Source organism: Streptomyces sp. STR69 (genome assembly GCF_024519455.1).
Taxonomy (GTDB): domain Bacteria; phylum Actinomycetota; class Actinomycetes; order Streptomycetales; family Streptomycetaceae; genus Streptomyces.
In genome coordinates this window covers 295253-352343 of record NZ_JALJRY010000001.1, presented here as the reverse complement: position 1 = coordinate 352343, position 57091 = coordinate 295253, and the positions used below count along the sequence as shown (strand labels likewise).

Sequence of the window (57091 nt, the reverse complement as noted above, 5' to 3'; positions counted from 1 at the left end):
GTCCCCGACCTCGGTGTCGCCGGCGACGCGGGCGCCGTCGCGAAGGCCGTCCAGCGCCTCGTCGAGGCCGGCGCCGACACGGTCGTCCTCCAGCCCACCGGCGACGAACCCGACCCGGAGGCCTTCGTACGCTTCGCCGCGGAGGAGGTCAGGGCACTCGTCCCCTGACCCACCCCGCACCGCTTCGGAAATCGGCAGCGCCCACCGACAACGCCCTGCGACCATCGGCTCATGGGCAACAGCAGGAGTTTTGAGGATCTCGTCGCGGAAGGGGCCGCCGTCCCCACCGAGGGCTGGGACTTCTCCTGGTTCGAGGGACGGGCCACCGAGGCACGCCCTTCGTGGGGGTACGCGCGCTCCGCCGGGGACCGCCTCATTTGGGTGAACACCGTCCTGGACGTCCAGACCGGGGGAGGGGAGGTCCTCGACTTCGCGCTGAGCCGGGCCGCCGCGCAGCCCCCGATGATGGTCGCCGCCACCGAGGGCTGGCCGCCGAACGTTGCCAAGGCCACCGAGCTGCTCCGCTCGCGCGGAGTCGTGGTGGTCGCGGTGGCCGGGGACGCCCCGCTGCCCTTCGCGGACGCCGCCTTCGATCTCGTCCTGAGCCGCCACCCGGTCCGCGCCGACTGGCCGGAGATCGCCCGCGTGCTGCGCCCCGGCGGCACCTACTTCGCCCAACACGTGGGCCCCCGCAGCGCGTTCGAACTCGTCGAGCACTTCCTCGGCCCCCAGCCGGAGGGCGCGAGCGGTGCCCGTGACCCCGAGCGCGAGCGGGCCGAGGCCGAGGCCGCGGGGCTGGAGACCGTCGGCCTGCGGGCCGAGCGGCTGCGCATGGAGTTCAACGACGTCGGGGCCGTCGTGCACTTCCTGCGCAAGGTGATCTGGATGGTCCCGGACTTCACGGTCGAGGCCTACGAGCCCCAACTCCGTTCCCTGCACGAGCAGATCGAGGCCACGGGTCCGTTCGTGGCCCACAGCACCCGGCACCTCTTCGACGTGCGCAAGCCGCTCAGGTGACCCGTGCCTGACCCGTGCCCGACTCAGGCATGCGGTCCGGAGGCCACCTCCCCGATCACCAACTCCGCCCGGGCCTCCAGCACTTCACCCACCCGTTCCGCCCGCTCGCCCAACTCCCGCTCCTGCCGCGCCGTCAGCCGTCCCAGCGGCTCCACGGTGACGGTCGTACGCCGTCCTCGTCTGCGCTGGTGCCAGATCCCGGCCACCACCCCGTCGACCAGCAGCACGGGGTAGTTGCCGGCCTGCCCGCCCGCCAGTGCCCGGCGGTACGCGGCACCCGGGAACAGCGTCTCGCGGGGCTGGGCGGCGATGACGTAGGCGTCGAAGTAGGGGAGGAGGCGCACGCCCCGGACCGGTTCCCCGGGGAATGCCGTGTCGCCCGCCGTCACCCATGCGCGCGTGCCCTCGAAGTCGACCTCCTCGATTCCGCCCTCGGCGGCACAGGTCTCGAAGAACGTTGTCGCCCAACCTCCGGGCGCCGCGAGCCATTTGGCGAAATCCGGTGGGGTCGCCGGGCCGTAGGAGCGGAGATATCGGTGTACGAGTGTGCGCAGGGCCTCGGTCGTGGGGAGCGGGGTGAAGCGGGGCGGGCGGGTGTAGGTGACTTTGCGGCCGCGGTTCGGGCCGAAGCACAGGGGCGCCGGACTGACCGGCCCGGTGCAGGACCTGGCGCCAGCGCGGCCACAGGTCCTGGAAGGCCGGCATCACCCGGTCCCCGGCCCACGGGCCGGTGCGGGCGACGACCGCCGCGTCGAGTTCGTCGATGGTCAGAGTCTGTCCGTCCAGGGCGTCGGCGACGGCCTCGACCACCTCGGTGGCCTGTGCGTCGGTGAGCCGGATGTCGGGGGCGAACCGGCCCGTGCCCGGGATCGCGGTCAACGCGGCGCTCCACAGCGGGAGTTCGCGGGTGGGCAGCAGATGGACGGTCCCGCGCGGGCCGTGGGTCTTCAGGAGGGAGGCGGGTGAGCCGTCGGCCTGCCACAACGCCGCTCGCACGTCCGTCCGGGTCCGCCCGGCCGCCCGTACCCCCACCGACACCTCCGCCGCGGACAGCACCTGCGCGTGCGCGGCGAGCATCGACGCCACCACGTCGGCGACCGGTGTGCCGGTCCCGGCCGGGGTGTCCAGGAACTGCCGTTCGAGACGGCGGGCGCTTGCCCGCTCCCAAGTGATCTTCACGGTCATGCCCCGACGCTAGGGCCGAACTAGGTCACCGGACGTCCTCCGCACCTCCACGCGGTTTCCACATCGTTATCGAGATCGACTCGCTTCCCGGCCATCTCCTCACGTAAGTTCGGACCAAGGTAATTCGCGTGAGCAAAGCTGCGCGGTCGGCACCGCGCGGTGGAGGGGGCTGCGCGGTGCCATGCCCCGTCAAGCGGACGTTCACTGGCGGTGTCACCCCTGAGAGCGACGCGCCGGGGGTGGCGGAAAACCTGCACGTTCTCCTCGTAATCCACTGTGAACCAGCCATGATCAGGGCTGGAATCAGGACTTCCGGGCCCCTCGTCGTGTTGTCGGCCGACTTCGGAGAGTAGTTGTGGCACGCCGATGCACGCAGCATCACTTACGAAGGGTTATGGTGGAAACCCCCCCTCGGGCCGGTCCGTATCCCCCCCACGGACCGGCCCGATTTTTTGTGCCCCGCGGTGACGACCCCCGCGCCCCGCACCGGCCGACGCCGAGACCGACCTTCGTGCCGAACCGGGATGAGCCCAGACACCCCTTGGGGGAACCGGGCTCCAGCGGGGGTAGGCTTCGACGCCGGGGACTGCCATCCACGGAGGGGCTGACAACACGTGAACGTGCGCGACACCCTGCGCCGCCTGCTGGTCAGGTTCTACGCACGCAGGGTGGGAGGCCATCTCGACCACGCGTCGGTGCCCAAGCACATCGGCGTCATCATGGACGGCAACCGGCGCTGGGCGAAGGCCGCGGGCTCCACCACCGTCCAGGGCCACCAGGCCGGCGGCGACAAGATCGAGGAGTTCCTCGGCTGGTGCAGTGAGACGGACGTCGAGGTCGTCACCCTCTGGCTCCTGTCGACGGACAACTTCGACCGCCCCGCCGAGGAACTCGGCCCGCTGCTCGGCATCATCGAGAACGTCGTCAGTTCCCTTGCCGCGGACGGCCGTTGGCGCGTCCACCACGTCGGCACCCTCGACCTGCTGCCGTCCGGGATGCAGTCCGTCCTCAAGGAGGCGGAGGAGTCCACCGCGCACATCGACGGGATACTCGTCAATGTCGCCATCGGCTACGGCGGCCGGCAGGAGATCGCCGACGCGGTCCGCTCGATGATCCTGGACGCCGCCGACAAGGGCACCTCCATGGAGGAGCTCGCGGACCACGTGGACGTCGACCTCATCGGCAAGCACCTCTACACGGGCGCACAGCCCGACCCCGATCTGGTGATCCGTACCAGCGGAGAGCAGCGGCTGTCCGGATTCATGCTCTGGCAGACGGCCCACTCCGAGTACTACTTCTGTGAAGTCTTCTGGCCTGCCTTCCGCAAGGTCGACTTCCTGCGCGCGATGCGCGACTACGCCGCGCGACACCGACGTTACGGCGGATGACGGTCAAGTCGCTCTGACTACCCCGTTTGGTGCACAAGTAACAAGGAGTTCACCAGGGCGTCGTCATATGCCGTGGCATGGCGGCGCATGTTCGAGGGCATAAGCCAAGCAGGTCGACGCCCGAACCACGGGTGTCGTATCTCAGCGGACGGCACGGGGCCGTCCGCCCGGGAGGCCCTTTGCACCAGTTCGACCGTGCGGTCAGTACGGGCGAGACGGAGGGCCGGTCTCCGGCCCGCGCATCGCGGCCTGGACCGGTCCAGCTCCTCTCCGTCGCTCCCCGACCTCTTCCGAGGGGGTACGTCCTTCCGTGGTGACCAGCACAAAGCGCCGTATGCCTGACCGGCGCACCTATGTTCTCGACACCAGCGTTCTGCTGGCCGACCCGAACGCACTGAACCGCTTCGACGAGCACGAAGTCGTGCTGCCGATCGTCGTGGTCACAGAGCTGGAGGCCAAGCGGCACCATCCCGAACTCGGCTACTTCGCCCGGCAGGCCCTGCGCCTGCTCGACGAGTTCCGGGTCCGGCACGGTCGCCTCGACGCCCCCATCCCGATCGGGGAACTCGGCGGCACCGTCAGGGTCGAGCTCAACCACTCGGACCCCAGCGTGCTGCCCAGTGGGTACCGCCTGGGGGACAACGACTCCCGCATCCTCGCGGTCGCCCGCAACCTGCAGGCCGAGGGGTACGACGTCACCGTCGTGTCGAAGGACCTTCCGCTCAGGATCAAGGCCTCGTCCGTCGGGCTCCTCGCCGAGGAGTACCGCGCGGAACTGGCCATCACGGGCTCCTCCGGCTGGACCGGAATGTCCGAACTGACCCTGCCGGGCGAACAGGTGGACATCCTCTTCGAGGAGGGCCATGTCTACGTCCCGGAAGCGGCAGACCTTCCCGTGCACACCGGGCTGACCATCCAGTCCGAGCGCGGCAAGGCGCTGGGCCGGGTCACCGCCGACGGCAACGTCCGGCTGGTGCGCGGCGACCGGGAGGCCTTCGGTATCAAGGGCCGCAGCGCGGAGCAGCGCATCGCGCTGGATCTGCTGCTCGACCCGGACATCGGGATCCTGTCCATGGGAGGCCGGGCCGGCACCGGCAAGTCCGCGCTCGCGCTCTGCGCGGGCCTGGAGGCGGTCCTGGAGCGCCGCCAGCACAAGAAGGTCATGGTCTTCCGGCCGCTGTACGCGGTGGGCGGACAGGAACTGGGCTATCTGCCCGGCTCCGAGGCCGACAAGATGGGCCCCTGGGCCCAGGCGGTCTTCGACACGCTGTCCGCGGTCACCAGCCGCGAGGTCATCGAGGAGGTCACCGCCCGCGGAATGCTGGAGGTCCTGCCGCTCACCCACATCCGCGGCCGTTCACTGCACGACGCGTTCGTGATCGTGGATGAGGCGCAGTCCCTGGAGCGGAACGTCCTGCTGACCGTCCTGTCCCGGATCGGCGCCAATTCACGGGTGGTTCTCACCCATGACGTGGCCCAGCGGGACAACCTGAGGGTCGGCCGCTACGACGGGGTCGTCGCCGTGGTGGAGAAGCTGAAGGGCCACCCGCTCTTCGCGCATGTGACGCTCACCAGGTCCGAGAGGTCCCAGATCGCGGCGCTTGTGACCGAAATGCTGGAGGACGGCCAAATCTGAGGTAGTTACAGGCCAGTTGGCGCCGTCCCGCGAAGCCGAAGAGCTTAGCGGGGCGGCGCTTTGGCGTCCCGCTGTTTCTCCAAATCCCCTGGGGCAAACGGGATGTGAGCTTTCACACGCAACTCAGAATTGCCACTCGGCGTCCGGTTACGGCAGAGTCTCATTCCTGTCAGGCCCCGCATACGACACACGTGTACCCCCAGCGGTACGCACCAACTTGAGCATCACCACCAACTCCACAGCGAAGTCGTATGCCGCCCGCTTCTTCACGCGGCGCTCCCCGAGCGGGAGTTGCCCACCGGGCCCGTGCCTCCCGTGACCCCGTAGTTGGGAGGCCAGCGTTCAGGGGCACGATTGCGTCCGCCAGGGTCACCGAAGCGGACGATGCTGGAAGGAAACCGTGTGAGCCGGATTTCGGTCCGGGGATTCGCAGTGGCTTCGGCCACCGCGGTCACCGCCGTCGGAAGCGTCGTGGGCGTTGCCTCTGGCAGCGTCGCTCAGGCGCAGAACAATGACGCCGAGACGACGGCAGCCGACACCACGCTCCTGGCGGACATCCCCACGGGCCAGCAGGCCCAGGTGCAGACCGCCTCCTTGACGCAGCAGGCCGACGCCCAGGCGATCCAGGCCGACGCGAGCGCCAAGAAGGACGCCGAGGAGTCGGCCCGCCTGGCCGCCGCGAAGACCGCGGTCGCCAAGAAGGCCGCCGCCGAAAAGGCGGAGAAGGCTGCGAAGGAGCGTGCCGAGGCGAAGTCCGCGGCGAGCCGTTCCTCCTCCAGCTTCCCCGTGCAGAGCTCGTACACGGTCGCGCAGATCCAGGCCATGGCAGCCCAGATGGTGCCGAGCGGCCAGTTCCAGTGCTTCAGCAACATCGTGTCGCACGAGTCCGGCTGGAACTACCACGCCGTCAACGCCTCCTCCGGCGCCTACGGTCTCTTCCAGGCACTGCCCGCAGGCAAGTACGCCTCCGCCGGTTCCGACTGGCAGACCAACCCCGCCACCCAGATCAAGTGGGGCCTCAACTACATGGACAGCCGCTACGGCAGCCCGTGCGAGGCCTGGTCGTTCTGGCAGGCGAACAGCTGGTACTAGGTCGTACGCCCGTTCCGGGCCGCTCAACCTCAGAAGGCCCCTCCCCGTCCTAGGGGGAGGGGCCTTCGCCCTGTACGGTCGGACACGCAGTGGCTCCTGGGGGGAGTGGTGGGGACGGACGGGGGAAGAGGGCGGATCATGTCGCGAGTGCCAGGGTGGCTCGGTCGGCTCGGCAACGGGCTGAGCGAGATGGGGGAGCGCTTGGACGAGCGCCGTGCCGAGGTGGAGAAGGAACACACCGAGGCCGAGCCGGAGCCGCCCGCCGACGACACCCGACCCCCGGAACCCGTACCCGTCGTCATCGCCCGGGACCGGCCCGACCCCGCGCTCGCCGTGCCCTGGGGGGTGCGAGTGGCCGCCGAGGCGGGCTGGCGGCTGCTGATCCTGGCCGGCACGGTCTGGGTGCTGATGCGAGTCATCAGCGCCGTCCAACTGGTGGTCCTGGCCTTCGTCGCCGCACTGTTGATCACGGCCCTGCTGCAGCCCACCGTCGCCCGCCTGATCCGCTACGGCTTCCCGCGCGGGGTGGCCACGGCGCTCACCGCGATCCTCGGCTTCGTCGTGATGGGGCTGATCGGCTGGTTCGTGACCTGGCAGGTCATGGCCAACATCGACAACCTCTCCGACCAGGTCCAGAACGGCGTCGACGATCTGCGCAACTGGCTGCTCAAGGGCCCGTTCCACGTCACCGAGAAGCAGATCAACCAGATCGCGAAGAACCTCCGCGAGGCCATCGGCGCCAACACCGACCAGATCACCTCGGCCGGCCTGGAGGGCGTCCAGGTCATCGTCGAGGCCCTGACCGGCATCCTCCTGACGGTCTTCTCGACCCTCTTCCTCCTCTACGACGGCCCGCGCATCTGGCAGTGGACACTGAAACTGGTGCCCGCGGCGGCCCGGCCGGCGATGGCGGGCGCGGGCCCGCGCGCCTGGCGCACACTGACGGCCTACGTCCGCGGCACGGTGATAGTCGCCCTCATCGACGCCACCTGCATCGGCATCGGCATCTACTTCCTCGGCGTACCGATGGCCGTGCCGCTCGCCGTCTTCATCTTCCTGTTCTCGTTCATCCCGCTGGTGGGCGCGGTGGCCTCCGGCGCGCTGGCGGTCGTCGTCGCGCTGGTCACCCAGGGCGTCGTCACGGCCCTGTTCACCCTCGGCGTCGTCCTCGCCGTCCAGCAGATCGAGGGCCACATCCTCCAGCCCTTCATCCTGGGCCGCGCGGTGCGGGTCCACCCCCTCGCGGTGGTCCTGTCGGTCGCGGCGGGCGGCATGATCGCCGGGATCGGCGGAGCGGTGGTGGCAGTCCCCCTGGTGGCAGTCACCAACACGGTGGTGAGCTACCTGAAGGCGTACGCCCAGGGCACGGAACCGCCCCCACGGCTCTCCCCGAAGCCGAGGGGGGCTACGGCGGTCTCATCGACGCCGGCGGACACCTCACCCCCGGACCAGGCCCCGTAAACGCAATTTCCCACCCACCACCCGTTCGCCGTCAGTCGAGAGGTGCCAGTACCGCCTCCGCCTCCAACGTCACCCCCACCGCCTCGACCACCGCCGCGATCTTGAACGCCTCCTGGATCACGTCCCGTTCGACCCCCGCCTTGCGCAGCACCTGCTCGTGCGAGTCGAGACACATCCCGCACCCGTTGATCGCGGACACGGCGAACGACCACAACTCGAAGTCGACCTTGTCGACCCCGGGGTTGCCGATGACGTTCATCCGCAGCCCCGCCCGCAGGGTGCCGTACTCATGGTCGGACAACAGGTGCCGCGTCCGGTAGAAGACGTTGTTCATCGCCATGACAGCGGCGGCGGCCTTGGCGGCGGTGTACGCCTCCGGCGACAGGTGAGCCTTCGCCTCCGGCGCCAACTCCCGCAGCACGAGCGGCGATCGGGACGCGATCGCCGTCGCAAGGACCGTCCCCCACAGCTGCTGTGCCGGCAGGTCGGAGTTGCCGACGACCGAACCGAGGTTGAGCTTCAGGTCCTTGGCGTAGTCCGGTATGGCGGACTTCAGGGCGTCCAGCGACATGTCGGCTCACTTCCCGGCGAGCAGCGCGCCCGCGTCCAGCGTGGCCTCGCCCTTGGTCCAGTTGCACGGGCAGAGCTCGTCCGTCTGGAGCGCGTCGAGGACCCGCAGGACCTCCTTGGGGTTACGGCCGACCGAGCCCGCGGTCACCATGGCGAACTGGATCTCGTTGTTCTGGTCCACGATGAACACCGCGCGCTTGGCGAAGCCGTCCTCGCCCTCGATGCCGAGGTCCCGCATCAGCTCGTGCCGGGAGTCGGCCAGCATCGGGAACGGCAGGTCGCGCAGGTCGTCGTGGTCCTTGCGCCAGGCGTGGTGGACGTACTCGGAGTCGCCGGAGAAGCCGAGCACCTGGGCGTCACGGTCGGCGAACTCGTCGTTCAGCCTGCCGAAGGCGGCGATCTCGGTGGGGCACACGAAGGTGAAGTCCTTGGGCCACGCGAAGACGATCTTCCACTTGCCCTCGTAGGTCTTGTGGTCGATCCGCTGGAACTCCTTGCCGTTCTCCAGCGAGACACAGGCGGTCAGATCGAACGACGGGAACTTGTCACCGACAGTGAGCACTGGCTCTCCTTGCAGCGGAAAACACCCAAGCGGAATGGGTGCTTCTCATGGGTTGGTCGGCCCAGATCCTGGCACAACGTGCATTGATTGTGGAAATAGCTACACTGGGGCGTGTTGATCGGAGGCGGTTATCAGTGACCGTTAGTAATACAAGTAAGAGACGCCAGCCCAGCCTGGCCCAGCTGCGCGCCTTCTCCGCGGTCGCCGAGCACCTCCACTTCCGGGACGCCGCCGCCGCGATCGGCATGAGCCAGCCCGCCCTGTCCGGTGCCGTCGCCGCCCTGGAGGACACCCTCGGCGTCACCCTCCTGGAGCGCACCACCCGCAAGGTGCTGCTCTCGCCCGCCGGCGAGCGGCTCGCCGTACGGGCGCGGGCCGTGCTGGACGAGGTCGGGGCGCTGCTGGCGGAGGCGGAGGCCGTGCGGGCCCCCTTCACCGGGGCGCTGCGCCTCGGGGTCATCCCGACCGTCGCGCCGTATCTGCTGCCGACCGTGCTGCGGCTGGTGCACGACCGGTACCCGGACCTCGACCTCCAGGTGCACGAGGAACAGACCGCGAACCTGCTCGACGGACTGACCACCGGACGGCTCGACCTGCTGCTGCTCGCCGTGCCCCTCGGTGTGCCCGGGGTGGTCGAACTCCCGCTGTTCGACGAGGACTTCGTGCTCGTCACGCCTCTTGATCATCCGCTCGGCGGGCGCAGCGGCATCCCGCGCGAGGCGTTGCGCGAGCTGAACCTGCTGCTCCTGGACGAGGGGCATTGCCTGCGCGACCAGGCTCTCGACATCTGCCGGGAGGCGGGCCGCGCGGACGCCCCGGTCACCACGACGGCCGCCGGGCTCTCCACGCTGGTGCAGCTCGTCGCCGGCGGGCTCGGGGTCACGCTGCTGCCGCGCACCGCCGTACGGGTCGAGACCACCCGCAGCGACCAGCTCCTCACCGGCTACTTCACCGAGCCCGCCCCGACCCGCCGGATCGCCCTCGCGATGCGCACCGGCGCCGCCCGCCGCGCCGAGTACCAGGAGCTGGCCGCCGCCCTCCGTGAGGCCCTGCGGCCGTTGCCCGTAAGGGTGTTGGGCACCGGCGACCGGCCCGTCCCGACCGGTGACTGACCCGGCCCCTTTCGGTCAAATGAGCGCCGTACAAAGGAAATCGAACGGCGGGAATTCTCAACTTCCGTCACCCGCAGGCAGGTAGGAAGAACCCGTCCGGAATATGCGCTCGGACTGATACACCTTCACCCCTCAGCGCTACACGTCAGGTGCGTGTACGAAAAGCCTAGGGGAGTGATGTCGGGCATTCGGGATTCCCTCGGCCGGGTCGGTCACGACCTGCTCGCGGCGGCTCTTTCGGCCTGTGGGCGCGAGGAGTTCACCGGGGGACTGCGGGTGTCCGGCAGACCCGGCGGGATCTTCCATCTGCGCGGCGGGCTCGTCATCGCGGTGGAGAGTCCCGGCGCGCCGGGCCCCGAGGCGCTGCTGCTGCGCTCCGGCCGGATCAGCGGCGAGCAATGGGCCGAACTGGTACGGGAGTCGGGCGGCTCGCGCTGGCCGGTGGCCGGGCTGATCGCCCACGGGTACGCGGGCGCCGCCCAGTTGCGGATCGTGTGTGTGCTGGCCCTGCACGACGCGGCCTTCGCGGTCGTCGCCGGAGACGTCGACAACTGCGAACGCGCCCCGGACGCAAGGCCGTTCGCCCCCGTCGGCATCGGCGAACCCCCGATCCGGCTGCTCCAGGACGGGGCCCGCAAACTCGCCGCGATCTCCGCGCTCCCGTATCCCGTACGGCCCGACCGGGAACGCCCCCGGGCCCCGGCCGAGGTCCCCGCCGAGGCCGGACTCGGCATCCTGCAACGGGAGTTGCTCGCCCATGTCGACGGCCGCCGTACCGCCCGCGATCTCGCCTTCCGTACCGGGCGCGGGGTCTACCCGGTCACCGCCGAGGTCGCGCGGATGCTCGCCGAGGGACTGTTGGAGTGCGCGGACAGCCCCGTGCCGATCCCGGTCCGGGCGCTGCCCGAGGGGCCCGTCGTACGCCGTCGTGAACCGGCGCCCGCGCCGCCGCAGTTCACCGCGCCCACCGCGCTGCCCCGCCGGAATCCGGGGGCCAGCGGCATCACCGAATCTCTCGTCCCCGAAAAGAGCGGGGCGGGCTGGAAAGGGTTCTTCCGCCTGCGGAACGGAACCTCGAAATGACCCTGACGACCACATGCGATCAGTTTTAGGGGAGTTGAGTAAGTGGATCACAAAGCCCTCACATTGGAAATGCGCACACTGCGGGAACAGGTGACCGGAATCACCGACACCGCACTCACGGCGGCCGACGGACTGCTCATCGCGGCCGACACCGCCGACTCGATCGACCCGGAGGCCCTCGCCGCGCTCGCCGCGGCCGGCCTGGGCCTGGCCCGGCGCACCGCCGAGGCCACCGACCGCGGCACGCTGCGCCAGACGGTGACGTACGGAAGTCACGGCTGCGCCGCGACGTACGCCGTCGGCGACACCGCGCTGATGGTGGTGCTCGGCGACGAGGGGATGGACGTGGACCGGCTGCATCTGGCGGCCCGCCCGACGCTCGACCGGATCGAGTCGATCCTCACCGAGAAGGCATCAGAAGGAGTGTGAAGGGATGGCGACGAAGCGTATGACCCCAGGATTCTCCGACCAGGTGATGGGCCTGGTCAAAACCCTCCGGACCGACGCCCCCGACTGTGTGGCCTCGGGCGTGGTCGACATGTCCACCGGCATGCTGCTGTCGTACGAGACCATCGACAACCACCCGCCAGAGGTCCTCGACCTGCTGGCGGGTGCGACCCTCGACCTGTTCCAGGGCCGGACGGTCGTGATGATCGAGGACGTCTTCAAGGAACGTCGGGGGATCACCAGTGACCACCACTTCTTCCAGGAGATCCTCGTCAACAGCGAGAACCTCACCCATCTGTTCGTGCGGATGACCGAGCAACAGGACGTCGTCGCCGTGGTGGTCTGCCGCAAGTCGGTGAACGTCGGCATGCTGTTCGCGCAGGTCCGCCGGGTGGTCCGGGAGTACGGACTCTGAAGAGGGCGGACGGGCGGCTGCGGGCGGACAGACCCTTACTCCGTGCGCAGCCCGTCCGGCCGCATCATCCGCAGCAGTGGCGGCAGGCTGAGCAGTGTCACCGCCAGGACGACCGCTCCGCCGATGCCGGTCATCATCAGCACGCTCGTCCAGTCGACGACCACCGGCGTGGCCGTCATCTTCAGCAGCACCGAGCCCAGCGTCAGCCCCACCGCCGAGGCCAGGCCCAGGCCCAGGCCGATCGGGATCGCCGTCTGCCACAGCACCGACAGACTCAGGGTGCGCCGCCGGGTGCCGAAGGCGACCAGCGCCGACAGCAGCTTCCTGCGCTCGCGCAACTGCTCCAGCTGTGACACCAGCAGGCTTGCCCCGATGAGGACGAGCACACAGGTGGCGCCGACCAGCAGCCCGGTGCGGATGGACGTGAACTGCGCCGACTGCCGGGTGGCCGCCAGGGTGAACACGTCCGCCAGCGGGTCGAGTTCCGCGGCGGTGTTGCGCACGTAGTCGGTCGCGTCCGGCACCGAGGTGTCGAGCGTGACGTACACCTTCTGGTTCAGGCTCTGCGCCGCGTTCGCGGGCAGCGCGCCCGAGGTGATCAGCAGTCCGTCGCGGGCATAGCCGGTCGGGTCCTCGCGGTGTGTGGCCGTCTTCAGGCCCGCGGGCACCTTCCAGGCCACCGTGTGGGCCGGTGACGAGTCGTACGACGGGTCGAAGTACACCGTCCTGCCCGCCTTGGCCGTCTGTGCCGTCTGGAGGTCGGCGTCGGTGCCGCCGCCGGTGATCCGGTAGATGTCACCGTCGCGGCAGCCCGTCAGACGGGCCACCTCCTGCAGTTCGGCGCAGCTGCCGACGGCGACTTCCAGTTCGCCGTCCGGGTTCTTGGCCCGGTCGCCGACCGAAGTGAGGGAGACGGCCGCCGTCCGCCGCACGCCCTTGGTCCGGGAGAGCTGCCCGTTGGCCTGGGCCAGCGAGGTGCCGCCGTCGACGGAGACCTCGATCTGGGCCCGGTTCACGTCGTTGCCGGTCTGCTTGGTGTAGTCGCCCTCGACGCCGGCGAAGAGCATCTGCAGCGCGATCGCCCCGGCCACCGCGACCGCGATGCCGTTGACCATGCGGGCCGCCGTACCGCTGCTCAACTGGAGCCTGCGGACCGCGAGTTGCCAGGACACCGAGCCGGAGTTCAGCCGGGCCACGGTGGCCTCGACGATCCACGGCAGCAGGGCGGTGATGCCGACGAGCAGCAGGACCGTGCCGCCGATCACCAGCCACTGGTTGAAGTTCCCGTTGGTGGCGCCCTGGCCGATCATCGGGTAGAGCATCGCGAGGCCGGCCAGCGGCATCAGCAGCCGCCACCACAGCCTGCGCCGCGGCGGCTTCGCCTTGCGGACCACCCCGAGCGGTTCGATGACGACCCCGCGCAGCGCGAACAGCGTCACCAGGACGGCCGCGGCCGGCACCGCGAGGGCGACGGCGAGGGCGAGCAGCGGCGAGGGGTTGAGGTCGCTCGGGAACATGCTGATGTCCCGCACCTCGAACAGCGACGCCAACTGCCGCCCCACCAGGAAGAATCCAGTGCCGAGGACGAGTCCGAGGAGCGCCCCCGCGAGCGCCTCGCCGCCCGCGATCCGGCGTGCCATCCGCCCGTCCGCGCCGACCAGGCGCAGCGCCGCGAGCCGTTGGTCCCGGCGGTCGCCGCCGAAGCGTACGGCCGCCGCGATGAACACACCGACCGGCAGCAGCAGCACGACGAAGACGATCAGGAGCAGCAGCAGCAGGATCGGGTCGAGCTGGTCCGGTGTGCTGTTGGGGGAGGGCCCGAAGTAGTTGATGCGTTCGACGTTGCTGCCGGACTGGTGCTGCAAGAGGTCCTTGCCGCCCGCGTAGTAGGCGAGTTCGGCGGGTCCGATGAGCCCGGTCTGCGCGATGGTGCCGGTGATCCGGTAGGGCAGCCGCTCGCGCAGCAGCTTCCCGGAGCCGGACTTGAGGAGCTCGTCGAGCGCGGGGGAGACGACCATCTCGCCCGTCGCGGGGAACTTCGCGAGCCCCGGCGGCAGCGGCGCCCTGGTGCCGTCCGGCTCCAGCAGCCGGCCGCGCACGTCCTTGCTGCGGAACGTGGTGTCGGAGTTGGCGATGACCAGGGTGTTGTCGGCCTTCGGCAGGTGCTTCCCGCTGTAGGTGAAGTCCTGCCGCGCGTTGCCGCGGTCGTCGCGCTGCGACAGCGCGTTCGGCAGCGCCGTGGTGAGCAGCAGCAGCGCCACCCCGAGCCCGACACCGACGGCTGTCAGTACGGCCCGCACCCAGCCCTCACGCCCGCCGCCGAAGGCGAACCGCACCCCCATGGCCAGATCGGCCGCCCACTGACGCGAGTTCATACGATGCGCTCCATGTCCCTGGACTTGCCGTCCCGTACGACGATCTCGCGGTCCGAGTAGGCGGCCACCCGCGCCTCGTGCGTGACCAGCACGACGGCCGCGTTGGTGGATCTGGCGGCCTCGGTCAGCAGCTCCATCACGCGCTCGCCGTTGAGCGAGTCGAGCGCGCCGGTCGGCTCGTCGGCGAACAGCACCCGCGGGCTGGTGACCAGCGAGCGGGCCACGGCGACGCGCTGCCCCTGACCGCCGGAGACCTCACCGGGCCGCTTCTTGGCGAGGTCGTCGACCTCAAGCCGCTCCATCCAGCCGAGCGCGGTCCGTTCGGCCTCCTTGCGGTGCGTGCCGTTCAGCCGCAGCGGCAGCGCGACGTTCTCGACACAGGTCAGCTCGGGCACCAACTGGCCGAACTGGAACACGAACCCGAACTCCGAGCGGCGCAGCGCGCTGCGCTGGGCGTCGCTCATCGTCGCCATCTCCTGCCCGTTGTACATGATCGAGCCCGAGTCGGGCGGCACGATCCCGGCGAGACAGTGCAGCAGCGTCGACTTCCCGGACCCGGAGGGCCCCATCACGGCGACCACCTCACCGGGGTGGATGGAGAACTCGGCGCCGTCGAGCGCGGTCGTCGGCCCGTAGGCCTTGCGCAGCTCCTGGGCCGCGAGCAGGGAACCGGCGGGATGTGTCGTCACTTGGCCACCACCTCGGCGAGCTTTTCGAGACGCGCCGCGGTGAGCTCCAGCCACCGCAGGTCGGCCTCCAGATGGAAGAGGGCGTGGTCGCAGATCAGCTGGTCCGCGAGATCGCCCTTGCGCTTGCGGTCGGTCAGGATCCGCATGCCGCGCAGATGTTCGGAGCGCTGCACATCGAGGATCTCCGCCGCGTCGCGGTGTGTGAGCAGCGCGAGAACGACCTTGGTGTAGAGCGTCGACTGCAGATACGGCTCGGGCTTCTCCGGCGTCGCGAGCCACTGCTGTACGTCGGTGATCCCGGCGTCGGTGATCGCGTACCGCTTGCGCTCGGGACCGCCGCCGGCCTCGATGCCGTCGACCTCGACGAGGCCGTTCTTCAGCAGTCGGGACATCGTCGAGTAGACCTGGCCGTAGTGCAACGGCCGGTCGTGACCGAACTTCTCGTCGAAGGCCCGCTTCAGGTCGTAACCGTGGCACGGGCCGGACTCAAGGAGCCCTAGAAGGGTGTGACCGATGGACATGCGGAGCACTCTACACACGGCGTATACCCGGTGTGTATACGCACAGTGTGTAGATCATGGCCCCGGGTACGGCCCCGCAGGTGGGGGCCGATTGTCACGGTTCTGTCACTGGGGTGGAGCGGGCGGCCGGCCACGGCGAGGCAGTGGCCCGGCCTCGCCGGGAAGCCGTCCGGCCTCCGCCAGCGCCCTGCGCAGCAGGAACTCGATCTGCGCGTTGGCGGACCGCAGTTCGTCCCCGGCCCACCGCGCGACCGCGTCGTACACCGAGGGGTCCAGCCGGAGCAGAACCTGCTTGCGCTGTTGAGGGGCCGAACCCCCGGAGGGAACCGTCACTGGTACAGGGTCCCCGTGTTCAGCACGGGCTGCGGCGCCCGGTCCCCGCAGAGCACCACCAGCAGGTTGGACACCATCGCCGCCTTCCGTTCGTTGTCCAGCTCCACGATGTCCTGCTCGGTGATCCGGGCCAGCGCCGCCTCGACCATCCCGACCGCCCCGTCCACGATCTGCCGCCGGGCCGCGACGACCGCCCCGGCCTGCTGCCGCTGGAGCATCGCCGAGGCGATCTCGGGCGCGTACGCGAGGTGCGTGAAGCGGGACTCGATGATCTGGACGCCGGCCGCTTCGACGCGCGCGCTCAGTTCGAGGACGAGCTTCTCGGTGATCTCCTCGGCGTTGCCGCGCAGCGAGAGCCCGCCCTCGTCGTGGGAGTCGTAGGGGTACTCGATGGCGATGTGCCGTACGGCCGCCTCGGTCTGGATGGCGACGAAGTCGCTGTAGTCGTCCACCTCGAAGGTGGCCTGCGCGGTGTCGCGGACCTTCCACACCATGACCGCGGCCAGCTCGATCGGGTTGCCGTAGGCGTCGTTGACCTTGAGGACCGCGGTCTCGTGGTTGCGGACGCGGGTGGAGATCTTGGTGCGCGCGGTGAAGGGGTTCACCCAGCGCAGCCCGTCCTGCCGGATGGTTCCCCGGTAGCGCCCGAAGAGCTGCACGACCCGCGCCTCGCCCGGCGCCACCGTGTTCAGCCCGCGCATCGCGATGACCGCGGCCAGGAAGACGAGGATGCCGCCGACGATCAGCGCGGCCTTGCCGCCGGGCGCGGTGACCGCGGTGGCGGTGGCGAGCAGTCCGGCGGCGAGCAGCAGCCCGGCCAGTCCGAGGACGAGCGCCAGCGCGCCGCCGATGCTGTGCGCGGCGAACTCGCGCACACGCGGGGCGGGCATCTCGGGTACGTCCGCCGTGGGTGAGTCCGTGGTCATCGTTTCCCCCATGTCTCGCATATCTTGGTTGAAGCAAAGTGATATCACTTTACCACTGCACGGCAACCCTCGACCCCGTTCGTACGTCGGTTCCGTTGGGACAGGTGCTGATTCTCACGTCCGTAAAAGACAGGATCGGCAGACCTTTGTCACAACTGGCGGTGTTAGCTTTCTGAGCTGACTTGCAGGCACGGACGAGACGGAAGCGGAGCAGACGGACTCATGGGACGAGCGGAAGAGCGACGAGCGCGACAACGCGGTGGCCGCCGCGCTGCGCCCAAGACCCGCCGTTCGTCGGGGGCCACAGCCACAGCCACCGCCCCAGCGCCGACCGGCAGCGCCTCGGCCGGTCCGGACGCCAAGGGCGGTAAGAGCGGTAAGGGCGGCAAGAGCTTCATACGCAGGCTCTTCACCTGGAAGAAGATCCTCGGCACGTTCCTCGGCTTCTGCCTGCTCGGCATCGGCGCGTTCATCGTGCTCTACATGATGATCAGCATCCCCGCGGGCAACGCGAACGCGAAGCTCCAGAGCAACGTCTACAAGTACAGCGACGGCTCGATCCTGACCCGCAGGGGCCAGGTCAACCGGGAGAACGTGGACCTCTCGCAGGTCCCGAAGGCCGTCCAGGAGACGTTCGTCGCCGCCGAGAACAAGACCTTCTACAACGACGCCGGCGTCGACCTCAAGGGCACCGCGCGCGGCCTGCTCAACACGCTGTCCGGCAAGGGCGCGCAGGGCGGTTCGACGATCACCCAGCAGTACGTCAAGAACTACTACCTGACGCAGGACCAGACCGTCACGCGCAAGCTGAAGGAACTGGTCATCTCGCTGAAGCTGGACCGTGAGAAGTCCAAGGACTACATCCTCGCCGGGTACATCAACACCAGTTACTACGGCCGCGGCGCCTACGGCATCCAGGCCGCCGCGCAGGCCTACTACCAGGTCGACGCGAGGAAGCTCTCGGTCGAGCAGGGCGCCTATCTCGCCGCGCTGCTCCAGGCGCCGAACCAGTACGACTGGGCGATAGCCACCGACACCGGCAAGCGGCTGGTGAAGGCGCGCTGGAACTACGTACTGGACAACATGGTCGAGCAGAAGTGGCTGAGCTCCGCCGAGCGCCAGAAGATGACGTTCCCGACCCCCAAGGAGCCCAAGGTCGAGGCCGGCATGGAGGGGCAGAACGGCTACCTGGTGACCGAGGCCAACGCGGCGCTGGAGAAGCAGCTGATCTCCAGCGGCCAGGCCGCCAACACCAAGGAGGCCGAGGCGCTGGTCGACGCGGGCGGCTGGACGATCACGCTCAACATCGACAAGAAGAAGCAGGCCCAGCTGGAGAAGTCGGTCAAGTCCCAGCTGACCAGCAAGCTCAACGCCAAGAAGCGCAAGGTCGACGGGAACGTCCAGCCGGGCGCGGTGTCCGTCGACCCGAAGACGGGCGCGGTCGTGGCGATGTACGGCGGTGCGGACTACACGAAGCACTTCACGAACAACGCCACCCGCACCGACTACCAGCCCGCCTCCACCTTCAAGCCGGTGATCCTCGCCGCGGCCCTGGCCGACCAGGCCAAGACGCAGTCCGGCAAGACGATCACCACCGACACGCTGTACGACGGCACCAGCAAGCGCCCGGTCGTGGGCAGCGACATCGCCTTCGCGCCGGAGAACGAGGACGACCAGAACTACGGCAAGGTCACCGTCCAGACGGCGATGAACAAGTCGATCAACTCGGTCTTCGCGCAGCTCGGTGTCGACGTCGGCATGGACAAGGTGATGAAGACCGCCGAGCAGCTGGGCATGGACCCCGGCGACCTGAAGGCCGTACCGGCGCAGACTCTGGGCACCATGGGCGCGAGCCCGATGGAGATGGCCGGCGTCTACGCCACCTTCGACAACCACGGCCGTAAGGTCACCCCGGCGATCATCAAGTCGGTGTCGCACAACACGCGCACGGTCACCATGGCGAACCCGATCGGCGCCCAGGTCATCCCGCGTGAGGCGGCCGACACGGTGTCCTCGGTGCTGACCGGTGTGGTCGACGACGGTACGGCGAAGGTGTCGGTGGCCGAGAACAGCAAGCGCGACGGGCAGCAGGTCGCGGGCAAGACGGGTACGTCCGACTACAACCTGTCGGCCTGGTTCACGGGGTACACGCCCGACCTGGTCACCTCGGTGGGCCTGTTCGGAGAGAAGAAGGGCAGCGGCGCCCACGTCCCGCTGACCGGTGCGACCGGTCTGATCACCGCGGGCGGCGGCCGTATCAACGGTGGTGGCTACCCGGCGCAGATCTGGGCGGCGTACATGTTCGGAGTGACCAAGGCGAACAGCAAGTTCGACCTGGACACCGACCAGGGCGCGGCCGTCGAGCCGGACTTCACGCCGACCCCGAGCGCGTCGGTGTCGGCGACTCCTACGCCGACACCGACGACGAAGAGTCCGTCGCCGACGCCGACGACGGAGTCCCCCACGCCGACGCCGACTCCTACGCCGACCCCGACACCCACACCGACGCCGACGACCAGTCCGCCTACGACACCGACCGACGGCAACACGGACAACCCGTTCGGCCAGCTCGACCAGTAGCCGGGTCGGACGGACGAAAAGGGCGCCCGGCACATCGCCGGGCGCCCTTTCGCGTACCGCTACTCGAAGTTCGCGGCGATCCGGTCGCCGAGTTCCTTGTCCACGTGTCGCCAGTACAGCAGGGCGCGGTCGAGGACCGAGCGGGACACGTCGGTCTTCAGGTGGCCGGTGATGTTCGAGACGAGGCGGTCGCGGGCCGCGTCGTCCAGGACCTCGCGGACCATCGTGCCGGCCTGGCCGAAGTCGTCGTCCTCGCGGTGCAACTTCGTTGCCTCGCGCACGAGTTCACCGGCCGTCTGCCAGCTCGCCGGGTCGCCGAACTGTCCGTAGTCGGCCGCGGGGCCGCCGTAGGAGTTCGGGGCGTACGGCCGCGCCGCGGTGGACGCCTCGTACCGCATCGGGCCGTCCTTGGCGTACGAGTTGACCTGCGAGTGCGGCCGATTCGGCGGCAGCTGGGCGTAGTTGGGGCCGATCCGGTACCGGTGGGTGTCCGGGTAGGAGAAGAGCCGGCCCAGTAGCATCTTGTCCGGCGAGGGGCCGATGCCCGGGACCAGGTTCGAGGGCTCGAAGGCGGCCTGCTCGATATGGACGAAGTAGTCGTCCGGGTTCCGGTTCAGGGTCATGCGGCCGACGTCGATCAGCGGGTAGTCCCCGTGCGGCCAGACCTTCGTCAGGTCGAAGGGGTTGAAGCGGTAGTCCGCCGCGTCCTCGAACGGCATGATCTGGACCTTCAGGGACCAGCTCGGCGCGTTCCCGGACTCGATCGACTCGTGCAGGTCACGGCGGTGCTTGTCGCCGTCCTGCCCGGCCAGTTCGTCGGCCTCGGCCTGGGTGAGGTACTCGATGCCCTGGTCGGTCTTGAAGTGGTACTTCACCCAGAACCGCTCACCGGCGCCGTTGATCCACATGTACGTGTGCGAGCTGTAGCCGTTCATGTGGCGGTACGTCTTCGGGATGCCCCGGTCGCCCATCAGCCAGGTCACCTGGTGCGCCGACTCGGGGGAGAGGGTCCAGAAGTCCCACTGCATGTCGTTGCTGCGCAGTCCGGTCGCCGGGTGGCGCTTCTGCGAGCGGATGAAGTCCTGGAACTTGATGGTGTCACGGACGAAGAAGACCGGGGTGTTGTTGCCCACCATGTCGTAATTGCCGTGCTCGGTATAGAACTTGAGCGCGAAGCCGCGGGGGTCGCGCCAGGTGTCGGGCGAGCCCTGCTCACCGGCGACGGTGGAGAACCGGGCCAGCATCTCGGTGCGTTTGCCGGGCTGGAAGAGGTCGGCCCGGGTGAACTGGCTGACGTCGTTGGTGACTTCGAAGAAGCCGTACGCTCCGGAGCCCTTGGCGTGCACCACCCGCTCGGGGACCCGTTCCCGGTTGAACTGGGCCATCTTCTCGATGAGGTAGTGGTCCTGGAGCAGGATCGGGCCGTCGGGGCCGACGGTGAGCGAGTGTTCGTCGCTCTCCACCGGAATGCCGACGTTGTTCGTGGTGTACGGAGTGTGCTGGGGTGCCTGCGTCACGAGCGTCCTCCTGTTCGGAAGAAAGTAGGTCGCTTTCGCTTCGCGTACCCCAGCAGTCAACTCCCACGCCGGGACCTCGGCAACTTTTGGACTGGGTCTAATTCCGGTTCAGTTCGAACCAGACCACCTTCCCGGTGCTGAGCCGGGTCGCTCCCCACCGACGGGCCAGTTTGTTGACCAGGTAGAGCCCGCGCCCGCCCTCGTCCGTGGCCCGTGCCTGCCGCAGCCTGGGCAGCTGGGGCACGTCGTCGCCGACCTCGCAGCGCAGCACGTCGGTCCGCAGCAGACGTAGCGTGACCGGCCGCGAGGCGTACCGTACGGCGTTCGTCACCACCTCGCTGACCAGCAGCTCCACCGAGTCGGTCATGTCCTCCATGCCCCAGCGGGCCAGCGCCCGCCGGGCCAGCCGACGGGCCTGGCCGGGTGCGGAGTCCTCCGGGTCGAGGAACCAGTACGCCACGTCACTCGGCGCGATCCCGTCGAAGCGGGCGGCGAGCAGCGCGATGTCGTCGTCCCGGTCGCCCGGGCCGAGCATGTCGAGCACCTCGTCGCACAGGGCTTCCAGGGGCGGCGGATGGTCCGGTCCGGTGAGCTGCGCGACCGCGGCCAGCTTCTCGCGCAGCTGCTCTATCCCGGTCCACACGTCCCGCAGCCGCGACTCGACCAGCCCGTCCGTGTACAGGAGCAGCGTGGCCCCGGCGGGCGCGTCCAGTTCCACGGCCTCGAAGTCGACGCCGCCGACACCGATCGGGGCGCCGGGCGGCACCCGCAGGACCTCGGCCCGGCCGCCCAGGTGCAGCAGCACCGGTGGCGGATGGCCCGCGTTGGCGATGGTGATGCGGTGCGAGACCGGGTCGTAGACCGCGTAGAGGCAGGTCGCCATGCGGTCGGTGCCGAGCCGCTGGGCCTGTTCGTCGAGGTGGTGCAGGACCTCCTGCGGGGGCAGGTCGAGACCCGCCAACGTCTGTGCGGTGGTGCGGAGTTGGCCCATGATCGCGGCCGAGGTCATGGAGTGGCCCATGACATCGCCGACCACGAGGGCGACCCGGCTGCCGGGCAGCGGGATCGCGTCGTACCAGTCGCCGCCGACCCGGGCCGTCTCGGCGGCCGGGAGGTAGCGGGAGGCCAGCCGCACGCCGGTGGGGCGCGGCAGGGTCTCGGGGAGCATGGTGCGCTGCAACTCGTCGGCGATGTACGCCTCACGGCCGTAGAGGACCGCCTTGTCGATGCCCAGGGCGCTGTGCGTGGCGAGTTGGGCGGCGACCAGGAGGTCGTCGGCCTCGAACGCCATGCGTTCGGGGCGGCGCAGGAAGAGTGCGGCGCCGATCACCCGGCGCCGGCCGCGCAGCGGCGCGAGGATCGCCCGCTGGCCCGCGGGGACGATCAACTCGCCGCCCTCGCCGAGCAGTTCGGGCAGCGCGGCGCGGGCTGCGGGAGAGTCGGCGAAGACGGGACGTACGCCCCGCAGCACCTCGTTCAGCGCGCCGCCGGGCCTGACCTCGCACAACTCGGCGGTGACCGCCGACAGTTCGGAGGGCTGCTCGGGCTGGAGCGCGGGCATGAAGCCGTTCTCCGTGTCCCGCTCCTCCGGGATCCGGTCGGTACGGCGCAGCCGCAGCACGACGGGACCCGTGGGCCGCTCGTCGCCCACCGGCAGCGGGTCCCGCAGATAGACCAGGATCGCGTCCGAGAAGGTCGGCACGGTCGCCCGGCACAGCCCCATCACGATCTCGTCCAGGTCGATACCGCGGGCGATCCGCCGGGTCGCGGCGCCCACGAAACGCAGCCGGTCCCCGTCCCGCCGCATCGGCATGGGACCGCCCGGAGGCAGCCCCTGTCCCGTACGGCGCTCCTTGGCGACGGCGTCGGAGACCTCGCCGACCCCCGGCTGGACCGGGATGGACTCGGGCGCGGGACGCGGACGGTGGGCGTCGGGTTCGGCGGCCGAGGGCTGGGAGTGCTCGGAGCCACCTGCGGTGTCGGGCTTCACAGGGGTACCTGCCGGGTCCTTCCCCTTGGCGCGGGACGTGCTCGTACCCGGCGCCGAGGACGGCTCACCGGTGCGTGCCTGAGCCGGTAAGGCCGGGGCACCGGACGGCCTGGGCGGCGGCGTCGAGGTACGCAGAAGCGCCCCACGGGGGTCCGTGGGGTCGGCGCCCTGTGGGCGCTCGAAGGAGGTGGGGTGCTCCGTCACGCGTGTCGAATCCGTCCGTCCGGGACCGCGCGCCGTACGCGCGGATCGTCCCGCCGAAATGCCGATACCCGGAATACGTGCCCCAGGAACGGAATTCCCGCGTGGTCAGAGGCTGTTCCTGTGCCACCGATGGACCGGCGGCCCTCAGGACCGGTGTCGCCGGTGTTGCCCTCGTACCCCTCGCTCACGTCCTGCCGCCCCTCGGTGACATCTGGTCAGTCCCGGTACATGCTCCGGGAGTTGTCGCGGTGCCCTTGCGGAGGACGATCCTACGGTTGCGCACCGGGGGCGCATCAAGGGTCTCATGTGGACATGTGCGCGGGGGTGCGGTCCCAGTCCTCCGGAAGTGAAGGTACAGCCCAGGACGGATCCGGGCGCCAGTGCTGCCAGCCGTCCGCGAACGGAGCCCCCCAGTCGCGGATGGCTTCCACCGCCGACCAGCCCGCTTTCCGTACCCGCTCGGCGAGTTGGGGATCCATCAGCCCGTCCCGCTGGGCCTGCGCGAACTCGTCCTCGTCACGCCACTCCCAACTCCGGTCCGGCTCCACGGTGATGTCCAGGAAGTGATCCTCGGAGTCGACCCCGCCCGCCCAACGGGCCAGCGGTTCCTCAAGGTTCACGTACCAGTTCTTGAACCGCCATCCCGGCTCCCAGAACAGCCACACCGACCACGGCTCACCGGGCCGCGCCAGCTTCAGCACACCCGTCCCGAACCAGTGGTCGCGCTGGACCGTGCGCGGCTTGGTGTACCGCGTCTCCAGCGGCTCCACGTGCACCGACGTGCCGTCCGCGAGCATCGGCTTCACACACTCGGTGCCGGGCGCCATCCAGACCGCGAGCAGCTCCTCGTCGTCGCGGACGACCGTGACGGGGCGGGCGATGTGGAAGCGCGGTCCGGCATTCTCCCGATAACGCCACAGGATCTGACTCCCGGGCGCCCAGAAGGCCGTAGACGTACCCGCTTCCACCGCTCTCACTGCTCCACCGTCTGCCATGAACAGATATTAGGTGCCCCGGGCATACGACGCTGCGGCGCGCGTCACGGTTCTCGCCATGGCGACAATTGGTTACGGACGCGTCATCCGCAGGACATCGAGGGCCTCGTCGAGCTGCGTCTCGGTCAGGTCACCGCGCTCCACATAGCCGTTCTCCAGCACGACTTGGCGGATCGTCTTGCGTTCCGCCAGTGCTTTCTTGGCCACCTTGGCGGCCTCCTCGTACCCGATGTACTTGTTCAGCGGTGTGACGACGGACGGCGACGACTCGGCGTACTCGCGCGCACGCTCCCGGTGAGCGACGATCCCGTCCACGGTCCGGTCGGCGAGCAGCCGCGAGACGTTCGCGAGCAACCGGACGGACTCCAGGACGTTCCTGGCGATCACCGGCAGCATCACATTGAGCTCGAAGTTGCCCGCGGCGCCGGCGGTGGCGACGGTCGCGTCATTGCCGACGACCTGCGCGGCGACCATGAGCACGGCCTCCGGGATCACCGGGTTGACCTTGCCGGGCATGATCGAGGACCCCGGCTGGAGATCCGGCAGCGAGATCTCGGACAGCCCGGTGCGCGGCCCGGACGCCATCCACCGCAGATCGTTCGCGATCTTCGTCAGTCCTACGGCGATGGTCCGCAACTGCCCGCTGGTCTCGACGATCCCGTCCCGGGCACCCTGCGCCTCGAAGTGATCGCGCGCCTCGGTGAGCGGCAGCCCGGTGACGAGGGCGACCTCCGCGATCACGGCGGCGGAGAAACCGGGCGGGGTGTTGATGCCGGTGCCGACGGCGGTCCCGCCGAGCGGCAGTTCGGCCAGCCGGGGCAGCGAGGCCTGCAACCGCTCGACGCCGTACCGCACTTGGGCCGCGTACCCGCCGAACTCCTGCCCAAGCGTCACCGGCGTGGCATCCATCAGATGGGTCCGCCCCGACTTCACCACGTCGGCGAACTCGACGGACTTGCGCGACAGCGCGCCCGCGAGGTGCTCCAGGGCCGGGATCAGATCACGGATCACGGCACCGGTGGCCGCGATGTGGATGCTGGAGGGGAAGACGTCGTTGGACGACTGCGAGGCGTTGACGTGGTCGTTCGGGTGGACGTCCCGCCCGAGCCGCTCGGTCGCGAGGGTCGCGATCACCTCGTTGGTGTTCATGTTGGACGAGGTGCCGGACCCCGTCTGGAACACGTCGATCGGGAAGTGCTCGTCCCACGCCCCGTCGGCCACCTCACGGGCCGCCTCCTGGATCGCCTCCGCGATGTCCTTGTCCAGCACGCCCAGTTCGGCGTTCACCTTGGCGGCGGCACCCTTGATCCGGGCCAGCGCCTCGATGTGGGCGCGCTCGATGCGTTGGCCCGAGATCGGGAAGTTCTCCACGGCGCGCTGGGTCTGCGCCCGCCACTTGGCGTCCGCCGGGACCTGTACCTCGCCCATGGAGTCGTGCTCGATGCGGTAGTCGCTCATACCTGTATATCGACCGGGAGGGCGGGGATGTTCCGGGTCAGTGGTCCGGAGCCGTGCAGACGGGCCTGCCGCCCACCTCGGCGCACGCCTGTGCCCCGCGCGGGTCCGCGGCGGCCAGCATCGGGCTGCTGTAGCCGTCCGAGCGGTCGCCCGGGTACTCGGCGGACAGCTCGTCCCGGCCCGACCTGATCGAGATCTCCCGCGCGCCGCCGACCCGGGTGCGCACCTCGGACCAGACGGTCGCGCAGGACGGCGAGTAGCGGAGCCGTACGACCTGGGCGGCCCGCGCCACGACCCTCTCCGTACGGGCGTCCCGGGCGCAGGTCCCGACGGACGGCGACTCCCCCTGGCAGCCACCGTCACGGCAGGAGGCCGCCGCGTACGGCTCCGCCCCGGTGTCGCGGTCGAGGACGTCGGCGGCCCCGGCGGTGACCGCGACCGTGGTGGCCATCGCGGCGAGGGCGACGAGGGCGCGGGCAGGCGCGCGCAGCCGACGGGGGCGTACGGGCGGGGCGGGAGGCTGTGGTGGGGGAGCGGTGGGCCTGGACTGCTCCAGGACCGCCGCGTCCCACAGGGAGAGCAGCGGGCCGGGGTCGGTGTGCGCGAGCCGGGCGAGCGCCTCGACCACCGCCCGGGGCGGGAACTGGTCGCCGTTCAGATAGCGGTGCCAGGTCGACTTGCTGTACGGGGTGAGGGCGGCCAGCGCGGCCAGGCTCAGCCCGGTCCGCTGCTTGAGGAGGCGGAGCCGTTCCGTCAGGAGCCGCTGCCGCTCGACCGTCACGTGGCTTTCCATCGTGCTCCCTCGCCGTACCGGGGTGACCGTCGTGATCCGTTCCCGGGGGCGGTGCGGGGCCACACCCGGATCGCCCCGAATATGCCGGATTATGAAGGGGTGTTGACCTGGTGTCCCCCGACGGGACGTACGGGACCGTCCCGTCGGGGGATGTCGTCGGCCGGACGGGGTCAGGCGGGGGTCAGCACCAGCGGACGGCGCTGTGGTTGCGGAGGTAGTGCGCGGAGACGTAGCCCTCGTGGTGCGGGAGCTTGTACCAGCAGTGGTTGCCGACGACGCCGGAGCCGCGCGTCTTGCAGACGATGGGCAGGGCCTGCCCGACCGGGCGCGTGCCGACGACGCGGTAGCCGGTGCCGGGGCCGGAGCGGACGTTCAGACGGGTGTAGCGGTGGGTGGTGACACTGCCCCAGGTGTGGGTGGTGACGTGGTGGCGGGTGGGGTGCGCCGAGTGGCCGGCCGGGGCGGCGACGGCTGCTGCGGGGAAGACGGCGACGGCTGCGAGCGCGGCCACAAGACCGTTGCGCAGAGTACGTCGGATCATGGGGGGTTCCTCCGAGTCGACCGGGGACCACGGGCTGTGATCCAGTCAGCACGGAGCTTTTCCGGCGAAGGGGGCGAGGATGCCGTCCCGTTCATCCCTGGGACAAAGCGGGACGACATCCTGTGTACCGGTACATAATCGGCCCGTCCGGCGTTTGAGGACGGGGCCGGTCGGCGCTACGCCAACCCGGGCCCCCGTACCGGAATGTGCGTGAACGTCGGCTCCGGGGCCGGGTTCTGGAAGAAGTCGTTGCCCTTGTCGTCGACGACGACGAACGCCGGGAAGTCCTCGACCTCGATCTTCCAGACGGCCTCCATGCCGAGCTCCTCGTACTCGACGACCTCGACCTTCTTGATGCAGTCCTGCGCGAGCCGGGCCGCCGGCCCACCGATCGAACCGAGGTAGAAACCGCCGTGCGCGTCACACGCGTCGGTGACCTGTTTGCTGCGGTTCCCCTTGGCGAGCATCACCTTGGAGCCGCCCGCCGCCTGGAACTGCTCCACGTAGGAGTCCATGCGCCCGGCCGTCGTGGGACCGAAGGACCCGGACGCGTAGCCCTCGGGGGTCTTGGCCGGGCCCGCGTAGTACACCGGGTGGTCCTTCAGGTACTGCGGCATCTCCTCGCCCGCGTCCAGCCGCTCCTTGATCTTGGCGTGCGCGATGTCACGGGCCACGACCAGCGGGCCGGAGAGCGAGAGCCGGGTCTTGACCGGGTACTTGGTCAGCTCGGCGAGGATGTCGTCCATGGGCTGGTTGAGGTCGATGCGCACCACGTCCTCCTCGGCGGAGTCGAGATGCTCGTCGGTCGTCTCCGGCAGGAAGCGCGCCGGGTCCGTCTCCAGCTGCTCCAGGAAGACGCCCTCGGCGGTGATCTTCGCGACGGCCTGCCGGTCGGCCGAGCAGGACACGGCGATGGCGACCGGGCAGGACGCGCCGTGCCGGGGCAGGCGCACCACACGCACGTCGTGGCAGAAGTACTTACCGCCGAACTGCGCCCCGATCCCGATCCGCTGCGTCAGCTCGAAGACCTTCTGCTCCAACTCCTTGTCCCGGAAGCCGTGTCCGAGCTCCGAACCCTCGGCCGGGATCTCGTCCAGGTAGTGCGCGGAGGCGTACTTCGCGGTCTTCAGCGCGTACTCGGCGCTCGTACCGCCGACCACGATCGCCAGGTGGTACGGCGGGCAGGCCGCCGTACCCAGCGAACGGATCTTCTCCTCGAGGAACTTCATCATGGAGCCCTCGTTGAGGACCGCCTTCGTCTCCTGGTAGAGGAACGACTTGTTGGCCGAGCCGCCGCCCTTCGCCATGAAGAGGAACTTGTAGGCGCCGCCGTCGGTCGCGTACAGCTCGATCTGGGCGGGCAGGTTCGACCCGGTGTTCTTCTCGTCCCACATGGTCAGCGGGGCCATCTGCGAGTACCGCAGGTTCAGGTTCAAGTAGGCGTCGTAGATGCCCTTGCTGAGCGCCGCCTCGTCCCCGCCCTCGGTGAGGACGTTCTGCCCGCGCTTGCCCATCACGATGGCCGTACCGGTGTCCTGGCACATGGGCAGCACGCCGGCTGCCGCGATGTTCGCGTTCTTCAGCAGGTCCAGCGCCACGAACTTGTCGTTGTTCGACGCCTCGGGGTCGTCGATGATCCGGCGCAGCTGCGCGAGGTGGGCCGGCCGCAGATAGTGCTGGATGTCGTGGATCGCCTCGGCCGCCAGCTTCCGCAGCGCCTCCGGCTCGACCTTGAGGAACGTCCGCCCGTCGGCCTCGAAGGTGGAGACACCCTCGGAGGTCACCAGCCGGTACGGGGTGGTGTCCTCTCCCATGGGGAGCAGATCGGTGTACGCGAACTCAGGCATCGCAGCCCATTCCTCACTCGACAGACGGCCGCCCGCCGACACTGGCGGGCGCTCACCAGCGTAGAACCTGCCGCTGACAGCCTGCTTGTGAGGTAAGGCTCAGTTCGCCGGGGCCTCGCCACGCCAACGTTGTCCACACCCCTAGTCGCGATCTATCGCGTTTCGGTACTCTGCTGTCGTGGACCTTCAGAAGCAGCCCGCATCCGCGCCCACGGCCCCGCAGCCCGCGCCCGCCGCCGCTCAGCTGCGCGCCTCGGACGCCGACCGTGACCGCATCGCCGACATCCTGCGCGACGCCCTGGCCGAGGGGCGGCTGACCGCCGACGAGCACGCCGAGCGGGTCGAGGGTGTGCTGAGCGCCAAGACGGTCGGCGAGCTGGAGGTCTTCATCCAGGACCTGCCGGCCGCCCATGGACACCGGGCGACGGCCTCGTCGTACAGCCCAGCGCCGAACCGCCCGACGGAGGGCGCGATCCCGGCCGAGGCCGACGGGCACGTGGTGGCCGTGTTCAGCTCCGCCATGCGCAAGGGCCGCTGGCGCGCCGGCCGCCGGATGCACGCGTACGCCGTGTTCGGCAGCGTCGAGATCGACCTCAGCGAGGCGATCTTCGAGTACCAGCAGGTCGTCATCAAGGCGATCTCGGTCTTCGGCAACGTCGAGATCCGCGTCCCGGAGAACGTGTCGCTGCGCGGCACCGGCGGTGGCGTCCTCGGCAACTTCGAGGTGGACACGCTGGATTCAATGGAGCCGGACGCGCCCGTCGTCTACGTCGACGGGTGGGCCGTACTCGGAAACATCGAGGCAAAACCCAAGCGCGGCAAGCTCGTTGCGGACATTCTCGATCGGGTTCAGCGCAAGGTCGACAAGGGTTTGCGCAAACACCTGGACCGTTGACGGTTGTGAATCGGGACACATGTGGAGCTGATCGGTCCACGCCGGTCCGCCCCTGACATCGCGCACAAGCGCACGGAAACCAGCGGTTCGGAACTCAGTGCATAGGCGCGCGCACAGCGGGTAGGCCTTGCTGCATCGTCTCTCGCTCGCGAAGCCGTCGTCAGGAGTAGACCGTGCTGCAACCGCCGCATTCGTCCCTGCAGGTAGCTGCTGTTCCGGCCCAGCGGATGCCTGCGCGAGACAGGGACCAAGACGCTCCATGGCACACCGAAGCGGTGTGCCGGCGCGACGAGGCCGGCCTGTTCTTCGCACCCTCCAAGGAACCCACCGCCGCCCGGCTCTCCCGCGAGGACGCCGCCAAACGCGTCTGCGCGCGCTGTCCGGTCATGGTCGAGTGCCGCGAACACGCCCTCCTCCAACCCGAGCCCTACGGCGTCTGGGGCGGTCTCACCGCCGCCGAACGCCGTGTGGTCCTGGCCAGGCGCCGCCGCCGCGACCTGGAACTCCAGAAGGCCCGCGCGGCGGGCCGCATAGCGGCGGCCGGATGACAAAAGGCGCCCCCTCCGCACCAGGGGGCGCCTTTTCATCATCGGACGGGGGCCGCCTTGTAGGTGCCGGCCAGGGCAACTCCCCAAGGGGCGCGGGGAACTGCGCGACCAGCCACAACGGACCCGCAGCCGCCAACGGCCCAAAGCACCCCGTCCCCAGTCGCGTTACTTGGCCCGATCAAAGTCAATCGCGCTGTACGCCCGCAGCTTGCTCAGCCGGTGCTCCGAGTCGATCCGCCGCACCGTGCCGGACTTGGACCGCATCACGATGGAGTCGGTGGTCGCGGTCTCCGACCGGTACCGCACGCCCCGCAGCAGCTCCCCGTCCGTGATCCCGGTCGCGACGAAGAACACGTTCTCGCCGGACACCAGGTCGTCGGTGGTGAGCACACGGTCCAGGTCGTGCCCCGCGTCCAGCGCCCGCTGCCGCTCCGCGTCGTCCTTGGGCCACAACTTGCCCTGGATCACGCCCCCCAGGCACTTCACGGCACAGGCCGAGATGATGCCCTCGGGGGTGCCGCCGACGCCGAGCAGCAGATCCACACCGGTGCCCTCGCGCAGCGCCAGGATCGAGCCCGCGACATCGCCGTCGGAGATCAGCTTGATCCGCGCACCGGTCTCCCGGATCTCCTTGATGATCCCGTCGTGCCGCGGTCGGTCCAGCACGACGACGGTGACGTCCTCGGGCGTGACCCGCTTGGCCTTGGCGACCCGGCGGACGTTCACCGAGATCGGGGCCTCGATGTCGACGAACTCGGCGGCCTCGGGCCCGGTGACCAGCTTGTCCATGTAGAAGACGGCGGACGGGTCGAACATCGAACCCCGGTCCGCGGCGGCGAGCACGGCGATCGCGTTCGGCATGCCCTTGGCGTTGAGGGTGGTCCCGTCGATCGGGTCGACGGCGATGTCGCACTCGGGCCCGGTCCCGTCACCGACGCGCTCGCCGTTGAAGAGCATCGGCGCCTCGTCCTTCTCGCCCTCTCCGATGACGACGACGCCGTTCATCGAGACGGTGGAGACGAGGGTCCGCATGGCACGCACGGCGGCACCGTCGGCGCCGTTCTTGTCACCGCGCCCGACCCAGCGGCCCGCGGCCATCGCGGCGGCTTCGGTCACCCGGACGAGTTCCAGGGCGAGGTTGCGGTCGGGGGCCTCGGAGGGGACTTCGAGTTCGGACGGCAGATGATGATGCTCGGTCATCGGAGCGCACCTTTCTGATACGACGACGGCCGGATGAGGGTATGGCCACGACTCTATCGCCAGGCAGACAAAATGAGCAGGGGGCCCCACGGATGAGCGGCCGGGGCACCTGCGACGATAGGGACGTGGCAGGTTCGAACGGCAAGCAGAAGACGGTCCGGGACATGATTCTCTCCCTGGGCCTGATCGGGATCGCGGCGGCGATCGTCTACCTCTTCATCCCGCACAGCGACCACGCTCCGGACGTCAAGCGGGTCGACTACCGCGTGGAGCTGCTCACGGCACGCCGCGCGGCGCCGTACCCGGTGGCGGCGCCGGAGGGCCTGCCCAAGAGCTGGAAGGCGACTTCGGTCCGCTACGACGGCGCCGCGTTCGACGCCTGGCACCTCGGGTTCAGTGCCCCCGGTGGTCAGTACGTGCAGATAGAGCAGTCGACTCAGAAGCCCTCCGACTTCGTCGACACCGCCAGCCAGGGCGCCACCGCGACGAAGACCACCCAGAACATCGGCGGCCACACCTGGACCCGCTACACCGGCGGTCGCTACGACGCCCTCGTGCTCGCGGACAAGGGCTCGACGACGGTCGTCGCGGGCACGGGCTCCTTCGCCCAACTGACCGAGATGGCGCAGGCGTTGAAGACGAAGTAGCCCGACGGACGGCCCCGCGCTACGGCCGGACGTACGGCCGGGTCATGATCTCCATGTTGTGGCCGTTCGGGTCCTCGAAGTAGGCGCCGCGACCGCCGAAGAGGTGGTTCGTCCGGCCGGGCTCCTGGTGGTAGGGGTCGGCGTAGTAGGTGACCCCGACCGCCTCCAGGCGACCGATCATGGTGTCGAACTGCCCGTCGGGCACGAGGAACGCGTAGTGCTGCGGCTGGATCGGCTCGTCGCGCTTCTCGTAGAAGTCGAGCGTCACGCCGTTGCCCAGGTCGACCGGGACGAACGGTCCGAAGGGCGCGCCGACCTCCAGACCCAGGATCGCGGCGAGGAACTCGGCCGACAGTTGCCGGTCCATGGCGTAGACGGCGGTGTGGTTCAACTGGACGGTGGTTGGCAGTGACATGTGTGTGCGGGTCTCCGAGTCCTGGGTCCGATGAGAGCGCCACGTGCGGGCGCTTGGAGGGAAGACAAGGAGAAACGGCGGGGCTCTTGCCCGCCTCGTGCTCACGCCGAGGCCGGGTGCCCCACTCGTGAATGGCCCATGGCCGACCCGGCAGTCACGTCACGGACCCTAATGCCGCACAGAGCGTCACGGCAACGCCGAATGCAGAAGGCCCCGGCCTGGACAGTGTCCTGTCCGCGCCGGGGCCCTGTGCGTGTCACACGTCTCAGACGGTGGTGACGACCTCGTCGTACGCCAGGCGCGGGGAGCGCGGGAACCAGGCGTCCTCGCCCGGCTTGCCGATGTTGATGACGACGAACGGGGTGTGGTCGTCGTCCAGGAACTCCTTCTGGACGCCGGCGAAGTCGAGACCGGTCATCGGGCCCGCGGCGAGGCCGGCGGCGCGGATGCCGATGATGAAGTACGCGGCCTGGAGGGCGGCGTTCAGCGCGGCGTTGCCCTCACGGACCGAACGCTCGCCGAAGACGGCGTCCTTGGCCTGCGGGAAGTGCGGGAACAGGTTGGGCAGTTCCTCGTGGAACTCGTTGTCCGCGGAGAGGATCGCGACCAGCGGGGCGGCGGCGGTCTTCTTCTGGTTGCCCTCGGAGAGGTGCTGCACGAGGCGCTCGCGGGCCTCGGGGGAGCGGACCAGGGTGATGCGCAGCGGCGACTGGTTCATCGAGGTCGGGCCGTACTTGACCAGGTCGTAGATCGCCTGGACCTGCTCGTCGGTCACGGGCTCGTCGGTGAAGGTGTTCGCGGTGCGGGCCTCGCGGAACAGCAGGTCCTGGGCGGCGGGGTCAAGAACGAGAGACATGGCGAGAACTTCCTCGGGGGGCCGGAAGCGGATACCGGACCGCGGTCCGGATAGGCTGACGAGGCCGACCGTACGCGACGGGAGGTTCAACATTCAACCAAAACCGGAGCATGGTGATCCGCCTCACAGCAGATCGCCGCTGTCGCTGCTCGCTGCCCGTGCTCGCCGCCGCTACTCGGCGTCGCCCTCCGCGGCCTCTTCCTCCGCCAGCGCCGCGTCCAGTCGCGCCCGGGCCCCGTCCAGCCAGCGGCGGCACACCTTGGCCAGCTCCTCGCCCCGCTCCCAGAGCGCGAGCGACTCCTCCAGCGTCGTACCGCCCGCCTCCAGCCGCCGTACGACCTCGATCAGCTCGTCGCGCGCCTGCTCGTACCCGAGCGCCTCTGCCGTCCCGGCACCTTCGTCAACCTTGCTGGTCATCCGCCCACCCTATGCATGTGCCGTGTCGACTCGAACCGTGAACTCACCCTCGGCGACCCGCGCCCGCAGCACCTCGTCCGCCGCCACCTCTTCCGGGTCCCGGACGGCGTGTCCGTCGGCCTTCTGCAGTACCGCGTACCCCCGCTTCAGGGTCGCCGCGGGGGAGAGGGCCACCACGCGCGCGTGCGTGTGGGTCAGCTCAGAGTCGGCGCGGTCCAGGAGGTGACCGAGGGTGCGCCGGCCGCGGCCGAGGAGCGCGGCGACATGATCCGCCCGCTCGTCGATCATCCGGTGCGGATCCTCTATCGACGGCCGTGCCAGCGCCTGCGCCAGCCCGCGTTCCTCCCGGTCGACGAACGCCACCACACACCGCCGCGCCCGGTCGCGCAACTGCCGTACGCGCTCGTACTCCTCGCCGACATCCGGTACGACCTTCTTCGCCGCGTCGGTCGGGGTGGAGGCGCGCAGGTCGGCCACGTAGTCCAGGAGCGGGTTGTCGGGCTCGTGCCCGATCGCGGACACCACGGGCGTACGACAGGCCGACACGGCCCGCACCAACTGCTCGTCGGAGAACGGCAGCAGGTCCTCCACACTGCCTCCGCCGCGCGCCACGATGATCACGTCCACGCCGTCGAGCGCGTCCAACTCCTTCACGGCCTGCACGACCTGCGGCACGGCGTGCACACCCTGCACCGGCACGTTGCGCACCTCGAAGCGGACGGCGGGCCAGCGGTGCCGCGCGTTCTCCAGCACATCCCGCTCGGCCGCCGAGGCCCGCCCGCAGACCAGCCCGATGAGCTGGGGCAGGAACGGCAGCGGCTTCTTCCGGTCGGCCGCGAACAGCCCCTCCGCGGCCAGCGACTTCTTCAACTGCTCAAGGCGCGCGAGGAGTTCACCGACCCCGACCGGCCTTATCTCCGTGGCCCGCAACGACAACTGCCCACGCGGCGCGTACCACTCGGGCTTCGCGAGGACGACCACCCGAGCGCCCTCGCTGACGACATCCGCGATCTCGTCGAACACCTGCCGGAAGCACGTCACGCTCACCGAGATGTCGTACGACGGGTCGCGCAGCGTCAGGAACACGACACCGGCACCGGGCCGCCGCGACAGCTGGGTGATCTGGCCCTCGACCCACACCGCGCCGAGCCGGTCGATCCACCCGCCGATCAGCCGGGAGACCTCACCGACGGGGAGCGGGGCGTCCGGAGCCGTGTTGAGAGCCATGCGCCCGAGAGTAACGGCCGCCGCTGACAACGCGGTCGAGGTGAGGAGCGTGCGACCCTCAACCGGTCTCCGTGTCGGCCTTGTTCCGGTTGCCCTGCACTGCGAGCACCACCAGCCCGATCGCCAACCAGACCGCGCCGACCACCTGTGCGGTGCCGGACGCCTCCAAGATCACCGCGACGGTGATCGCCGCCCCCAGCACCGGAACCAGGACGTGCCGCCACCACACCACCGGCCCTCCCCGGCGGCGTACCGCGAACCAGCCCACCACGCTCGCGTGCAGCAGCGTGAAGGCGGTCAGCGCGCCGATGTCGACGACCGACACCAGCTGGTCGAGCCCGTCGTCGCGCCGTGCCGCCCAGACCGCCGCGATCAGCGTGATGAGGGCCGCCGACAGCAGTGCGACCCGCGGTACCCCGTCGTCGGTCTTCGACAGGGCGCGGGGCAGCCGTCGGTCGCGGGCCATCGCGAACACCAGGCGCCCCGCCGCGGCCTGCCCGACGAGCGCCGCGAAGGCCGCGCCGATCGCCTTGCTGACGGCCACCAGGTTGTGCAGCCAGTTGCCCACCGACACGTCGACCGCGTCGTAGAACGCCGATCCCTGCTTTCCGGCGTCGGCGGCGAGCTGTGCGGAAGTCGTCGGCTCCAGGAGAGCCACCAGGTACGTCTGGGTGATGAACAGGACACCGGCCAGCGCGAGGCAGAACAGCAGCGCCCTGGCGACCTTCTCGGAGCCGCCGGTGACCTCCTCCGCGAAGGTGGCGACCGCGTCGAAGCCCAGGTAGGAGAGCACGGCGACGGAGACCGCGCCGATCACCGCCGACAGCGCGAACGCGCCCTGGGTGCCGTCCCCGGAGAGTGGTGACAGCCAGCCCCGTTCGGCGCCGTCGCGCGCGAGGACGACGATCGCCGACACGGTGAAGACGACCAGGACGACGATCTCCATCGCGAGCACCAGGAAGCCCACGCGCGCGGCGGCCCGCACTCCCCAGAGGTTGAGGCACGTCGTGAGGACGACCGCCAGCGCGGTCCACACCCACCGGGAGACGTCCGGGACCAGCGCGTTCATGGCGATCCCGGAGAAGAGGTAGGCGACGGCGGGGATCAGGACGTAGTCCAGCATCGCCATCCAGCCGGCGACGAACCCGGCCTCCCTGCCGAGCCCCACGCGCGCGTAGGCGAACACCGAGCCCGCCTGGGGGACGACCCGCACCATCTGCGCGTAGCTGAAAGCGGTGAACGCCATCGCGACCGTCGCCACGATGTAGACCAGCGCGACCGCGCCGTGCGACTTGGCGTCCAGGGTGCCGAACACGCCGACCGGCGCCATGGGGGCGATGAACAGCAGCCCGTAGACGACGAGATCGCGGAAACCGAGGCTGCGCCGCAGTTGAGGCCCCTCGTCGGCGGTGGTCGTCGTATCCGTATCCGTGCCCGTGCCCGTGCCCGTGTCCGCCATCTCGCGTCTCCCGTACGTCGTGTCCGGCCCCGCCCCTCCCACTCCACCGCCAGTCTCTCCACCGGCGCGATCTTTGACCCGTCGAGCGCGGCCTTACGATGGGACGCATGACTGCTTCGTCTGGCCGCCGTGTCCTGCTCGCCGCCCCCCGGGGCTACTGCGCGGGTGTGGACCGCGCCGTGATCGCCGTCGAGAAAGCCCTTGAGCAGTACGGGGCTCCGATCTACGTCCGGCACGAGATCGTGCACAACAAGTACGTCGTCCAGACCCTGGAGAAGAAGGGCGCCATCTTCGTCGAGCGGACCGAGGAGGTCCCCGAGGGGAACATCGTGATGTTCTCCGCGCACGGCGTCGCGCCCGTCGTCCACGACGAGGCCAAGCGGGGCAATCTCGCCACCATCGACGCGACCTGCCCCCTGGTGACCAAGGTCCACAAGGAAGCCGTCCGGTTCGCCAACGACGACTTCGACATCCTCCTCATCGGGCACGAGGGCCACGAGGAGGTCATCGGCACCTCCGGGGAGGCCCCCGACCACATCACCCTGGTCGACGGCCCGTCCGATGTCGCCAAGGTCGAGGTGCGCGACCCGTCCAGGGTGGTCTGGCTCTCCCAGACGACCCTCTCCGTGGACGAGACCATGGAGACGGTCGACGCCCTGAAGGAGAAGTTCCCGCAGCTCATCTCCCCGCCCAGCGACGACATCTGCTACGCCACGCAGAACCGTCAGCTCGCCGTGAAGCAGATGGGCGAGGAGGCCGACCTGGTGATCGTGGTCGGCTCGAGGAACTCCTCCAACTCGATTCGGCTCGTCGAGGTCGCCAAGCTTTCCGGCGCCGACGCCGCGTACCTCGTGGACTTCGCCGACGAGATCGAGGAGGCCTGGCTGGAGGGCGTGACCACGGTCGGCGTGACCTCGGGCGCCTCGGTACCGGAGATCCTGGTCGAACAGGTGTTGGAGTGGCTGTCCGTGCGCGGCTACGCGGACGTCGAGCTGGTCAAGGCGGCCGAGGAGTCCATCACGTTCTCGCTGCCCAAGGAACTCCGCCGGGACCTGCGCGAAGAGGCGGCGGCACTGGTCGCCGAGCGCACGGGCGCCGACCGTACGACCCCCTCCGGGCAGTGACTGTCAGTCGTTCGTCGTAGCGTGGATCCATGCAGATCTTCGGCGTGGACATCGGTGGATCCGGGATCAAGGGCGCCCCTGTGGACCTGGACAAGGGCGAATTGACCCAAGAGCGGTGCAAGGTGCTGACCCCGCACCCGGCGACACCGGACGGGGTGGCCGACGGCGTGAAGGAAGTCGTCGACCACTTCGGCTGGACGGGACCGGTCGGGCTCACGTTCCCGGGCGTGGTCACCGGAGGCGCCACGATCCGTACGGCGGCGAACGTCGACAAGAGCTGGATCGACAAGGACGCGGGCGCGCTGTTCGCCGAGAGACTCGGCGGCCTGCCGGTGACCGTTGTCAACGACGCGGACGCGGCGGGCGTCGCCGAGATGCACTTCGGTGCCGGCCAGGGCCACAAGGGCACGGTGATCCTGCTGACCTTCGGCACGGGCATCGGCAGCGCCCTCTTCGTCAACGGCATCCTCGTGCCGAACACGGAGCTGGGCCACCTTGAGCTGAACGGCCACGACGCCGAGAAGAAGGCGTCCAGCAAGGCCAAGGAGGACGAGGAGCTGACCTGGGAGCACTGGGCCCACCGGGTCCAGAAGTACCTCGCCCATGTCGAGATGCTCTTCTCGCCCGACCTGTTCATCATCGGCGGCGGAGTCAGCCGCAAGGCAGACAAGTTCCTGCACTTCATCGAGGGCATCAAGGCAGAGATCGTCCCGGCGCAGCTGCAGAACAACGCGGGGATCGTGGGGGCGGCGATGCATGCGGCGGGGGACGACTAGCGGGGGACGACTAAAGGGAGGGACGGCCGGGGAGGGCAGGGCCGGAGAGGACGTCCCGGAGGACCGACCTCCGGCCCGCCCCTCCGGGACGTCACCCCCGTCGGCGCCGCCTCACCAGTTGGATTCTGCGGACCGTCGCGACGAGGCCTGCGGCGAGCGTTCCGCCGTAGAGCCAGCCGGCCTGGGTGGCGAGGCCGGTGAACAGGCCCATCAGGCGGTTGCCCAGGCCGCCGCTGCCCTCGGCCACCGGGAACAGGCCCGCGACGAAGGCGATCGGCACGACGACCGGCGCAGTCAGCAGGTCCCCGCGCCGGATCCAGACCGCGGTCAGCACGCACACCGGCAGGAACAGCACGCCGTACACGGTCAGCGACGCCCCGAACAGCAGCTGATCGAGGAAGCCGAGCACGACCATCACGGCCGCGCAGAACAGGCCGCCGCCGAGCCCGGTGAGCCGGGGGTTCGGCAACGGCCGTACGGACTGGGGCGCCGCCGGGCCGGGGCGTCGTACGGCCGCCGGACGGCGTTGCGCGGTGCCGCGTGCCTGGGGTCCGGGCCGGGTCGTACGGGCGGGGCCGCCGTTCGGGCCCCGGCCCGCCTGCGGGGGCAGCGGTGGGGCCCCGCGTCTCGCGCCGGGCTGTGGGGGTCGTGTCCTGTGTTGCTCCACTGGACCAACTTAGGTCGGTTTATGTGCCGAATAGGCCCTGAGACACGCCGATGGGCAGAGCTTGGCCACGTGTTCGACGCGGAGCCGGGGCGGGGCGGCTCACGCCGTAGACTGGTTGATCGGCCCCGGGCTCAGTCCCCGTCAGCCCGCAGTCCCCTCCAGTGCTCTCACGCCTCTCACGTACGGGAAGTCGCAACGTGTCGCTCACGATCGGAATCGTCGGCCTGCCGAATGTCGGCAAGTCGACCCTTTTCAACGCCCTGACCAAGAACGACGTGCTGGCGGCCAACTACCCGTTCGCCACGATCGAGCCGAACGTCGGCGTGGTCGGCGTCCCCGACCCGCGCCTGACGAAGCTGGCCGAGATCTTCTCCTCGCAGAAGATCCTCCCGGCGACCGTCGACTTCGTCGACATCGCGGGCATCGTGAAGGGCGCCTCCGAGGGCGAGGGCCTGGGCAACAAGTTCCTCGCCAACATCCGTGAGTCCGACGCGATCTGCCAGGTCATCCGCGCCTTCAAGGACGAGAACGTCGTGCACGTCGACGGCAAGGTCTCGCCCAAGGACGACATCGAGACGATCAACACCGAACTGATCCTCGCCGACCTGCAGACCATCGAGAAGGTCCTGCCGCGCCTCCAGCGCGAGTCCCGCATCAAGAAGGACATCGGCCCGAAGGTCGCGGCGGTCGCGGCGGCGCAGGAGATCCTTGAGAAGGGTGACACCCTCTTCTCACAGGGCATCGTCCAGGGCTCGGGCAAGGAGGAACTCCTCCACGACCTGCACCTGCTGACGACCAAGCCCTTCCTCTACGTCTTCAACGTCGACGAGGACGAACTGGTCGACGAGGACTTCAAGACCGAGCAGCGTGCCCTGGTCGCTCCCGCCGAGGCGATCTTCCTCAACGCCAAGCTGGAGGCGGACCTCGCCGAGCTCGACGAGGAGGAGGCGATGGAGCTCCTGGAGTCGGTCGGCGTAGAGGAGCCCGGTATGACGACCCTGGCCCGCGTCGGCTTCGACACCCTCGGCCTGCAGACGTACCTCACCGCCGGCCCCAAGGAATCCCGAGCCTGGACCATCAAGAAGGGCGCCACCGCCCCCGAGGCCGCCGGAGTCATCCACACCGACTTCCAGAAGGGCTTCATCAAGGCGGAGGTCATCTCCTTCGCCGACCTGGTGGAGATGGGCTCGGTCGCGGAGGCCCGCGCCAAGGGGAAGGCGCGGATGGAGGGCAAGGAGTATGTGATGCAGGACGGGGATGTGGTGGAGTTCCGGTTCAACGTGTGAGCGGATGAAGCGACACCGCGTTGGCGGGCCTGGGAAACGTGCGGGTCAAAGGGGTCGGCTCTGCTCGGCGTCGGCCCCTTGGTTGATGGGGAGACCGACCGCCGTTCGACGGCCGGAAGGTGTTCAGGCGGCCGTATCCGGTTCTGTGGAGGCCCGGTTCTCGAACCAGGTGACCGCCGCGGCCACCGTCGTCACGATCAGCAGCACCCCGCAGCAGACGAAGCTGATCAGGCCGGTCATGATCCAGTAGACCGGGTGCTGGTCGATGCACTCGACGGCATGCGAGCAGCGGAGGTCTTCCCAGCTGACCTGTCTGCCGTAGGTGCGGACGCCGAAGGCGATGCAGAGGGCGGAGCCGACGGTCGAGGCGGACAGCAGGGTCCACCGGATCCGCCATGTCCGCCACCACGACAGGATCCATCCGGTGACGATCATCGCCGGGAGGATCCATATGTGGATTTTCTCCATGCCCCACCGCATCGGTCCGTGACAACATCGCGCGTCGGCCGGTCTGCCGTCGGGCAACCCTACCGAAGGCGTCCGACGGTCCGTCGTCCGGTCGGCGGACGGCCGGGAGGCGCCGGGGATCGTGCAGTTCCCCCGCGCTCCCCATGGCCGTACGGCGTCAGAAGCCCCGCCGCACCCCGCCGTCCACCGACAGCATCACCCCGGTGACGTACGACGCCGCCGGTGACAGCATGAACGCGCCCGCGCGGCCGAACTCCTCCGGGGCTCCGTAGCGGCGGAGCGGGATCGCGGACTCGTTGGCCGCGCGTTTCGCGGCGGGGTCGGGGGCGAGGCCGTCGAGGTCGCGCATGCGGTCCGTGCCGATGCGGCCGGGGGGCAGGCCGAAGACGCGGATTCCGCGGGGGCCCAGTTCGTCCGCGAGGGATTTCGCGAAACCGGCGAGTCCGGGTCGCAGGCCGTTGGAGATGGCCATGCCGGGGGTCGGTTCATGTGCCGTGATGGACAGGACGAGGCCGATCGCGCCGCCCTCCCCGAGTTCTGCGGCGGCTGCCCTCGCGAGGCGGACCGCGCCCAGGAACACCGACTCGAAGGCCTCCTGCCACTGTTCGTCGGTGTTGTCCGCGACATTGCCCGCGGGCGGACCGCCGACGCTGACGAGGATGCCGTCGAACGCGCCGAACAACTCCCGCGCGCTGGCGATCAGTTGCTGCGGAGCCCGCGGGTCGGCGTTGTCCACGCCGACCCCGGCCGCGTTCGGGCCCAGCTCGGCCGCGGCCTCGACCGCGCGCTTCGCGTCGCGGCCGGTGACGACCACTTTGGCGCCGTCGGCGACCAGTTCACGGGCGACGGCGTAGCCGAGGCCGCGCGTGCCGCCGGTGACGATGTACACCCTGTCCCGCAGTCCGAGATCCATGATTCCGGTCCCCTTCCCGTTCGACCAGCGGCCCAGGGTCGTGGCGATGACCGTGTCCACCTGTGCCGCCAGCTTGATGTCGTCCTGTTCCGTCCAGGCCCACGCGACATGTCCGCCGGGGCGGATCAGCGCGGCGCGTACGTCCTCCCAGGCGTCCCGGGTCCGGTCGGGCGCCCCGCCGCGCACGGTGATCCGCCGCTGGGCGCGGTCGGCGAGCGCGCCGTCGGCCGTGAGGTCGAGCAGGACGTACGAGTCCGCCCGCAGCGCGCCGAACAGGGTGCTGTCCGTGCCGGGGAGGGCGAGGTCGGGGGCGCGGGTGCCGGTCACCGGGTGGGCCGCGGGGTCGGTGCTCGGGTAGGCGACGTCGAGCGCGGTGAGGCGGCCGGCCAGTACGTCGCTGAACTCCCTTGATTCCGGGACCATTCGGCTCAGCAGGTCGCGCAGGGCGAGGCCCTCGGGCGTGAAGGCGTGGAACAGGTAGGTCTGCGCGCGGCTGTGTTCCATCAACTGCTCGCCGACCGGGTGGCGGTCGGTGTGGTAGCTGTCCAGCAGTCCGTCCGAGGCCCAGCCGTCGATGGTCGCCGCGAGCTTCCAGCCGAGGTTGAAGGCGTCCTGGAAACCGACGTTCATGCCGACGCCGCCCGTGGGGTAGTGCTGGTGGGCGGCGTCGCCGGCGAGTACGACGCGTCCGCGCCGGTACTCGGTGGCCAGGCGCGTGGCGTTGCCGTAGCGGGACAGCCAGGACGGGTCGTGCATGCCGAAGTCGTCGCCGGCGATGTCGACGACCTTATGGCGCAGTTCCTCCAGCGTGAAGAGGAGCAGGCCGTCGATCACCGTCCGCTGGGCGACATCCTGGCCCGCGCGATCTCCGCGACGACCCACCCCGCACTGCACCGCGTGGCCGGGCATCTCGCGGGGCGGTGAGGAGAACGGGGTGGTGAGGAGGGCGGATCGGTGAGGGGCGCTGGTCGGCGGGGGTCTTCGGCGCGCTCTCTTCGAAACATTCGCTCGAAACATTCGAGGATTGACTCGGTTTGCTGCGTGAGCTGCTGATTCCCGGTGATCCCACCTGCCAATATGCCAGCGAATATTTCGTACCCCTCACCGAAACCATTGACAGTTGACAGGGACGTACCAACACTGACGCGGCATGGAGAACACACCCGCACGCACGACAAACCGCTTAAGGCTGTCGATCAGCGGTGCCTGCACCCTGCTGCTCGCCCTCCTCGCGGCGATGACCCTGCCCGGCACCGCCAGTGCCGCCACCGTGATCACCACGAACCAGACCGGCACCAACAACGGCTACTACTACTCGTTCTGGACCGACTCCCAGGGCTCGGTCTCCATGACCCTCAACTCCGGGGGCAACTACGGCACCACGTGGAGCAACACCGGCAACTTCGTGGCCGGCAAGGGCTGGAGCACCGGTGCCCGCCGGAGCGTGACGTACTCGGGCACCTTCAACCCGTCCGGCAACGGCTACCTGTCGCTCTACGGATGGACATCGAACCCGCTCGTCGAGTACTACATCGTCGACAACTGGGGCACCTACCGGCCCACGGGAACGTACAAGGGCACCGTCACCAGTGACGGCGGCACCTACGACATCTACAAGACCACGCGGTACAACGCCCCCTCGGTGGAGGGCACGAAGACCTTCGACCAGTACTGGAGCGTCCGGCAGACGAAGCGCACCGGCGGCACCATCACCACCGGCAACCACTTCGACGCGTGGGCCCGCGCCGGAATGCCGCTGGGCAGCTTCAGCTACTACATGATCCTCGCCACCGAGGGCTACCAGAGCAGCGGGAACTCCAACATCACGGTGGGCTGAACCGGTTCGGGAGGACACTTCGCATGAAGTCCGCACCGCACGTCTCGTTACGTTCCCGGGTGGCCACGCCGGCCACCGGGCTTGCCGTCGCCGCCCTGGTCGCCGCGGGCACCCTCGCCGTCGGCTTCAACACCCCCGCGCGGGCCGCCACTTGCGGCGGCTACGTCGGGCTCACCTTCGACGACGGCCCGTCCGGCAACACCCCCGCCCTCCTCAACGCGCTGAAGCAGAACGGACTTCGGGCCACGATGTTCAACGAGGGCCAGTACGCGGCCACTTACCCCGCACAGGTCAGGGCCGAGGTCGCCGCCGGCATGTGGGTCGGCAACCACAGCTACACCCACCCGCACCTCACCCAGCAGACCCGGGCGACGATCGACTCGGAGATCTCCCGGACCCAGCAGGCCATCGCGACCGCGGGCGGCGGCACGCCCAGGCTCTTCCGCCCGCCGTACGGCGAGACCAACGCGACGGTGAAGGCCGCAGAGGCCAAGTACGGTCTGACGGAGATCATTTGGGACGTCGACTCGCAGGACTGGAACGGCGCGAGCACCGACGCGATCGTCACGGCGGCCGGCCGGCTCACCGCCGGCCAGGTCATCCTGATGCACGACTGGCCGGCCAACACGGTCGCGGCGATCCCGCGCATCGCACAGGGACTGACCGCCCGCGGCCTGTGCGCCGGGATGATCTCGCCGCAGACCGGCCGCGCCGTCGCTCCCTGACCAACGGCGCCAACGGGGGCGGGAGCGACGGCAGTTGACCTCGCCCCCCTAGGGGGTGGGCGAAGCGAGGGCCGTGGTGATCTCGGGGGTGACCGGGTGTCCGGCGAGGACGTGGCGGACGGCGTCGAGGGGGACCGGACGCTCGTAGTAGTCCTCGAAGTGGGCCCGGACCGTCTCGGGGGAGCGGTCCGTGAGGAGGTGGAAGAGGGAGTCGGAGCCGTCCGGGGATTCGTTGCCGGCGGGGAATTCGATGGCCGGGCCGGCGCGCCAGGCGGTGTCGCCGGTCTCGCGCCACAGGCAGACGGTGACCGGGGAGACGCCCATGGTCGCGTCGTGGAAGGCGGGATCGTCCAGGAGCGGGCGCAGCGCGGCGGGCACGTCGTCGATGACGCCGGGCCAGACCTCCTCGTCGTCCGTCCCGTACGGGCTCATCTCCGATTCGTGGTCGAAGCCGAGTACGAGCACCCCGGCCGGGGTGAACTGGACGGAGAACTCGTCCCCCGAGCCGTTGTCCATCCGGGCCGCCTCCTCCTCGGGACCCCGGTCCGTGTGGAAGGTGTACCGGCAGAACTCCTCGTCGTCGCCGATCGCGCTGTCGAGGACGGCCAACGCGCGCAGATGGACGCGGAGTTCGGCGGGGTCGGGGAGGAGGGCGGCGGTGTCGTGCACGGTGCTCATGACGTCATGGAAGCAGCCGCCACTGACAATCCGGTGCCACGGCTATGCGGTGAGCCCGGGCAGTGCGATACCGGCGTCCGCCAGGAGCCGTCGTTCCTCGGTCGTGAACGTCGGTCCGTCGAGCTGGGGCCGCAGCGGTCCGAGCAGCGCGGCCGTCAGAACGCCGGGGCCGAGCAGCGCCGTGCCCGGGGACCGGAGGGTCAGGACCTCTGTCATCGCCGTCGCCACGCGGTACGAGCCCGTCGCGGTGTGGGAGAGACGGCTGACGTAGCGCTGCAGCAGTCGGTCGGCAGGGTCCGCGTTCTTGCCCTGGGTGGTCGCGTAGTGGATGTCCTGGCCCACGGCGAGGCTCCAGGCGAGTTCGACGGGACCGGCGATGGCCCGCTGGGCCGTGCGGGACAGGCCCCTGCCGAGGCCCAGGGAGGACAGTTGGGTGCGCAGGGCCACGGCGCCCAGGGCCGCCACCGACATGCCGTGGCCGTACACCGGGTTGAACGCGGCCACCGAGTCGCCGAGGGCGACCAGGCCCTCGGGCCAGGACTTGAGGCGTTCGTAGTAGTAGCGGCGGTTGACCGTGCTGTGGGTCATGACGACGTCGGTCAGCGGCTCCGCGTGGGCCAGGAGGTCGGCGACGAGCGGGTGCCGGAGGGTGCGGGCGTAGTTCTCGAACTCGGCCGCGTCGCGCGAGGGTTGGCCGCCCGGGGTGCCCATCAGGCTGACGTGCCAGCGGCCGTCCTCGATCGGGACGATGCCGCCCGCGCGGCCGGGCTCGCCGCTCCGCGGGTCGGCCTGGACGCTGATCAGGGGCCAGTTCCGGGTGGAGACGGGGGCGCGGTAGATACGGCTGGCGTAGGCCATGCCGGAGTCGATGCGGGCCTCGGCCGGGGCGGGGACGCCCAGTTCGGCCAGCCAGCGCGGAGTGCGCGCCGCCTTTCCTGAGGCGTCGACGACCAGGTCCGCGGTCAGCTCGCTCTCGGTGCCGTCGGCCGCGCTCAGCCGTACCCCGGTGACCCGGCGCGAACTCCCCAGCAGGGCGGTGACCTTGGTGTGCGGACGTACACGGATGCGCGGGTCCTTCAGCACATGCCGGCGTACGACGGAGTCGGTGAGGTCGCGGCTCGCGGCGATCAGGTAGTGGCTGTCCCGCTTCCAGCGGCGGTACCAGCCCTCGGGGGAGAACAGCACCATGTTGGTCGTCATGGGTACGCGGTTGGCGCCCACGGCCAGCAGTTCCGCGATCGAGCCGGGCAGCAGTTCGTCGATCGCGTCCGCTCCGCCCGACAACAGGACGTGGAAATGCGCCGCTTGGGGCACGCCCGGGCGTGCCTCGGGTCCCTCGGGCAGCTCGTGCGCCTCGATGATCTCGACGGTGTCCACGTGGTCCCGGACGGCGGCTGCGGCGAGCATCCCGGCGAGACTGCCTCCGACGACCACGGCACGGGTGGACGTCCGGGACACCTGGGGCAGCCGCTGCGGCGATTCACTCATGAGGGGAAGATAACAAGCCCAATTCGCCTGCCACAGAGGGCAGTTGGCCCCCGGTCCGCCGCCCGCCCCCGGTGTCACGCGCCGTCGAGCAGTGAGGCGAGTCCTCGGTCGAGGGTCGGTTCCAGGGCCTCCCGGCCCGGCTCGGTCACCCGGTAGGTGCGGCGCAGGAAGTGGTGCAGCGCGACCGAGTCGAAGCGGATCATCGCGATGCCCTCCGGCGAGTGGAACTCGACGGCCGTGTGGGCGGGGCCGTACGGCCTGATGTGTACGTTGCCCATCCCGGCGGGGGTGTCGAGACCCTCCTCGAGGAGCGCCCGCGCGAAGGTCCAGGTCACCTTCTTGCCGTCGAGCGATATCCAGGCGGGGAACAGGAGTTGGACGGCGAAGGGGTCGCCGGAGGAGTAGCGAAGCGTGACCGTTACGGCCAACTCCTGGTCGTCGTCGGCGATCAGGCGGGCGCCGGTGGGCTGTTCCAGGGTGATGGGGCTCATGGGCGGTCTCCGATTCGGGCGGGAGCGGCGGCCGTTGTGCCGACGCACCCTCCTTGATCACGCGGAGGGGTCTTTGATTACGCCGTCACACAGGGCAATTCATGTGACCTGTATCACCTTGGGGGGCGGCTGCAACTTTAATTGAAAGTTTTGCCATCTAGGGTACAAACCCATTCCCCCGCCCCACTGGCAACTGGAGCGTTGCTGCCATGACCGACGGCCCCACCGCCGCATACGCCCGGATCTACGAGGAGCAGCAGCCGCGCCTCGTCGCCTACGCCCGCTCGCTCACCCGCAACACCTGGGTCGCCGAAGACCTCGTCGCCGAGGCGCACTTCAGGGTGTGGCGCAGGCTGTCCGCCGGGCATGAGATCGACAACGTACCGGCGTACCTCATGACCACGGTGAAGCATCTCGCGAGCGCCGCCGGGGCCGCCGTACGCGAGACACCGCGTGATCCGCAGGCCGACGAGCGGACCGTTGCCGATCCCGCGCACCTCCACGGGGACGATCCGGCCGAGCAGGTGTCCTCGACTGACCTGCTGGTGAGGGTTCTTGAGCAGTTGCCGGAGCGCTGGGTGAAGGCGCTGTGGCTGGCCGAGGCGGAGGGGCTGCCGCTGGCGGCGATAGGACCCCAGCTCGGCACCAAGCAGGGGGCCACGGCCGTACTGCTGCACCGCGCGCGGGAGGGCATGCGGCAGGCGTTCCTGCGTGCGCAGACCGGCGCTCCGGACGATCCCGCGTGCCAGGTGCACTGGGCCCGGATGCCCGCGTATGTGCGCGGCGGCGCCACCGAGCGGCAGTCCGAACGGCTCCTCGGACATGTGGACGGGTGCGACGACTGCCGGGCCCGGCTCGCCGCCCTGATGCGCGCCAACGACCGGCTGCCCGCGCTCGTGGCACCGGCCCTGCTGGTGTTCGTGCTCGGCGGCGCTGGCAAGTTCCTGCTGGCCTTCGGTGCGGGATCCGCGGGCGCGGTCACCGCGGCGGGCGGTCACGGCGGCGGACTCCTGCACGGCGTACGGCACGCGGCGGTCGGCGCCTCCAAGACACAGGTGGGGGCGGCGGTCGGCGCGGCCGTCGCGGGCGCCGTCGCGGTGATCGTCGTCCTCGGCGGCAGCCACTCCGCCGAGGTCCCGGTGGCGAAGGGCCCGGTGGCCGAAGTCCCGGCCTCCCAGGCACCGGTGGCATCACAGCCGAGGTCGGCGGAGCCCACGAAGACGCCGGGCGGCGGTTCGACCGCACCGGCACCGGACGGGTCGGCAACCGCCGTACCTCCGGCCGTACTTGGCGCCGGCGGACCCGGGACGGTAGCGATACCGGTGGGAGACAGCAGCCCAACACCTGCTCCTACGGCCCCGGTTGGGACGCCGGCTCCCACGCCCACGCCCGAGCCCACGCCACCGGTGACTTCGGAGCCGGAGCCGACTCCGGCGCCATCGGCTCCCACGGATCCGGAGCCGACTCCCACGAAACCGACGCCCACATACCCGGCTCCGAGCGATCCCGTGAAGGAGACCCCGGAGCCCACGACCCCGTCCGTACCGTCACCCGAACCCTCCGTGGTGGCCCCGACTCCCGCCGAACCCACGCCTGTTGAGACCCCGGGCGGTGGCGGCCGTCCCTGTGGCCGGATGGCCGAGGTGGATCAGCCGATCGCGTAGGCGCGGTAGACCGTCTCCGTCGAAGTGCCGCCGGCGGAGTCGGTCACCTGCGAGCGCAGGGCGACCGCGCCGGACGCCGGGTTGTGCACGGCGGCCTTCCAGGAGGTGCCGGAGCGGGTGACGGAGACGGCCTTCCAGGTCGCGCCGCCGTCCGAAGAGGCCCAGACCTTCAGGGACTTGACCGTCGACTTGGTGAACTTGACGTCGGGGCCCTGGGATCCGCGGCCCGCGCTGACGGTGACCGACGTGACGCTGTTCGCCTGCGCCCGGTTGCGGCTGTCGAGACCGGTCGGCAGGAAGCGGGTCATGAAGACGGGGGCGACCACCGACTTGGCCGGGTCGGCCTTGAACCGCCAGTCGAGCGTGACGCGCGACGACAGCATGCCGGACGGGAAGGTGATGCCCGGGCGGTAGCGGTGGGCGTCCACGGTCAGCCGGTACGAACCGGCCGAATGGATGCGGGCCGTGAAACCGTCGTCGGAGGAGGCCCAGTTGGTCAGGGTCTGCTTCTTGACGGTGGTGCTCCCCTTGTACAGGACCACCGTCTCCTTCGTCGGATCGGCTCCGCTCGGGCCCACGTCGGGGTCGCCGATCAGCGCCTCCGGGATGAAGTTCACGGACTTCTGCCAGACGGTGGGCAGGTAGTGCAGGGGGCTCCACACGGCCCGCCCGAACGACTGGGTGAAGCTCTGCCCCGCCTTCAGCGTCCGTACCGCCGGGAAACCGCCCCCGATGTCGTCCCCGTTGCTCGCGTAGATGTCGTCGCGCGGCTGCCAACTCCCGGGCGTCACATGGGCGGTGGCGCTGTACGGAGCGGTGCTGTCGTTGACGGCGGCGTACATGTCGGTCGTGCAGTTGTCGATCTTGGGCGCGGCCTGGAGCGCGACGTCGTGCTCGTTCGCCATCTGCGTCCCGCTGCGCACCGAGAAACGCATCGTCGCCAGCTGGGACCGCTTGAACGACCCGCCGGGCGCGGCCGGGACACCGGTCGTGTTCTTCACCGCGATGTAGCTGTCGTTGCCGGACCACTGGGCCATGAACCCGAACTGGAGCAGCTTGGACGAGTTGGGGATGGCGTAGACGGACCCGGCGTAGTTCCCGCCGCCCACGGCGACGGCGGAGGGCATGGTGGCGTCGGCGGCGCACACCTGCGCGCCGATCATGGCGGGCTCGGTCACATCGGCCGGGGTGTCCAGCGACACCTTCACGGCCTTGCCCTTACGGGCGTCCAGTGTCACGGACTTGGCCCCCGACACCGTCACGACCTGCGCGCCGATCGTGTCGGTGCCCAGACCGTCCGTGGTGCTCTCGGAGATGTCGGCCATCACGAGGTACTTGCCCGCGGGCAGGCTGAGCTTCTTGCCGGACTTGACGCTGTACGTCTCATCGGACGGCACGGCGACAACGGTCACCGTCGTCGCCACCTTCGTGCCGTGCCGCCCCAGCGTGGTGACGGTCAGCGAGCCCGACGCCGCCTGCGCGGAGGCGGCGGGAACGACCAGCGGCGCGAGCATGGCCACGCCGACGAAAGCGAACGGTATGCGTCTTGTACGTCCGACACGACCTGCGCTCATGACTACCCCCCAAGATCCGGACTCCCCAAAGCCGACTCATAGTAGCCATGCGCCTCACCCTCCGCTCCCGACCCCCCGGCAAGCCTCCGCGTACGCCCTCACCAGGGGCTGTCCGCCGTTCTCGCGCCGCCACGCGAGGGCGTACCGGCTCGGCGACAGGCCGTGCACCGGGCGGGTGGTCACACCGCCGAGGGTGATCAGATGTGCGTTGCCCGTGGCGACCAGGCAGATACCGAGACCGGCGACCAGCGCCTCGTACGTCTCCTCCGTGCTCGCGATCTCCGCCCCGATGCGCGGGGGACGGCCACCGCGCTCGTCGAGGGCGAGCCAGTGGTCGCGCAGCGGGCCCGCGTCGGGCGGCAGGGCGAGGAACGGCTCGTCGACGAGGTCCGCGAAGTCGATCCCGGCGCGAGCGGCCAGCGGATGGGAGTCCGGGAGCGCGATCAGGCGGGGCTCCTCGGCGACCACGGTCCAGTCGTAGCGCTCCGCGTCGGGCAGCGGCAGCCAGACGAACGCCACGTCCGTCACGCCGTCCGCGAGGCCCGCCGTCGGATCGTCCCAACCGACCTGGCGCAGCCGCACGTTGGCCTCCGGACGCGCGGCCGTGAAACGGGAGCGGATCGCGGGCAGCAGGCCGCCCCGGCCGGGGCTGGTGCTCATACCGACCACCAGGGTGCTGCGTTCGGCCGCACTGACCTCCGCCAGCGCGGACGCGCCCTCCGCCCAGAGGGCCAACACCCGCTCTGCATACGGCAGTAGGGCCGCACCGGCGGGGGTGAGCGTCACGCCCTGCCGGTCGCGGCGGAACAGTTCGGCATCCAACTGCCGCTCCAGCGCCCGGATCTGCTTGCTCAGCGCGGGCTGCGACACATACAACTTCTCGGCCGCGCGCGTGAAGTGCAGTTCCTCGGCGACCGCCACGAAGTAGCGCAGGTCCCGTACATGGACGTCCATCGTCATAGCCATCGGTTATGAGCTTAGGTCTTGGACGTGTCGCCGGGGGCGGGAGCAGGCTGGTCCGCAGAGCGAAACAGGGATCTCAAGGGGAGACGTCATGAACAAGGTGTGGCTGGTGACCGGCGCGAGCAGCGGGTTCGGGCGGGCGATCGTCGAGGCCGCGCTCGCCGCCGGTGACGTGGTGGTCGGCGCTGCCCGGCGGACCGAGGCGCTGGACGACCTGGTGGCCGCCCACCCCGACCAGTTGGAGGCGCTGCGGCTGGACGTCACCGACACGGGGGCGGCGGAGGCGGCCGTACGGGACGTGGTGGCGCGGCACGGGCGGATCGACGTCCTCGTCAACAACGCGGGCCGCACCCACGTCGGGGCCTTCGAGGAGACCACCGAGCAGGAGCTGCGGGACCTGTTCGACCTGCATGTCTTCGGGCCGGCCGCGCTCACGCGCGCGGTCCTGCCGTACATGCGGGAGCGGCGCTCGGGGGCGATCGTGCAGATGAGCAGCATGGGCGGGCAGATGTCCTTCGCGGGCTTCTCGGCGTACAGCGGAACGAAGTTCGCGCTGGAGGGACTGTCCGAGGCGCTCGCCGACGAGGTCGCCGAGTTCGGCATCAAGGTGCTGATCGTCGAACCGGGCGCCTTCCGGACCGCCCTCTTCGACACCGGCCGGGCCGGGGTCAGCGCCGACAGCGGTGTGTACGCCAAGGTGACCGAGACCCGAGGCTTCGTCTCCGGCGGTGACGGCGGCCAGGCCGGCGACCCCGCGAAGGCCGCGGCCCTCATCCTCGCGGCCCTCGACGCCGAGGACACCCCCCTGCACCTGCCCCTGGGAGACGACGCCGTCGACGCCGTGCTCGGCCACCTCGACCAGGTCCGAGCCGACATCGCGGCTTGGGAGAAGCGGACCCGGGCGACCGGCTTCGACGCCTGACGGAGAGCCACCTCGGACGCCAACTGACTCTCCCCGTCAGGTCAGTTCGCCGTCACGAGCGCACGTCGAGCTCGGCGAGCGCGGCACCCGTGCCCCCTCGCACGGTGACACGGACGTACCGGGCGGGCGTCCCGTTCGGAGCGTGCCACGTACGGCCGTCCGCCGAGACCTCGACCGAGTACGACCCCGGGCGCTTCGTCCACGTGGGCCGGACCGTCCCGACCCGCACCGGGCGGCCCAGGTCGACGGTGAGCGAGGCGCGGTCGGCGCCCGGGGACCAGGCGGTCGCGGGGCTGCCGTCCACGGCGGCCTCCGGGTAGCGGCCGGACTCCGAGGAGGTCGCCGTCACGGGGCGGCAGCGGGCCAGGTCGGTGGTGGGGGTGAGGTCCGGGCGCCGGGTCTTCAGGGTGACCGTGCCGGAGAGGGTGCGGCGGCCCGCGGGGGTGTCCAGCACGAAGGACGCCCCGGAGCGCAGCCGCACGGTCGTCGTCTTCGCGCCGATGGCGATGTCGTACGTACGACCGCGCCAGCGCAGGCCCGACAGGCGTACCCCGGCGGACAGTTGGGGCGGCAGGCTCGGGTCCAGGTGGAGGGCGTCGGGGCGCAGCCGCAGGCCGGTCAGACCGTGGGTGAAGACCTGGAGGAAGCCGCCCTTGCCGGTGAGGAAGTCCTGCGCGGGGGAGCCGGCGAGGGGGTCGGACGCGCCCGCCTTGTCGCCGCGCGACTCCGAGAAGAGGGCGAACGGGCCGCGCGCGAACGGCTGGTAGGCCCGCCGAAGGTAGGTGTACGCGGCACAGCCGGGCTCGCCGACGGCCGCCGCGTCGATCGCGTGCACGGCGTCGGTCATGGCGGGGCCGTCCGGGTCGGTGCGCCGGGCGTAGTGGTCGAGGGTGGCGGCCCCGGCACCGGCCGGCATCGGCCACTCCAGCGGGTAGATCAGCAGCACGGTGTCCGCCTGCTTGATCTGCGAGCCGTCGTAGCCGTCGTACTGGAGGAAGATCTTGCGCTTCGGGTCGTAGGGGATGCGCAGGTGGTTCGCGATGGTGAGCCAGTCGGCGGGGGCGGTTCGGCCCAGGGTGCGGGCCGCCTCGGTGGCGGCGCGGAGGGCGGTGGCGGCGACGGCGTTGGTGTAGACGGCGTCGTTCACGCCGTTGCTGTATTCGTCGGGGCCCGCGACCTCCTTGATGGAGTAGGAGCCGTCGGTGTTCTTCGTGACCCGTGAAGTCCAGTACTGGGCAAGGCCGTTGAGGAGCGGCCAGCCCTCGGTGCGGAGCCAGGTGCGGTCGCCGGTGGCGAGGTAGTACTGCCGGGCGGCGAGGGCGATGTCGCCCTGGAGGTGGTTCTGGGTGAGGCAGTGCGGCGGCTGCCAGCTCTGGCACTCGTTCCACAGCAGTCCGTGGCTCGCGCTGGTCCACGGGAAGAACAGGCCCTTCACCGCGGTCTTCGCCGCGTTCTCGGCGGCGGCCGTGCGGGTGCGGAAGCGGTAGTCGAGGACCGGGCGGGCGAGGTCGGGGTGGGCCGCCAGCAACGAAGGGAACATCCAGGTCTCGGCGTCCCAGAAGACCATGCCCGCGTAGTTGTCGCTGGTCAGACCGGCGGGCGCGATGCTGTTCCGGGCGCCGGGGCGCAGCGCGGACAGCAGCCCGTACTGGGCGGAACGCGCCCAGAGTTGCAGGTCCGGATGGCCGGGCACCTCGATGTCCGCCGACCACAGCGCCCGCCACGCGGCACTGTGCGAGGCCAGCAGCGCGTCCCACCCGCGCCGCGCGGCCCGCCCGGCGGCCTCCTGGGCGGCGGCCCGGGGATCGCGCGAGGTGAGGGAGGTGTCGACGCCGACGTACTTGGTCGCGGTGTAGGTACGACCGGAGCGGACGGGCAGGACCGCCGTCTGGCTGGCGCTCAACTTCCCGTCCCGGGCGGTGCGTTGACGTCGTCCGGGCGCGTCCAGCACGGAGGCCAGCGCGCCGTCGACCCCGGTCCCGTCCGTGCGGAACGCGACGCCGATGGTGTGTGCGCCGGCCGGGCCGCCGGTCGTCCGGGTGACACGGCGGGCGCCACGGCCGTCGAGGCGGTCGGTGAGGGTGAGTTCGCCGTCCCAGTGCGGGACCACGCGCAGGTGCACGGCGCCGGTGTGCTCGCTGTCGCGCGAGGTGAGGACGTCGTAGACCAGGTCGGTGCGGCGGCCGTCCTTCGTCTTCCAGGTGAGGGACGTACGGACGTAGCCGCAGCGGAGGTTGAGGGTCTGGCGGTAGCGCGTGATCCGGCTGCCGCTGCCGTACGCCTCCGAGCCCGCCGTCACATCGAGGCCCGTCCAGGTCGGGAGCGCGGCGAGGGCCTCGCGGCCCGCGGTGTTCGCGGGGCCCCGGGCATAGAGCCCGGAGACGAACGCGCCGTCGTAGCGCGGGGTGTAGAGCGGCCAGCCGGTCTTCTCGCCGGAGGCCGCGTAGCCCGCGCCGGCGGGCGGGACCCGGGTGCCGAGGTAGCCGTTGCCGACGTACGGGTGGTAGGTGTCGGCCGGGTCGAGCCGGGTGGCCGAGGGCGCCCAGCCGCGCGTCCCGCAGTCGTCGCGGGGGAGGGGTGCGGCCGACGCCGGGGGCAGGGGGAGGAGCAGTGCGGCGGCGAGCAGCGGGAGCAGCAGACGGGGTGGCTTGGTCACCGTTCGACGATGGGCCGCCCTGCGGGACGCGGGCGGGAAGCGCGCGGGGGATTACCACGTACGGAGCGCACCCGACCCCGAGACCTACCCCGACACCCCCTACTACTACCGGTACGGCGTCGGCTCGGTCACCCAGCCCGCCGTCAGGACGAGCCGCGACTCGCGGTGTACGGCCAGGAAGCCGAAGGGGCGGTCGAAGCGGGCCGTGACTACCGTGGTCGTGCAGCGGAGGTCGGGCCGGGCACCGCCGGGGGCGGGCGCGACCGCGGTCACCGCTCCCGCGCGGAAGCCGAGCGCGCCGAACTGCGCCACCGCCGACTGTTCGGCCTTGCCGACGGCCAGCGGGGCGGTGCTGATGCCGGGGAAGTGGCCGTCGCCGGTGTCCATGGCCGTGGTGAGCCCGAACAGGCCGGGCTGGTCGAGGAGATCGTGCCGCGCGCCCATGTCGTACGCCACCGTCGTCACGGACAGCTCCGGCGGTCGCGGTGTGGCGCACGGCTGTTGCCCGATGCGCAGGCCCGGTCCCACGTCTCCGTACGGGAGTTGGCCGCTGGGCACGACCGGGATCCGGCGGGCCAGAGTGGCCAGGCCCGTGCCCAGCACCTGGCCGGGGGTCATCCGCTGTTCGCCGAGCAGGAGATGGACGTCGATGCCGTTGTCGCCGGGGACCTTCAGCTCGGTGACATAGCCGTGCGGGCCGCTCGCCACGCCGGCCCGGTCGAGGCGGACGCCGGTGCGGTGCAGGCCCGCCAGCCGCCGCCCCTGCCAGGGGCCGGCGTCCGGGCTGAGCATCAACTCGTCGAAGGGGCGCGGCCATTCGGTGCGCAGCGTGAGCGCGCTCGCCAGGACCATCACCACGTCCGCGTCCAGGGCGACCGGCATCCGCTCGATCAGCCCGCCCGTCCGCTCGGCCGCCCACGTGTCCAACGCCCGCTGACCGGCCGGGAGATCATCGGTGAGCACCCCGTGCGTGTCCGCCGGCAGCCCGGCCCGCCACTCCTCGCGCAGGGCCAACTCGCGCCTGGTCCACAGGCCGAGCGCGGAGCGCAGACCGGGCATCGCCCCCATCGCGGCCAGCAACTCCCGTGCGGCGGCGGCAGCTTGGTCGGCGGGCAGGCCCACCGCGTCCGCGAGTTCCGCCCGCGCCGCCCCCGACGCCCCGTCGGCGAGGAACGCGAGCAGCGGCCACACCCCGGCCGCCGAGAACACCGTGCCGCCGGTCGCCGTGTCCGCCCAGCGCGCCGTCAGCCGGTTCACCGTGTCGACGGTCCCCCCGACCGCCGTGCCCTGAACCGCCGTCCCCTGGACCGCTCCCAATTCCGCCCCCGTCAGTGCCGTAGCGCAAGATCGCGCACAGGAAGGCTATCGTCGGCGCCCGGACTGCGGATGATCAGCCCCGCGCTCCGGACGATCAGTCCCGGTCATCGGGGAACGGCTCCGGTTCCGTGACCCAGCCCGCCGCCAGCACCAGCCGCGAGTGGCGGTGCAGGGCGAGGAAGGCGAAGGGGCGGTCGAAGCGGGCGGTGACGGTGGTGGTCACGTAGCGGAGGTCGGGCAGTCCGGCGGCGACGGCGCCGAGGGCCGTCACCGCCGCCGCGCGGAAGCCGAGCGCGCCGAACCTCGCCGTCGTGGACTGCTCGGCCGAATCGATGGCCAGCGGGAAGGGGCTGATGCCGGAGAAGTGACCGTGCGTGGCGTCCCGCGCCGTGGTGAGCCCGAACAGGCGGTGCAGGCGCAGCAGATCGTGCCGCGTACTGATGTCGTACGCCGCTGTTGTCACGTCGAGCGTCGGCGGCTGCGGGCTGGTGCAGCGGGTCCGCTCCACGCGCAGGCCCGGTCCCGGGTCGCCGTAGGGGAGCCGGTCTCCGGGTACTACGGGATGACGGCGGTCCAGGATTCCCAGGCCCGCGCCCAGCACCTGCGCGGGTGTCATCCGGTCCTCCCCGAGGAGGAGGTGGACGTCGATCGCCGTGTCGCCCAGCACCTTCAGCTCGGTGACATGACCGTCCGGTGTGTCGGCCACTCCGATCCGGTCCAGGAGAGCGGTCCTGCGCCACAGACCGAGCCGGTCCCGGTCGCGCCAGTACTCGCTTTCCATCGGCACCTCTTCGAACGGCCGCAGCCACTCGGTGCGCAGGACCAGCGCGCTCGCCAGCACCAGTTCGGTGGCGTCCGTCAGCGGCAGCGGCAGTTGCTCGATCAGCCCGCCGGTCCGCTTCGCCGCCCATGCGTCCAGGGCCGCGCGGTCGGCCCCGAGGTCCCCGGTGAGCACCCCGTGCGCCTCGGCGGGCAGCCCCGCCGCCCATGCCTCGCGCAGCTCCACGGTCCGCTTCGTCCACAGCCCGAGCGCCGCGTCGACGCCCCGCATCGCGGCCAGCCCGGCCAGCAACTCCCGTGCGGCGGCGGCAGCTTGGTCGGCGGGCAGGCCCACCGCGTCCGCGAGTTCCGCCCGCGCCGC

53 protein-coding genes and 2 pseudogenes (1 of these 55 only partly in view) are annotated in these 57091 nt (G+C 70.3%); 22 read left to right on the top strand and 33 right to left on the bottom strand.

The window, feature by feature from the left end; translation table 11 throughout:
- Positions 1-168, top strand: partial view of an LLM class flavin-dependent oxidoreductase gene (locus OC490_RS01620; RefSeq protein ID WP_262055914.1) — the final stretch only. Its footprint begins 705 nt before the window's first position; the window shows 168 of its 873 coding nt (coding positions 706-873); the start codon falls outside the window, past its left edge; it ends in the stop codon at positions 166-168.
- 63 nt (positions 169-231) lie between these two features.
- Complete coding sequence (locus OC490_RS01615; protein ID WP_262055913.1) at positions 232-1017, top strand: class I SAM-dependent methyltransferase; 786 nt, start codon at positions 232-234, stop codon at positions 1015-1017.
- A 23-nt stretch (positions 1018-1040) separates the two neighbouring features.
- Here OC490_RS01615 and OC490_RS01610 read toward each other — a convergent pair.
- Positions 1041-2202: pseudogene (locus OC490_RS01610) on the bottom strand (winged helix DNA-binding domain-containing protein).
- A 614-nt stretch (positions 2203-2816) separates the two neighbouring features.
- Here OC490_RS01610 and OC490_RS01605 point away from each other — a divergent pair.
- From OC490_RS01605 to OC490_RS01590, 4 genes are all read left to right on the top strand, one after another.
- Positions 2817-3590, top strand: a complete 774-nt coding sequence (locus OC490_RS01605) for an isoprenyl transferase (protein ID WP_262055912.1) — start codon at positions 2817-2819, stop codon at positions 3588-3590.
- A gap of 310 nt (positions 3591-3900) precedes the next feature.
- A complete protein-coding gene (locus OC490_RS01600) occupies positions 3901-5226 on the top strand; it encodes a PhoH family protein (RefSeq protein ID WP_262055911.1) in 1326 nt (441 codons plus the stop codon).
- A 402-nt stretch (positions 5227-5628) separates the two neighbouring features.
- Positions 5629-6318, top strand: coding sequence for a transglycosylase SLT domain-containing protein (locus OC490_RS01595; RefSeq protein WP_262055910.1), 690 nt, complete (start codon positions 5629-5631; stop codon positions 6316-6318).
- A gap of 138 nt (positions 6319-6456) precedes the next feature.
- Positions 6457-7779, top strand: coding sequence for an AI-2E family transporter (locus tag OC490_RS01590; protein WP_262055909.1), 1323 nt, complete (start codon positions 6457-6459; stop codon positions 7777-7779).
- Positions 7780-7810: 31 nt separating this feature from the next.
- Here OC490_RS01590 and OC490_RS01585 read toward each other — a convergent pair whose 3' ends face one another.
- The gene (locus tag OC490_RS01585; protein ID WP_262055908.1) at positions 7811-8350 is read right to left on the bottom strand and encodes an alkyl hydroperoxide reductase; all 540 of its coding nucleotides are present in this window, start codon (positions 8348-8350) and stop codon (positions 7811-7813) included.
- Positions 8351-8356: 6 nt separating this feature from the next.
- The gene (locus OC490_RS01580; RefSeq protein WP_262055907.1) at positions 8357-8911 is read right to left on the bottom strand and encodes a peroxiredoxin; all 555 of its coding nucleotides are present in this window, start codon (positions 8909-8911) and stop codon (positions 8357-8359) included.
- Between the two features lie 134 nt (positions 8912-9045).
- Between OC490_RS01580 and OC490_RS01575 the strand changes: the two genes are divergently transcribed.
- From OC490_RS01575 to OC490_RS01560, 4 genes are all read left to right on the top strand, one after another.
- Positions 9046-10023 (top strand): LysR substrate-binding domain-containing protein, encoded by a 978-nt coding sequence (locus tag OC490_RS01575; protein ID WP_262055906.1) that lies wholly within the window; start codon positions 9046-9048, stop codon positions 10021-10023.
- Positions 10024-10200: 177 nt separating this feature from the next.
- On the top strand, positions 10201-11106 hold the full coding sequence (locus OC490_RS01570; protein ID WP_262055905.1) for a MarR family transcriptional regulator: 906 nt from the start codon (positions 10201-10203) through the stop codon (positions 11104-11106).
- A 69-nt stretch (positions 11107-11175) separates the two neighbouring features.
- The gene (locus OC490_RS01565; protein WP_043684600.1) at positions 11176-11535 is read left to right on the top strand and encodes a roadblock/LC7 domain-containing protein; all 360 of its coding nucleotides are present in this window, start codon (positions 11176-11178) and stop codon (positions 11533-11535) included.
- A 4-nt stretch (positions 11536-11539) separates the two neighbouring features.
- A complete protein-coding gene (locus OC490_RS01560) occupies positions 11540-11968 on the top strand; it encodes a hypothetical protein (protein ID WP_019072752.1) in 429 nt (142 codons plus the stop codon).
- A gap of 35 nt (positions 11969-12003) precedes the next feature.
- Here OC490_RS01560 and OC490_RS01555 read toward each other — a convergent pair whose 3' ends face one another.
- From OC490_RS01555 to OC490_RS01535, 5 genes are all read right to left on the bottom strand, one after another.
- Positions 12004-14343 (bottom strand): ABC transporter permease, encoded by a 2340-nt coding sequence (locus OC490_RS01555; protein ID WP_262055904.1) that lies wholly within the window; start codon positions 14341-14343, stop codon positions 12004-12006.
- A complete protein-coding gene (locus tag OC490_RS01550) occupies positions 14340-15032 on the bottom strand; it encodes an ABC transporter ATP-binding protein (RefSeq protein ID WP_262055903.1) in 693 nt (230 codons plus the stop codon). The genes OC490_RS01555 and OC490_RS01550 overlap by 4 nt, the downstream gene beginning before the upstream one ends.
- Positions 15029-15553 carry a PadR family transcriptional regulator gene (locus OC490_RS01545; RefSeq protein ID WP_262055902.1) on the bottom strand — a complete coding sequence of 175 codons (525 nt, stop codon included), beginning with the start codon at positions 15551-15553 and terminating at the stop codon, positions 15029-15031. The genes OC490_RS01550 and OC490_RS01545 overlap by 4 nt, the downstream gene beginning before the upstream one ends.
- A gap of 105 nt (positions 15554-15658) precedes the next feature.
- Entirely contained in the window at positions 15659-15886 is a 228-nt protein-coding gene (locus OC490_RS01540) for a hypothetical protein (RefSeq protein ID WP_262055901.1), read from the bottom strand.
- Complete coding sequence (locus OC490_RS01535) at positions 15883-16812, bottom strand: SPFH domain-containing protein (RefSeq protein WP_262055900.1); 930 nt, start codon at positions 16810-16812, stop codon at positions 15883-15885. The genes OC490_RS01540 and OC490_RS01535 overlap by 4 nt, the downstream gene beginning before the upstream one ends.
- A 222-nt stretch (positions 16813-17034) precedes the next feature.
- Here OC490_RS01535 and OC490_RS01530 point away from each other — a divergent pair, with 222 nt between their 5' ends.
- Positions 17035-19392, top strand: coding sequence for a transglycosylase domain-containing protein (locus OC490_RS01530; RefSeq protein ID WP_262055899.1), 2358 nt, complete (start codon positions 17035-17037; stop codon positions 19390-19392).
- A gap of 59 nt (positions 19393-19451) precedes the next feature.
- On the opposite strand, the gene OC490_RS01525 is transcribed toward OC490_RS01530, so the two are convergent.
- The 7 genes from OC490_RS01525 to OC490_RS01495 form a co-directional block, all read right to left on the bottom strand.
- Positions 19452-20909: a catalase gene (locus tag OC490_RS01525; protein ID WP_262055898.1), complete on the bottom strand. Its 1458-nt coding sequence runs from the start codon at positions 20907-20909 to the stop codon at positions 19452-19454.
- A 97-nt stretch (positions 20910-21006) separates the two neighbouring features.
- Positions 21007-23103 carry a SpoIIE family protein phosphatase gene (locus OC490_RS01520; protein ID WP_262055897.1) on the bottom strand — a complete coding sequence of 699 codons (2097 nt, stop codon included), beginning with the start codon at positions 23101-23103 and terminating at the stop codon, positions 21007-21009.
- A 302-nt stretch (positions 23104-23405) separates the two neighbouring features.
- On the bottom strand, positions 23406-24098 hold the full coding sequence (locus tag OC490_RS01515) for a DUF402 domain-containing protein (protein WP_262055896.1): 693 nt from the start codon (positions 24096-24098) through the stop codon (positions 23406-23408).
- Between the two features lie 72 nt (positions 24099-24170).
- Positions 24171-25556 carry a class II fumarate hydratase gene (locus OC490_RS01510; protein WP_262055895.1) on the bottom strand — a complete coding sequence of 462 codons (1386 nt, stop codon included), beginning with the start codon at positions 25554-25556 and terminating at the stop codon, positions 24171-24173.
- Positions 25557-25593: 37 nt separating this feature from the next.
- Positions 25594-26349 carry a YjfA family protein gene (locus OC490_RS01505; protein WP_262055894.1) on the bottom strand — a complete coding sequence of 252 codons (756 nt, stop codon included), beginning with the start codon at positions 26347-26349 and terminating at the stop codon, positions 25594-25596.
- A 181-nt stretch (positions 26350-26530) separates the two neighbouring features.
- Positions 26531-26890 (bottom strand): SH3 domain-containing protein, encoded by a 360-nt coding sequence (locus OC490_RS01500; RefSeq protein WP_262055893.1) that lies wholly within the window; start codon positions 26888-26890, stop codon positions 26531-26533.
- Positions 26891-27066: 176 nt separating this feature from the next.
- On the bottom strand, positions 27067-28737 hold the full coding sequence (locus OC490_RS01495) for a fumarate hydratase (protein WP_262055892.1): 1671 nt from the start codon (positions 28735-28737) through the stop codon (positions 27067-27069).
- A gap of 178 nt (positions 28738-28915) precedes the next feature.
- Between OC490_RS01495 and OC490_RS01490 the strand changes: the two genes are divergently transcribed.
- Together OC490_RS01490 and OC490_RS01485 are read left to right on the top strand one after the other, a co-directional pair.
- On the top strand, positions 28916-29632 hold the full coding sequence (locus OC490_RS01490) for a DUF1707 domain-containing protein (protein WP_262055891.1): 717 nt from the start codon (positions 28916-28918) through the stop codon (positions 29630-29632).
- A 173-nt stretch (positions 29633-29805) separates the two neighbouring features.
- The gene (locus tag OC490_RS01485) at positions 29806-30180 is read left to right on the top strand and encodes a WhiB family transcriptional regulator (RefSeq protein ID WP_262055890.1); all 375 of its coding nucleotides are present in this window, start codon (positions 29806-29808) and stop codon (positions 30178-30180) included.
- A 165-nt stretch (positions 30181-30345) separates the two neighbouring features.
- On the opposite strand, the gene glpX is transcribed toward OC490_RS01485, so the two are convergent.
- Positions 30346-31380 (bottom strand): class II fructose-bisphosphatase, encoded by a 1035-nt coding sequence (glpX, locus tag OC490_RS01480; protein ID WP_262055889.1) that lies wholly within the window; start codon positions 31378-31380, stop codon positions 30346-30348.
- A 125-nt stretch (positions 31381-31505) separates the two neighbouring features.
- Between glpX and OC490_RS01475 the strand changes: the two genes are divergently transcribed.
- Positions 31506-32027, top strand: a complete 522-nt coding sequence (locus OC490_RS01475; RefSeq protein WP_262055888.1) for a DUF4245 domain-containing protein — start codon at positions 31506-31508, stop codon at positions 32025-32027.
- A 19-nt stretch (positions 32028-32046) separates the two neighbouring features.
- Here the strand turns inward: OC490_RS01475 and OC490_RS01470 are convergent, their stop codons facing one another.
- From OC490_RS01470 to OC490_RS01450, 5 genes are all read right to left on the bottom strand, one after another.
- Positions 32047-32442, bottom strand: a complete 396-nt coding sequence (locus OC490_RS01470) for a VOC family protein (protein ID WP_262055887.1) — start codon at positions 32440-32442, stop codon at positions 32047-32049.
- 265 nt (positions 32443-32707) lie between these two features.
- A complete protein-coding gene (locus tag OC490_RS01465; RefSeq protein ID WP_262055886.1) occupies positions 32708-33298 on the bottom strand; it encodes a malonic semialdehyde reductase in 591 nt (196 codons plus the stop codon).
- 171 nt (positions 33299-33469) lie between these two features.
- Positions 33470-33715, bottom strand: coding sequence for an exodeoxyribonuclease VII small subunit (locus tag OC490_RS01460; protein ID WP_019072733.1), 246 nt, complete (start codon positions 33713-33715; stop codon positions 33470-33472).
- Positions 33716-33724: 9 nt separating this feature from the next.
- Positions 33725-34942 (bottom strand): exodeoxyribonuclease VII large subunit, encoded by a 1218-nt coding sequence (gene xseA / locus OC490_RS01455; RefSeq protein WP_262055885.1) that lies wholly within the window; start codon positions 34940-34942, stop codon positions 33725-33727.
- A 58-nt stretch (positions 34943-35000) separates the two neighbouring features.
- Positions 35001-36401, bottom strand: coding sequence for an APC family permease (locus tag OC490_RS01450; RefSeq protein ID WP_262055884.1), 1401 nt, complete (start codon positions 36399-36401; stop codon positions 35001-35003).
- 98 nt (positions 36402-36499) lie between these two features.
- On the opposite strand from OC490_RS01450, the gene OC490_RS01445 reads away from it, so the two are divergent.
- Both OC490_RS01445 and ppgK read left to right on the top strand, forming a co-directional pair.
- On the top strand, positions 36500-37525 hold the full coding sequence (locus OC490_RS01445) for a 4-hydroxy-3-methylbut-2-enyl diphosphate reductase (protein ID WP_262055883.1): 1026 nt from the start codon (positions 36500-36502) through the stop codon (positions 37523-37525).
- A gap of 29 nt (positions 37526-37554) precedes the next feature.
- On the top strand, positions 37555-38301 hold the full coding sequence (gene ppgK / locus OC490_RS01440; protein WP_262055882.1) for a polyphosphate--glucose phosphotransferase: 747 nt from the start codon (positions 37555-37557) through the stop codon (positions 38299-38301).
- Positions 38302-38392: 91 nt separating this feature from the next.
- Here ppgK and OC490_RS01435 read toward each other — a convergent pair whose 3' ends face one another.
- Positions 38393-38968 carry a DUF6542 domain-containing protein gene (locus OC490_RS01435; protein WP_262055881.1) on the bottom strand — a complete coding sequence of 192 codons (576 nt, stop codon included), beginning with the start codon at positions 38966-38968 and terminating at the stop codon, positions 38393-38395.
- Positions 38969-39165: 197 nt separating this feature from the next.
- Here OC490_RS01435 and ychF point away from each other — a divergent pair, with 197 nt between their 5' ends.
- Entirely contained in the window at positions 39166-40254 is a 1089-nt protein-coding gene (gene ychF / locus OC490_RS01430) for a redox-regulated ATPase YchF (RefSeq protein ID WP_262055880.1), read from the top strand.
- A gap of 123 nt (positions 40255-40377) precedes the next feature.
- Here ychF and OC490_RS01425 read toward each other — a convergent pair whose 3' ends face one another.
- From OC490_RS01425 to OC490_RS49500, 3 genes and pseudogenes are all read right to left on the bottom strand, one after another.
- Positions 40378-40689 carry a hypothetical protein gene (locus OC490_RS01425; RefSeq protein ID WP_262055879.1) on the bottom strand — a complete coding sequence of 104 codons (312 nt, stop codon included), beginning with the start codon at positions 40687-40689 and terminating at the stop codon, positions 40378-40380.
- Positions 40690-40879: 190 nt separating this feature from the next.
- A complete protein-coding gene (locus OC490_RS01420) occupies positions 40880-41635 on the bottom strand; it encodes an SDR family oxidoreductase (RefSeq protein WP_262056291.1) in 756 nt (251 codons plus the stop codon).
- Between the two features lie 90 nt (positions 41636-41725).
- Positions 41726-42391: pseudogene (locus tag OC490_RS49500) on the bottom strand (FAD-dependent monooxygenase); the annotation flags it as partial.
- Between OC490_RS49500 and OC490_RS01410 the strand changes: the two are divergent.
- The 3 genes from OC490_RS01410 (at position 42386) to OC490_RS01400 (ending at position 44197) form a co-directional block, all read left to right on the top strand.
- Positions 42386-42559, top strand: a complete 174-nt coding sequence (locus OC490_RS01410) for a hypothetical protein (protein ID WP_262056325.1) — start codon at positions 42386-42388, stop codon at positions 42557-42559. The pseudogene OC490_RS49500 and the gene OC490_RS01410 sit on opposite strands and share 6 nt — an antisense overlap.
- A 226-nt stretch (positions 42560-42785) precedes the next feature.
- Complete coding sequence (locus tag OC490_RS01405; protein ID WP_262055878.1) at positions 42786-43472, top strand: glycoside hydrolase family 11 protein; 687 nt, start codon at positions 42786-42788, stop codon at positions 43470-43472.
- A gap of 59 nt (positions 43473-43531) precedes the next feature.
- A complete protein-coding gene (locus OC490_RS01400; protein WP_410098464.1) occupies positions 43532-44197 on the top strand; it encodes a polysaccharide deacetylase family protein in 666 nt (221 codons plus the stop codon).
- Positions 44198-44245: 48 nt separating this feature from the next.
- Here OC490_RS01400 and OC490_RS01395 read toward each other — a convergent pair whose 3' ends face one another.
- The 3 genes from OC490_RS01395 to OC490_RS01385 all read right to left on the bottom strand — a co-directional run bounded on the left by OC490_RS01395 (position 44246) and on the right by OC490_RS01385 (position 46854).
- Positions 44246-44875 (bottom strand): hypothetical protein, encoded by a 630-nt coding sequence (locus OC490_RS01395; RefSeq protein WP_262055877.1) that lies wholly within the window; start codon positions 44873-44875, stop codon positions 44246-44248.
- Between the two features lie 42 nt (positions 44876-44917).
- The gene (locus OC490_RS01390) at positions 44918-46363 is read right to left on the bottom strand and encodes an NAD(P)/FAD-dependent oxidoreductase (RefSeq protein ID WP_262055876.1); all 1446 of its coding nucleotides are present in this window, start codon (positions 46361-46363) and stop codon (positions 44918-44920) included.
- A gap of 74 nt (positions 46364-46437) precedes the next feature.
- Positions 46438-46854, bottom strand: a complete 417-nt coding sequence (locus tag OC490_RS01385; protein WP_262055875.1) for an SsgA family sporulation/cell division regulator — start codon at positions 46852-46854, stop codon at positions 46438-46440.
- Between the two features lie 209 nt (positions 46855-47063).
- On the opposite strand from OC490_RS01385, the gene OC490_RS01380 reads away from it, so the two are divergent.
- On the top strand, positions 47064-48518 hold the full coding sequence (locus OC490_RS01380) for a sigma-70 family RNA polymerase sigma factor (RefSeq protein ID WP_262055874.1): 1455 nt from the start codon (positions 47064-47066) through the stop codon (positions 48516-48518).
- On the opposite strand, the gene OC490_RS01375 is transcribed toward OC490_RS01380, so the two are convergent.
- Both OC490_RS01375 and OC490_RS01370 read right to left on the bottom strand, forming a co-directional pair.
- Positions 48503-50038 carry a hypothetical protein gene (locus tag OC490_RS01375; RefSeq protein WP_262055873.1) on the bottom strand — a complete coding sequence of 512 codons (1536 nt, stop codon included), beginning with the start codon at positions 50036-50038 and terminating at the stop codon, positions 48503-48505. The genes OC490_RS01380 and OC490_RS01375 overlap by 16 nt on opposite strands.
- A gap of 108 nt (positions 50039-50146) precedes the next feature.
- Positions 50147-51058, bottom strand: a complete 912-nt coding sequence (locus OC490_RS01370; RefSeq protein WP_262055872.1) for a LysR family transcriptional regulator — start codon at positions 51056-51058, stop codon at positions 50147-50149.
- A gap of 88 nt (positions 51059-51146) precedes the next feature.
- Here OC490_RS01370 and OC490_RS01365 point away from each other — a divergent pair, with 88 nt between their 5' ends.
- The gene (locus tag OC490_RS01365; RefSeq protein ID WP_262055871.1) at positions 51147-51977 is read left to right on the top strand and encodes an oxidoreductase; all 831 of its coding nucleotides are present in this window, start codon (positions 51147-51149) and stop codon (positions 51975-51977) included.
- A 52-nt stretch (positions 51978-52029) separates the two neighbouring features.
- On the opposite strand, the gene OC490_RS01360 is transcribed toward OC490_RS01365, so the two are convergent.
- The 3 genes from OC490_RS01360 to OC490_RS01350 form a co-directional block, all read right to left on the bottom strand.
- Positions 52030-54633 (bottom strand): discoidin domain-containing protein, encoded by a 2604-nt coding sequence (locus tag OC490_RS01360; protein ID WP_262055870.1) that lies wholly within the window; start codon positions 54631-54633, stop codon positions 52030-52032.
- Positions 54634-54738: 105 nt separating this feature from the next.
- The gene (locus OC490_RS01355) at positions 54739-55890 is read right to left on the bottom strand and encodes a serpin family protein (protein ID WP_262055869.1); all 1152 of its coding nucleotides are present in this window, start codon (positions 55888-55890) and stop codon (positions 54739-54741) included.
- A gap of 154 nt (positions 55891-56044) precedes the next feature.
- The coding region (locus tag OC490_RS01350) for a serpin family protein (protein ID WP_262055868.1) at positions 56045-57091 on the bottom strand (1047 nt) is incomplete at its 5' end.

Bases quoted from the DNA above. Each gene is read 5' to 3' on its own strand.
- OC490_RS01515 (WP_262055896.1), bottom strand. From the start codon at position 24,098: ATGGCAGACGGTGGAGCAGTGAGAGCGGTGGAAGCGGGTACGTCTACG.
- OC490_RS01505 (WP_262055894.1), bottom strand. From the start codon at position 26,349: ATGGAAAGCCACGTGACGGTCGAGCGGCAGCGGCTCCTGACGGAACGG.
- ppgK (WP_262055882.1), top strand. From the start codon at position 37,555: ATGCAGATCTTCGGCGTGGACATCGGTGGATCCGGGATCAAGGGCGCC.
- OC490_RS01380 (WP_262055874.1), top strand. From the start codon at position 47,064: ATGACCGACGGCCCCACCGCCGCATACGCCCGGATCTACGAGGAGCAG.
- OC490_RS01460 (WP_019072733.1), bottom strand. From the start codon at position 33,715: ATGACCAGCAAGGTTGACGAAGGTGCCGGGACGGCAGAGGCGCTCGGG.
- OC490_RS01370 (WP_262055872.1), bottom strand. From the start codon at position 51,058: ATGGCTATGACGATGGACGTCCATGTACGGGACCTGCGCTACTTCGTG.
- OC490_RS01500 (WP_262055893.1), bottom strand. From the start codon at position 26,890: ATGATCCGACGTACTCTGCGCAACGGTCTTGTGGCCGCGCTCGCAGCC.
- OC490_RS01555 (WP_262055904.1), bottom strand. From the start codon at position 14,343: ATGAACTCGCGTCAGTGGGCGGCCGATCTGGCCATGGGGGTGCGGTTC.
- OC490_RS01405 (WP_262055878.1), top strand. From the start codon at position 42,786: ATGGAGAACACACCCGCACGCACGACAAACCGCTTAAGGCTGTCGATC.
- OC490_RS01560 (WP_019072752.1), top strand. From the start codon at position 11,540: ATGGCGACGAAGCGTATGACCCCAGGATTCTCCGACCAGGTGATGGGC.
- xseA (WP_262055885.1), bottom strand. From the start codon at position 34,942: ATGGCTCTCAACACGGCTCCGGACGCCCCGCTCCCCGTCGGTGAGGTC.
- OC490_RS01615 (WP_262055913.1), top strand. From the start codon at position 232: ATGGGCAACAGCAGGAGTTTTGAGGATCTCGTCGCGGAAGGGGCCGCC.
- OC490_RS01565 (WP_043684600.1), top strand. From the start codon at position 11,176: ATGCGCACACTGCGGGAACAGGTGACCGGAATCACCGACACCGCACTC.
- OC490_RS01585 (WP_262055908.1), bottom strand. From the start codon at position 8,350: ATGTCGCTGGACGCCCTGAAGTCCGCCATACCGGACTACGCCAAGGAC.
- OC490_RS01465 (WP_262055886.1), bottom strand. From the start codon at position 33,298: ATGTCTCTCGTTCTTGACCCCGCCGCCCAGGACCTGCTGTTCCGCGAG.
- OC490_RS01535 (WP_262055900.1), bottom strand. From the start codon at position 16,812: ATGACCACGGACTCACCCACGGCGGACGTACCCGAGATGCCCGCCCCG.
- glpX (WP_262055889.1), bottom strand. From the start codon at position 31,380: ATGACCGAGCATCATCATCTGCCGTCCGAACTCGAAGTCCCCTCCGAG.
- OC490_RS01365 (WP_262055871.1), top strand. From the start codon at position 51,147: ATGAACAAGGTGTGGCTGGTGACCGGCGCGAGCAGCGGGTTCGGGCGG.
- OC490_RS01590 (WP_262055909.1), top strand. From the start codon at position 6,457: ATGTCGCGAGTGCCAGGGTGGCTCGGTCGGCTCGGCAACGGGCTGAGC.
- OC490_RS01445 (WP_262055883.1), top strand. From the start codon at position 36,500: ATGGGACGCATGACTGCTTCGTCTGGCCGCCGTGTCCTGCTCGCCGCC.
- OC490_RS01530 (WP_262055899.1), top strand. From the start codon at position 17,035: ATGGGACGAGCGGAAGAGCGACGAGCGCGACAACGCGGTGGCCGCCGC.
- OC490_RS01510 (WP_262055895.1), bottom strand. From the start codon at position 25,556: ATGAGCGACTACCGCATCGAGCACGACTCCATGGGCGAGGTACAGGTC.
- OC490_RS01545 (WP_262055902.1), bottom strand. From the start codon at position 15,553: ATGTCCATCGGTCACACCCTTCTAGGGCTCCTTGAGTCCGGCCCGTGC.
- OC490_RS01495 (WP_262055892.1), bottom strand. From the start codon at position 28,737: ATGCCTGAGTTCGCGTACACCGATCTGCTCCCCATGGGAGAGGACACC.
- OC490_RS01420 (WP_262056291.1), bottom strand. From the start codon at position 41,635: ATGGATCTCGGACTGCGGGACAGGGTGTACATCGTCACCGGCGGCACG.
- OC490_RS01390 (WP_262055876.1), bottom strand. From the start codon at position 46,363: ATGAGTGAATCGCCGCAGCGGCTGCCCCAGGTGTCCCGGACGTCCACC.
- OC490_RS01425 (WP_262055879.1), bottom strand. From the start codon at position 40,689: ATGATCGTCACCGGATGGATCCTGTCGTGGTGGCGGACATGGCGGATC.
- OC490_RS01570 (WP_262055905.1), top strand. From the start codon at position 10,201: ATGTCGGGCATTCGGGATTCCCTCGGCCGGGTCGGTCACGACCTGCTC.
- OC490_RS01395 (WP_262055877.1), bottom strand. From the start codon at position 44,875: ATGAGCACCGTGCACGACACCGCCGCCCTCCTCCCCGACCCCGCCGAA.
- OC490_RS01450 (WP_262055884.1), bottom strand. From the start codon at position 36,401: ATGGCGGACACGGGCACGGGCACGGGCACGGATACGGATACGACGACC.
- OC490_RS01385 (WP_262055875.1), bottom strand. From the start codon at position 46,854: ATGAGCCCCATCACCCTGGAACAGCCCACCGGCGCCCGCCTGATCGCC.
- OC490_RS01470 (WP_262055887.1), bottom strand. From the start codon at position 32,442: ATGTCACTGCCAACCACCGTCCAGTTGAACCACACCGCCGTCTACGCC.